This window comes from Aquibium sp. A9E412, assembly GCF_030398335.1.
GTDB lineage: Bacteria > Pseudomonadota > Alphaproteobacteria > Rhizobiales > Rhizobiaceae > A9E412.
In genome coordinates this window covers 1-55,493 of record NZ_JAOAOP010000006.1, presented here as the reverse complement: position 1 = coordinate 55,493, position 55,493 = coordinate 1, and the positions used below count along the sequence as shown (strand labels likewise).

The following is a 55,493-nucleotide window of genomic DNA, read 5'->3' as shown; positions in this document are numbered from 1 at the left end:
CTCGGAGCCCTGGTATTCCTTGAGGAAGGCCTCGCGCTTGACGCCGTAGCTCTCGGCCAGGCGCAGCAGGCGGCCCTCGTTCTGCACCAGGCGCTTGTTGATGTCGTAGAGCTGCTCGACCAGCGCCTCGATGCGCTGGTTGTTGAGCGCCAGCGACTTCACCGCCTTGATGAGCTCGTCCTTGAGCTGCTTGTAGCGGCGCTCCTGGCTCGGCGACAGCGCACCCGAATCGGCCAGCCGGTTCTCCACCTGCTGGTCCTGCAGCTTCCTGAGCTTGCGGTAGGTGTCGGCGATCAGGTCGAGCGTCTCCATGACGCCCGGCTTGAGCTCGGCCTCCATCGCGGCGAGCGACAGGTTGGCCTCGTCCTCCTCGTCGTCCTCTTCCTCCGCCTGCGCCTCGCCGCCGACGTCGGTGACGTCGTCGTCGCGGCCGCGCCGCGGCTTGGCCTCGGCCTCCGGCTTCTGCTGCGCCTCGTCGGGGCGCGTCGGCGCCGGCGCCTGCTTGGCCTCCGGGCCGGCATAGGTCGCCTCGAGATCGATGATCTCGCGCAGCAGGATCTTGCCTTCGTTGAGCTCGTCGCGCCAGATAATCAGCGCCTGGAAGGTCAGCGGGCTTTCGCACAGCCCGGCGATCATCGTCTCGCGGCCGGCCTCGATGCGCTTGGCGATGGCGATCTCGCCCTCGCGCGACAGAAGCTCGACCGAGCCCATCTCGCGCAGATACATGCGCACGGGATCGTCGGTGCGGTCGGTCGGCTCCTTCTTGGCCGGCGTCGCGGCGACCGCCGTGCCGGTCTGCGCGGCCAGCTCGGTGCCCTCTTCCTCGTCGGAGGAGCTGTCGGCCTCCTCGGCCGCCTCCTCGTCCTCGACGACGTTGATGCCCATGTCGGACAGCATCGCCATCGTGTCCTCGATCTGCTCGGAGGTCACTTCCTCGGAGGGCAGGACGGCGTTGAGCTCGTCCATCGTCACATAGCCGCGCTTCTTGGCGGCCTTGATCATCTTCTTGACAGCGTCGTCGGACAGGTCGAGCAGCGGTCCGTCGGTCGCTTCGCGCTCGGTCTCGACCTCTTCCTTTTCCTTTGTCGCCATGCTTCTTCGTCTCCAAGCCGCCTCGGGCGGACCACCGGCGCCCGCGCGCCGCAAACACATGAGGCGCCGACGGCCCCAGCCGTCCGAGCGCTCTACCGGGCCGGCCTTAAGGCCCGATTAACCGTCGCATGTAGGCGGCGCATCCGCCCCGTCCATGCCGTGCCGCCGCGCAAATCCGCCCCGTCAGAGCCGGTCGCCGGGCTGCCACGCCCGCCGCACCGCGCTCGAATCGTTTTTTGATTCCGGCAATCGCGCGCCAGGTCAACAGCCTGTGCCATGATTCGGGCGAAAATCGCGAATCACCGGCCCCTTCGCCACAGCCGCGCCCGCCGTCAGTTGCGCGCGCTCCTGCCGGACAGCACCCCGAACCCTTCCACGAGGGCCTCGGTCGCCTGCACGTCGCGCATCTGCGCCTGGATCTCGACAAGGTGGCGATAGTTTTCCTCGGTCGGGTCGCTGGCCAACGCCAGCTCGGCCGCCTTGAGCTCCTTATGTAGAGACCCGGCGCTTTGGTGCAAGTGCAACGCCTGCAGGAAGCTTTCGCGCGCGTCCTCGAGCGCGGCGTCGGCCAGCGCCGACCACAGGTTGCTGCGCCGCACCTGGCCCTCCGCCCGCTGCCAGACCGCCTCGAGACCGGCGGCCGCGAGCGCGCCGACCAGCGCCTCGCGGCCGGCGCCCGGCTGATGCGCCGTCACGTCGAGCACGGCGGCGTGCAGCCGGCGCAGGTCGCCATGCGTGAGATGCAGCCGCTCGAAGGCGTCGAAATGCTCGTCGAGCAGGCCGGGATGATTGACCAGCGTCACCAGGATCGCCGTCTCGCGCAGCGGCATCACGCCGCCCGCCGCCTTGACCAGCGCCGAGCGCGCCAGGCTGTCGGTCACCGCCAGTCGGCCGGCCGGCCCGCCGCCGCGCGCCGGCTGCCCCTGCCCGCCCGGACCCGGCCGGCGGCCCTCGCCGCGCGGCGACCGCACGGGACCGAAGAAGGCGTGCAGCCGCTCGCGCATGTCCTGGCCGTAGTGCCGGCGCAGGCTCTCGTCGCGGATGGTGCCGACCACCGCCTTGAGCCGCGCCTCGAGCGCCGCGCGCCGCTCCGGCGTGTCGTACACGCCGCCGGCGGTCTCGCGCGACCAGATCAGATCGGCCAGCGGCCGCGCCTCGGCGAGCACCGCGGAGAATGCCTCCGCGCCCTCCTCGCGCACCAGATCGTCGGGGTCGCGCCCCTCCGGCAGCAGCGCGAAGCGCACCGAGCGGCCGGGCTGCAAAAGCGGCAGCGCCAGGTCGGCCGCCCGCCATGCCGCGCGCAGCCCCGCCTGATCGCCGTCGAAGCACAGCACCGGCTCGCCGGCGGCGCGCCACATCATGTCGAGCTGCGTCTCGGTCAGCGCCGTGCCGAGCGGCGCCACGGCGGAGGCGAAGCCGGCCTGGGCGAGCGCGATCACGTCCATGTAGCCCTCAACGGCGACCAGCGTGGCGCCGCGCGCGACCGCCTGGCGGGCGCGCGCGTGGTTGTAGAGCACGCGGCCCTTGTGGAAGAGTTCGGTCTCGTTGGAATTGATGTACTTGGCCGGAATGTCGGGCGACATGGCCCGGCCGCCGAAGGCGATCACCCGCCCGCGCGGGTCCTCGATGGGAAACATCACCCGGTCGCGGAAGCGGTCGTAGGACACGGCGATGTCCGGCCCGGCGACGACCAGGCCGCAGGCCTCGATCTGCTCGCGCGGCACGCCCTTGTCGGCCAGATGCGCCTTCAGCGCGTTGCGGCTGTCGGGCGCGAAGCCGAGCCGGAAGGTCTGCTGGGTGGCCGACGACAGGCCGCGGCCGCGCAGATAGGCGCGCGCCTGGGCGCCGGCCTGGCCCTGCAGGCTCGCCTCGAAGAAGCGCGTCGCCATCTCCATGACGTCGGTCAGCGTGGCGCGCTCCCGGGCCCGCTTCTCCGCCTCGGGATCGCGCGCCGGCAGCGCCACCCCGGCCATGTCGGCGACGCGCTCCACCGCCTCGGGAAAGCTCAGCCCGTCGAGCTCCATCAGGAACTTGAAGTGATCGCCCGACACGCCGCAGCCGAAGCAGTGGTAGCGGCCCTTGCGGTTCTCGCAGTGGAAGCTCGGCGTGTTCTCGCCGTGGAAGGGACAGCACGCCCAGTAGTCGCCGCGCGAGGTGCTCGTCTTGCGCCGGTCCCAGGTCACGCGCGTGCCGACCACGTCGGCGATCGGCACGCGGTCTCGGATGTCGTCGAGGAACTGGGGCGAAAAGCGCATAGGCTGCTGTCTCCACCACCGCTATACGCCGGCCGGCCGCGCCGCGCCACCGTCGGCCGCGGCTTTGCCCGCATTGCACAGGCTGCCGATATGGGCGCGGCCGCGCCGCCCGCCAAGCCCCTCGGGCCCGGCGGGCGACCGCCCCGGCTCAGGCGTAGCGCGTCAGGGCGAGACCGCTGACGTCGATCTCCGGCGCGCGGCCGCCGATGATGTCGCTCAAAACGCGCGCCGAGCCGCACGCCATGGTCCAGCCGAGCGTGCCGTGGCCGGTGTTGAGATAGAGCCCGCGCACCGGCGTTTCGCCGATGATCGGCGGGCCGTCCGGCGTCATCGGCCGGAAGCCGGTCCAGAACGACGCCTCGTCGAGCCGGCCGCCATGCGGGAACAGCGCGGCGAAGGAGTGCTCGAGCGCGGCGCGGCGGTCGGCGCGCAGCCGCGGGTCGAAGCCGGCGAGCTCGGCGGTGCCGCCGACGCGGATGCGCCGGCCGAGCCGCGTGATGGCGGTCTTGTAGGTCTCGTCCATGATCGTGGAGACGGGCGCCCGCTCCGGATCGGCGACCGGCATGGTCAGCGAATAGCCCTTCACCGGGCAGATCGGCAGGCGCAGGCCGAAGCCGGCGACCATGGCCGGCGAGTGGCTGCCGAGCGCCACCACGCAGGCGTCGGCCTCGCGCGGCCCGCGCGAGGTGACCGCGCCGCTCACCGCGCCGCCCGAGGCGGTGATGGCACGCACCTCGGTGTCGTAGGTGAAGCGCACGCCGATCAGCGCGGCGACCGCCGCCAGCCGCTGCGTGAACATCCGGCAGTCGCCGGTCTCGTCGCCCGGCAGCCGCAGGCCGCCGACGAAGTCCGCCGCCGCATGGGCGAGCGCCGGTTCGGCGGCGATGCAGCCGGCCCGGTCGAGCACCGCATGCGGCACGCCGATCTGGCGCAGCACGGCGACGTCGCCGCCCACCGAATCGAGCTGCTTCTGCGTGCGGAAGAGCTGCAGCGTGCCGCCGCTGCCCTCGTCATAGGCGATGCCGGCATCGGCGCGCAGCTCGCGCAGCCGGTCGCGGCTGTACTCGGCGAGCGGCACCATGCGCGCCTTGTTGAGCGCGTAGCGCGCGCTCGTGCAGTTGCCGAGCATGCGCAGCAGCCAGCCCCACATCGCCGGGTCGAGGCGCGGCCGGATGACCAGCGGGCCGTGCCGCATGGTCAGCCAGCGCAGCGCCTTGAGCGGCACGCCCGGCGCCGCCCACGGCGCCGAATAGCCGGGCGAGACCTGGCCCGCATTGGCGAAGCTCGTCTCCTCGGCCGGCCCCTCGCGGCGTTCGATCACCTCGACCTCGTGGCCCTGCCGGGCCAGGTAATACGCGGTGGTCACCCCCACGACGCCGCCGCCGCACACCAGTATTCTCATCGTTTCCTCTCTCGTGGATGCGGCCGGCCGGGCAGGCGCCGGCCGGTCCTTCGCATGACGTCGGGCTGGGTCGCGGGGACGGCTTCGGCCGCGCCGGGCAGCGCCTCAGGCGGCCGAAGGGCCGGGCTCGTCGGGGCCGCCGAACGGCGCGGCGGCGTGGTGCGCCGGCGCGGTGTCGTGCACCAGGCGCAGCGCCGGCCGGCCGGTGCGCGCGGCGGCGAGCCGGGCTTCGGCGGCACGGATGCGCCGTGCGGCCTCCGGCTGGTAGAGCACCTGCTCCAGATGGACGCGCTCGCCGTGCCCGTCATGGCCGGGGATGTCGCAGAACTGGCCTTCGCCGAGCCCGAGCAGGGCGAGCCCGCGGGCGGTGGTGATCGGCAGCAGCAGGCCGACCGGCCCCTCCACGCGGTCATGCGCCAAGACCCGCGTGTCGGGCTCGCGGCCGTCGACGCTGAACACGACGCGGCTGCTCAGCGTGGCGACCGTCGGCGGCACGTCGTCGTGCAGCACCACGCGGGCGCCGTCGAGCTTGTGCCGCAGCAGCGGCGTCATCGGATCGTCGCGCCCGAGCCGGCGCTCGAGCATGACTTCCAGAATGGTGAAATCCTTGGCGGTGAGGATGCAGGTGGTGTCCGACATCGCAGGTCTCCATCGCCCCGAGACAGAGCGGTTGCAGGTGGTACGACAATGGAGAGATCCCCTGGCCGCGGGCGCGGCGCAGGGGCTAGGATCCTGCGATGAGGCAGCCTCCGAACAGCGTCAGACGGCAGAAGGCGGCACGGTGGATCATGACGCGCCGCCGGACGCCTCGGCCGGCGCGTTGGCGGCCGGCGTCACGTCCTCGACGGTGAGCCGGTGGCCGCGGCCGTCGCGCGCCGTCCAGTCGATCGACTGACCGGCCTTGAGGCCGATCAGCGCGGCGCCGATCGGCGTCAGGATCGAGATGCGGCCGGCCGCGATGTCGGCCTCGCCGGGGAAGACCAGGCGCACGGTGCGGTCCTCGCCCGTGTCGCTGGAGAAGCGCACGGTCGAGCCCATCCGCACGACGTCGGCGCCGATCCGCGCGTCGTCGACGACGCGCGCCCGGTCGAGCTCGGCGAACAGCGTGTCGGCGACCGCCGCGTTGCGCTCGGCCGCGGCTTCGGCGAGCCGCGTCAGGCGGTCGTGATCCGTCCGGGTGATGGTGATGGCGGGCTTGCGCCCTCTGTTCGCCGCGGGGCCCATCGCTGGACCTCCTCATGCTCGCCGGCACCGCCGCGTGCGGTGCCCGTGCCGTTTTCTCTGGTTTGGTGGGAATGTCGCCCGTTGTGCCGTCCGGCCCGCTCGCGGGCTGCGGCTATCGCCCCTCGACCGGGGCGCGACGCGACCGGCCGGGGGTCAGTGTCCCGCGATGGGACACACCCGATTGAGCATTCGCAGAAGGTCGGTCGCTGCACACATACCAACTGAGGTGGACAACGCGGCCGCGAAAGTCAAGGGCCGGCCGCCGGCACGGCGCGCGCGAGGGTCCGTCGCGCGCGTCGCCCGCCGGCCCGTCGTGTCGCCGCGATCGGCCGCCGGCGGCTCAGAAGTAGCCCTGCAGCGGGCGCACCTCGAGCGAGCCGGCCTTGAGCGCGGCGATCGCCTCGGCCACCGCCTCGGCGCCGGCCATCGTTGTGTAGTACGGCACCTTCTGCACCAGCGCGGAGCGACGCAGCGACTTGGAGTCCGACATCGCCTTCTGCCCGTCGGTGGTGTTGAAGACGATCTGCACCTGGCGGTTGCGGATCGCGTCCTCGATGTGCGGCCGGCCTTCCAGCACCTTGTTGATCTTGTCGGCCTCCACGCCGTTGTCGCGCAGGAAGCGGGCCGTGCCGCCGGTCGCCAGCACCTTGAAGCCGAGGCCGGCGAGCCGGCGCACCGCCGGCAGCACGCGCGGCTTGTCGGCGTCGCGCACCGAGACGAACAGCGTGCCGGCGCGCGGCAGGTCGACGCCGGCGCCGAGCTGCGCCTTGGCGAAGGCGAGATGGTAGTCGCGGTCGAGCCCCATCACCTCGCCCGTCGACTTCATCTCCGGTCCGAGCAGCGTGTCGACGCCGGGGAAGCGGGCGAACGGGAACACCGCCTCCTTGACCGCGATGTGGCCGAGCGCGTTGGCGTCGACCGTGCCGCCATAGGCGTCGGCCGCCGTCGCCAGGCTCTCGCCGGCCATCACGCGGGCGGCGATCTTGGCGATCGGCCGGCCGATGGTCTTGGCGACGAAGGGCACGGTGCGGCTCGCCCGCGGGTTGACCTCGAGCACGTAGACCTCGCCGTCCTTGACCGCGTACTGCACGTTCATCAGCCCGCCGACGTGAAGCGCGCGGGCGAGCGCGGCGGTCTGCCGCTCGAGCTCCTCGACGATGTCGGCCGCCAGCGCATGGACCGGCAGCGAGCAGGCCGAATCGCCGGAATGGATGCCCGCCTCCTCGATGTGCTCCATGATGCCGGCCACGAAGGTCTCCGCCCCGTCCGACAGGCAGTCGACGTCGACCTCGACGGCCTCGGTCAGGTAGGTGTCGAACAGCAGCGGGTTCTTCGACAAGAGCGTGTTGATCTGGCCGGTCTTGTCGGCCGGATACTTCTGGCGGATCTCCTCCGGCACCAGGCCCGGCACGGTGTCGAGCAGATAGGTCTGGAGCTGGCCCTCGTCGTGGATGATCTGCATGGCGCGGCCGCCCAGGACGTAGGACGGGCGCACGACCAGCGGAAAGCCGAGCTCGCCGGCGATCAGCCGCGCCTGCTCGACCGAGAAGGCGATGCCGTTCTTCGGCTGCTTGAGGCCGAGCTTGGTGAGCAGCTTCTGGAAGCGGTCGCGATCCTCGGCCAGGTCGATCATGTCGGGTGCGGTGCCGAGGATCGGGATGCCGGCGCGCTCGAGCGCGTCGGCGAGCTTGAGCGGCGTCTGGCCGCCGAACTGGACGATGACGCCGACGAGCTCGCCCGCCGCCTTCTCCGCCATCAGGATCTCGAGCACGTCCTCCGGCGTCAGCGGCTCGAAGTAGAGCCGGTCGGAGGTGTCGTAGTCGGTCGACACGGTCTCCGGATTGCAGTTGACCATGATCGATTCGAAGCCGGCGTCGGCCAGCGCGAAGGCGGCATGGCAGCAGCAGTAGTCGAACTCGATGCCCTGGCCGATGCGGTTCGGTCCGCCGCCCAGGATCACCACCTTCCTGCGGTCGGAGACGGCCGCCTCGTCGGCCGGCCGTCCGGCGAACGGCGTCTCGTAGGTCGAGTACATGTAGGCGGTGGGCGCGGCAAACTCGGCCGCGCAGGTGTCGATGCGCTTGAACACGGGCCGCACGCCGAGCGCCTGGCGGTGCGCGGCGACGGCCTCCGTCTCCTGCCGCGTCAGCGAGGCGAGCCGGGCGTCGGAGAAGCCCATCGCCTTGAGCATGCGCAGGTTCTGCGGGTCGGCCGGCAGCCCGTGCTCGCGCACGCGCGCCTCCATGGCGATGATGGCGGCGATCTGCTCGAGGAACCACGGGTCGATGCGGCACATGCGGTGCACCTCCTCGAGCGGGGTGCCGAGCCGCAGCGCCTGGGCGACCATGCGCAGCCGGTCGGGCGTCGGCGTGCCGAGCGCGGCGCGCACGGCGTTGCGGTCCTCCGACGGGTCGTCGCCGCCGAGGCCGGGGATCTCGATCTCGTCGAGACCGGTCAGCCCGGTCTCCAGGCCGCGCAGCGCCTTCTGCAGCGATTCGGGGAAGGTGCGGCCGATCGCCATCACCTCGCCGACCGACTTCATCGCCGTCGTCAGCAGCGGCTCGGCGCCCGGAAACTTCTCGAAGGCGAAGCGCGGGATCTTGGTGACGACGTAGTCGATCGACGGCTCGAAGGAGGCCGGCGTCGCGCCGCCGGTGATGTCGTTCTCCAGCTCGTCGAGCGTGTAGCCGACGGCCAGCTTGGCCGCCACCTTGGCGATCGGAAAGCCGGTCGCCTTGGAGGCGAGCGCGGAGGAGCGCGACACGCGCGGGTTCATCTCGATGACGACCAGACGGCCGGTCTCCGGATTGACGGCGAACTGCACGTTCGAGCCGCCGGTCTCCACCCCGATCTCACGCAGCACCGCGATCGAGGCGTTGCGCATGATCTGGTATTCCTTGTCGGTCAGCGTCAGCGCCGGCGCGACGGTGATCGAATCGCCCGTGTGCACGCCCATCGGGTCGACGTTCTCGATCGAGCAGATGATGATGCAGTTGTCGGCGCGGTCGCGCACGACCTCCATCTCGAACTCCTTCCAGCCGAGCACCGATTCCTCGATCAGCACCTCGGTGGTCGGCGAGGCGTCGAGGCCGCGCTCGACGATGTCGAAGAACTCCGAGCGGTTGTAGGCGATGCCGCCGCCGGTGCCGCCGAGCGTGAAGGAGGGACGGATGATGGCCGGCAGGCCGACATCCTCGATCGCCGTGGCGGCGACCGCCATGGCGTGCGCCATGTAGCGCTGCTTGCGGTCGCCCTCGCCGCGATTCCACTCCGCCTCCAGCGCGTCGAGCGCAGCGTCGAGGTCGTCGCCCCGGTGCGCCTGCTTGAGGCGCTCGCGCTCGGCCTCGTGCCGCTTGCGGTCGGCTTCCTTGACCTCGGTGGCGTTGGCCAGCACCGAGCGCGGCGTCTCCAGCCCGATCCGGGCCATCGCCTCGCGGAACAGCGCGCGGTCCTCCGCCTTGTCGATCGCCTCGGCATTGGCGCCGATCATTTCGACGCCGTAGCGCTCGAGCACGCCCATGCGGCGCAGCGACAGCGCCGTGTTGAGCGCCGTCTGCCCGCCCATCGTCGGCAGCAGCGCGTCCGGCCGCTCCTTGGCGATGATCTTGGCCACCACCTCCGGCGTGATCGGCTCGACATAGGTCGCGTCGGCCAGCTCCGGATCGGTCATGATCGTCGCCGGGTTGGAGTTGACCAGGATGATCCGGTAGCCCTCCTCCTTCAGCGCCTTGACCGCCTGGGTTCCCGAATAGTCGAACTCGCAGGCCTGACCGATGACGATCGGCCCCGCGCCGATGATGAGGATCGACTTCAGGTCGGTTCGCTTGGGCATGGGAGGTCCGCTTCGGATGCGCCTTGCGCGTGCCGCCGGAGCGGGCTTGCCCGGCCGGTGCGCAAGAGGGGTCTGACGTCAGGCTAGGCGGGGCTTATAGGCGAGAGACCGCGCCGACGGAACCCCGGAAATTGCCGCATGCACATGCCGGACCGGTGGACGGCGGCCGCGCGGCCGCCGGCCGGTGCCGGGCGGCCGGTTTTTGCCCATGCGCGCGCTGCCGCCGCGCGCTAGAGTGAGCGCGCCCGAGGGAGAGAGGAACGCGCCCATGCGCTGGCGGGGACGGCGGCAGAGCAGCAATGTCGAGGACCGGCGCGGCCGGCGCATCCGCCTTGGCCGCGGCGGCCGGCTGCCGCTGCCGGGTGGCGGCCGGGCCGGCGGGCTGAGCCTGTCGGGCCTCGTCATCCTCGTCGTCGCCTTCTTCGCGCTGCGCGCCGTCGGCATCGACCCCGCCGCCATCCTTGGCCGAAGGGCCGGAGATCACGGCGCCGGGCGGCACGCCGGCCGCCTCGCCGGCCGAGGAGGAGATGCACCGCTTCGTCGCCGTGGTGCTGGCCGAGACCGAGGATGTCTGGAACGGCCTGTTCGCGCGGCAGGGCGCCGACTACGAGGAGCCGCGGCTGGTGCTGTTCGCCGGCAGCGTCTCGTCGGCCTGCGGCTTCGCTTCGGCGGCGGCCGGGCCGTTCTACTGCCCGGGCGACCGGCGGGTCTATCTCGACCTCGCCTTCTTCGACGAGCTCGCCAGCCGCTTCCGCGCCGCCGGCGATTTCGCGCAGGCCTACGTGGTGGCGCACGAGGTCGGTCACCACGTGCAGAACCTGACCGGCATCCTGCCGCGCTTCAACGCGATGCGGCGCGAGCTGGCGCCGGCCGAGGCGAATGCGCTGTCGGTGCGCGTCGAACTGCAGGCCGACTGCTTCGCCGGGGTGTGGGCGCACCACACCGCGCGCAACGGCCTCCTGGAGGCCGGCGATATCGACGAGGCGCTCAACGCGGCGACCCAGATCGGCGACGACACGCTGCAGCGCCGCAGCCAGGGCTACGTCGTGCCCGACAGCTTCAACCACGGCACCTCGGCACAACGCCGCCGCTGGTTCGCGCGCGGCCTCAAAGCCGGCGATCCGGCGGCCTGCGACACCTTCGGCGGCGACGTCTGACGGCGGGCGGGCGGCGCGCCGCATCGCAAAGCGCGCGTTAACGCCGCCGCTCAATTCGCGCGCACCGCCTTAGACGGATCTTAAACCGGGTCGGCTAGGCTCTCCGGCACCTCGTAAACCGGAGAGTGCGATGAAGTGCGCATCGAAATGGGGCATGCGCCGGTTCGCCACCGACAGTCGCGGCAATTTCGGCCTCCTCGCTTCCGTGGTGGCCGTGCCGCTGGTGATGAGCGCCGGCGTCATGGTGGACCTGTCAACCATCAGCCGCACCAAGCAGGAGCTGCAGGCGGCCATGGACGCCGCGGTTCTGGCCGTGGCGCGGGAAGGCGAAGATCTGTCCGACAAGGACGCGCGGGCGATCGCCAACACCTTCATCGGCGGCAATCTGGTGCCTGCCTACACCAATCTGAAGGTGCTGCGCGACGGCACGGCGGTGACGCTGGAGGCCGACACGCGCGCGGCGATGGCCTTCGGCGGGCTGTTCGGCTACGACTTCTGGCCGGTCAAGGCGGCCGCCTCGGCCGACATCGCCTATGCCGCCTACGAGATCTCGCTGGTCCTCGACACCACCGGCTCGATGGCCGGCGGCAAGCTGACGGCCATGAAGGACGCGGTCTACGGTCTGATCGACGACATGTCGGACCAGATCAAGGACAGGGACCGGCTGAAATTCTCGCTCGTGCCGTTCGCCACCTTCGTCAATGTCGGGCCGCAGTTCGGACCCGCGTTCGACGAGAAGGGCAAGGTCGTCAAGGACACCGGCGCCGACTGGCTCGACGTCCATGGCAGGAGCGACATGCCGCAGACGGAGCTGGTGCCCGGCCTCAGCCGGTTCGAGGTCTACCACCATCTCGGCCAGGAATGGAAAGGCTGCGTCGAAACGCGCGAGCCGTCCAAGAAGGGCGCCCACGACGTCGCCGACACGCCGGCCCAGAAGAACGACAAGGCGAGCCTGTTCGTGCCCGCCTTCGCGATCGACGAGCCGGACGACGAGGACCGCTACCGCAACAGCTACATCGACTCCGACGCCGACCCGCTCGACAAGACGGCGAAGGGCACGCTGAAGAAGCTGCTGAAGTACGGCCTCGTCGATCTGGTCGGCGGCGGAAGCTGGAACCGCCCGGACACCGACTACGATCACGGCAAGGGGCCGGGCCACGGCTGCGACACCCAGCCGATCACCCCGCTGACCAGCGACTACGGGCTGCTGAAGAAGCGGGTCAAGGCGCTTGAGGCGCGCGGCACCACCAACATCATGGAAGGCGTCGCCTGGGGCATGCGGGTCCTGTCGCCGCACGAGCCCTTCTCCGAGGGCATCGCCGAAGACAGCGGCGTCGAGAAGATCATGATCGTGCTGACCGACGGCTCGAACGTGTTCGGCAACCGCGGCAACAAGCTCGGCTCGTCCTATTCGAGCTTCGGCTATCTGGTCGACGGGCGGCTCGGCATCGGCGCCGGCGGTTCCTCGACGACCACCAAGCTGATGAACGACAAGACGCTGGCCGCCTGCCGCAACGCCAAGGCCGACGGGGTGGAGATCTACACGATCCGCCTCGAGGAGCCCGACGTGGAGACCGGCAGCATGCTCAAGGAGTGCGCCTCGAGCCCGCTGCACTATTTCGACACGCCCTCGCGCAGCCAGCTCGACGAGGTGTTCGAGCGCATCAGGGACGGCATCGTGCGCCTGCGCATCGCCTCCTGAGGCGCGCGGCCGGGCAGGAACGGACGAAGGGCGGCCCGCGGGCCGCCCGTCGCGCCGATCTGCCTTTCACGGAACCGCAGCCCGGCTCCAGGGTGTTGTCTTGACGCGTTTGCGAACGGCGAACCGGTTTCCACTTCCCCTGCAAACGCTTTCGTGCGTCAGGGCCCCGGCGGGGCGGCGCCTCAGCGCTCGGCCAGCGCCGGCTCGCCCTTGCGGGCGCGGATCAGGTTGGCGAAGCGGCGGAACAGGTAGTGCGAATCCTGCGGTCCCGGCGAGGCCTCCGGGTGATGCTGCACGGAAAAGACCGGCCGGCCGGCGAGCGCGATGCCGCAGTTCGAGCCGTCGAACAGCGACACGTGCGTCTGCTCGACCCCGGCCGGCAGGCTGTCGGCATCGACGGCGAAGCCGTGGTTCATCGACACGATCTCCACCTTGCCGGTGGTGAAGTCCTTCACCGGATGGTTGGCGCCGTGGTGGCCCTGATGCATCTTCACTGTCCTGCCGCCGAGCGCCAGCGCCAGGAGCTGGTGGCCGAGGCAGATGCCGAAGAGCGGCACGTCGGCCTCGAGCAGCGCGCGGATCACCGGCACGGCATAGGCGGCCGTGGCCGCGGGATCGCCCGGCCCGTTCGACAGGAAGACGCCGTCCGGCGACAGCGCCAGGATGTCGTCGGCGCTCGCCGTTGCCGGCACCACGGTGACGCGCGCGCCGAGCCCGGCGAGCAGGCGCAGGATGTTGCGCTTGGTGCCGTAGTCGACGGCGACGATGTGCATGGCCGGCTCGCCGGCCGCGCCCGCGCCGTAGCCTTCGTTCCACACCCAGGGCGTCTCGCTCCACGGCGTCGACTGGCCGCACGACACGCCCGCCGCCAGGTCCATGCCGACCAGGCCCGGCCAGTCGCGCGCCTCCGCCTTGAGCGCCTCGACGTCGAAGCGGCCCTCGGGATCGTGCGCGATGACCGCGTTCTGCGCCCCCTTCTCGCGCACCAGCGCGGTGAGCGCGCGCGTGTCGATGCCGCTCATGGCGACGACGCCGCGGCGTTTCAGCCAGGCGTCGAGATGATCGGCCGAGCGGTAGTTGGACGGTTCGGTGACCGAGGCGCGGAAGACGGCGCCGACCGCGCCGGTGCGCGCCGCGGGCACGAGGTCCTCGACGTCCTCCTCGTTGGCGCCGACATTGCCGATATGCGGAAAGGTGAAGGTGACGATCTGCCCGGTGTAGGAGGGGTCGGTCAGGATCTCCTGGTAGCCGGTCAGCGCGGTGTTGAAGCACACCTCGCCGACCGCCCTGCCCGCGGCGCCGAGGCCGGCGCCCTCGATCACGGTGCCGTCGGCCAGCACCAGGAGGGCGGTCGGCTTGATGGCGCCCCAGGGCGCGGTGGTGGTGGCCATGACGATCGCTCCGCTGTCTTGCACGCTTCCTGCACGCTTCCGCGTCGGCCCTTGAAATGCGGCCATTTCGGGGCCATATGGCGCGGCGAATAGCGCGCTGCCCCGATCGGCGACAGCGGCTTGCCGTGTTCAACAGGCCCATGCAGGCGGCGGACAATAGGCGATGGCAGGATGGCGGTCAATGACCGCCTTTGTACGCTGTGCGAAATGATATGCACAGCAAAACCAATGACTTAACGCGGCAGAAACGGTTTGCGTCGGCTTTGGGCCGGCGCTATTGTTCGCGACTGCGACAGGAGACGAGACGCCATGCGCGACACCATCGCACAGGCCCTTAGGGAAGCTTTGAAATCGCAGGACAAACGGCGCATCTCGACCCTGCGCCTGGTGCAGACCGCCATCCGCGACCGCGACATCGCCAACCGCGGCGCCGGCAAGGATCCCGTCAGCGACGAGGAGATCATGGCGATCCTGTCGAAGATGGTGAAGCAGCGCCAGGAATCCGCCAAGGCGTTCGAGGAGAGCAACCGCCTCGAGCTCGCCGAGCAGGAGCGCGAGGAGATCGCCATCATCCGCGACTTCCTGCCGCGGCCGCTGGCCGAGGAGGACGTCAAGCGCGCCTGCGCCCAGGTGGTGCACGAGGTCGGCGCCGACGGGCTGCGCGACATGGGCCGCTGCATGAACGCGCTGAAGGAGAAGTTCCCCGGCCGCATGGATTTCGGCAAGGCGAGCGGCATCGTCAAGAACCTGCTGCAGTAGCCGCCCCGCCCGCGCCGCAGGCACCCACGCCCTTTCGACGCACGCCGGGCCGATCCGCTTGGCTGCGCCCGTTTCCGGACGGCGAAGCGGTGTGCGCTTCGCCTGGAGGCGATTTATAGCGTTTCCAGGCGAAGTGGAAACCGGTTCGCCGTTCGGAAACGCGCGAAAACAATGAGTTAGAGCCGGTCTGCGATTCCGTGAAACGCAGAACGGCTCTAGCGCCGGTCGTTCCGCGGCGGCGGGCCGGCGCTGCGGGCCCGCAGCCGTGGCGCCAGCGCATAGGCGATCGGCGGCGTGGCGAAGAAGGCGACGAGCATCGCGTTGGGCAGCAGCCGGGCGGAATGGTCGGCGAGCCTCGGCAGGCAGAGCACGACGAGCGTCCCGGCCCCGTAGAGCACGGCGAAGACACTCGGCGCGAGCGCGAAGGCGATGTGGGTGCGGATCGAGGTCATGGCGGCATCCGATCGGGTTGTCGGCCGAAACGGGAACAATCCGCGCCGCCGCGCTTGGTTCCCGCCGCCGCGCGCCGAAGCGCCCGCATCCTCCGCCCTTCGGCGCCTCAGCGCCGCATGTAGAGCCACAGCGTGGTCGGCGCGAGCGCGGCCGTCAGCACCGCCGGCGCCAGCAGCGCCAGGCCGATCTCGCCCCATGTCGCGCCGCCGCCCATCAGCCCGCGCAGCGCCGTCGTCATCAGCGACACGGGGTTGACCTCGACGAAGGCGCGCAGCCAGTCGGGCATGGTCTGCGGCTCGACCATGATGTTGGAGGCGAACACGACCGGGAAGATGAAGGTGAAGCCGACCGTCATCACCGTCGTCGGCGTGCGGATCAGCAGGCCGAGCACGATGAAGATCCAGCCGACGCCGAAGCCGATCGCCACCAGCACCGCGAAGGCGGCGGCGACGCCGAGAAACCCCGCCTCCGGCCGGTAGCCGAGCGCCAGGCCGACGGCCAGGATGATGGCGCCGGCGATCAGGTGGCGCAGCACGTCGCCGACCATCAGCCCGGCGAACGGCGCCAGCGGCCAGATGGGCAGCGAGCGGAAGCGGTCGAACAGCCCCTTGCCGAGATCGGTCGACAGCCCCATGCCGGAGTAGACGGCGTTGAAGACGACCGTCTGCACCAGGATGCCGGGCAGGAAGTACTGCAGGTAGTTGTCGGTCGAGCCGGCCAGCGCGCCGCCGAACACGAAGGTGAACAGCAGCGTGAACATGAGCGGCGTCATCACCAGGTCGAAGAGCTGCTCGGGCACGTGCTTGAACTTCAGCACCGCCCGCCAGCCGAAGACCAGCGCATTGGAGAACGCCGAGGGCGGCCGCGGCCGCTCGACCCGCTCGAGGGCGGCCATGCCGCCGGGTGCGTTCGCGCTCATGTCGCCTGCCCTCCGTTCTCCCCCGCACCGCCGCCCGGCTCCGCCGGATGGCCGGTGAGCGCGAAGAACACGCTGTCGAGGCTCGGCTGGCCGAGCGAGAAGTCGGACAGCGCGATGCCCTCGGCAATCAGCGCGGCGATCGCCGCGCTGGCGGCCTCCGCCGAGCCGGCCATCACCGACAGCTCGGCTCCCTCGACGCTCGGCGTCGCCTCGGCGCCGAGCCTGGCGGCAAGCAGCCGCGCGGCGGCCTCGCGCTGCGCGGGATCGGCCAGCGCCACGTGCAGGAAGCCCGAGCCGGTCGCCGCCTTGAGCTCGCGGCTCGTGCCCTCGGCGATCTTGCGGCCGTGGTCGATGACGGCGATGCGCGCGGCGAGCTGGTCGGCCTCCTCGAGATACTGCGTGGTGAGCAGGATGGTGACGCCGGAACCGGCCAGGCCGCGGATCATGCGCCACACGCCCTGGCGCGCCTTGGGATCGAGCCCGGTGGTCGGCTCGTCGAGGAACAGCACGCCCGGCGTGACGATCAGCGAGGCGGCGATGTCGAGCCGCCGGCGCATGCCGCCGGAATAGTCCTTGACCTGCTTGCCGGCCGCCGGCGCCAACTCGAAGGCGGCGAGCAGCGCGTCGGCGCGCGCCCGCGCCCGGCGGCCGCGGAAGCCCCACAGCCGCGCCAGGAGCACCAGGTTCTCGCGTCCGGTCAGGTCCTCGTCGAGCGAGGCGAACTGGCCGGTCATGGCGATCGCCGCGCGCACGGCGTCCGGATTCGCGACGAGATCGTGGCCCATGATGCGGGCCGAGCCGGCGTCGGGCCGCGACAGCGTCGCCAGCATGCGCATCAGCGTCGTCTTGCCGGCGCCGTTCGGCCCCAGAATGGCGAAGATCATGCCGCGCGGCACGTCGAGGTCGATGCCGTCGACGGCGGTCAGGTCGCCGAAGCGCTTGACCAGGCCGCGCGCGACGATCGCCGGCGGGGCATCGCCGGCCGCTTGCGTCATCTGCGGTGCGCGCGGCGCCTCGTTCATGGTCGTCGTCCGTCGTGTCGGCGAAAGGCGCGGCACGCATGGCGGCGCGGCGCGCGGTCGCGCCGCTTATAGCAGCTTTGCCGCGGCTCGCCACCCGCTGCGCCGGCCGGCCGCGTCATGCGCGACGCGAACGGCAGGCGGCGCACGGTCACGGCAGCACGGGCCTGCCGGCGGGACCGCCGGGCGTCGGCCCGGCGAAGGCGGCGACCGGCGCGGCGGCGCCGTCCGGCGGCGGGCGCAGGCCTGTCTCGACAAGCAGCCCCTTGCGCTTGGCGTCGTAGTAGTAGCCGCGCTGGTAGAGCCGGATCGCCCGGTCGGCGTCGCCGCCGGCGACCAGCCAGGCACCGCGCAGATACTTCACCGCATAGGTGAGATTGGTCTCGGGATCGAGCAGGCCCTCCGCCGGGCCGCGGTAGCCCATGGTGCGCGCCGTGCCGTGGCGGATCTGCATCAGCCCCCAGTTGCCGGCGTTGTAGGCGGCGGGGTCGTAATTGCTCTCGCGCCGCACGACCCGGTGCACGAGATCGGCCGGCAGGCCGTAGGCGGCGGCGTGACGGTCGATCATCGCCTCGAGTGGCGAGGCCGCGGGCGCCGCGGCGACCGCCGGCGCGGCCTGGCCGGCCGTCTCCTGCGTCGCGCTGCAGCCTGCGGCAAACGCGGCGAGCAGCGCCGCGACGGCGGGTCTTGTCGGCATGTCCCTCTCCTCGCGCCCCGCCCCCAGCCATGCCGGCGCGAAAGTGTCAGCAGTGAGGCGGCGCCGCGACGGTGCCGGCTCGCAGCGGTCCGGCAATGCCGGCCGCGACGCTTGCGCCACCGGCGTCGGGCTTCATAATGAAGGCGGGTGATTCGCGTCCCGACCGCCGCTCGTGCGGTCTTCCCGTTTTCCCGCGTCGTGCCGCCGCGTTTTCCGGCCCGTTCCGGTCCGCGTTGCAAGCGCGTCGACAAAAAACGGCAACAGGGAGACCATCATGCGCCAGCCGAGCACGAACTGCATCAAGCGGCGCCTCACCGAGCGCCGCCACATCGCCACCGCCATCGACCACCTGACGGCGCGCGGCGTGCCGCGCGACGGCATCGACGTCGTCCTGTCGCGGCTCTTCTTCGTCGATGTCGACCTGCTCAACGAGGTGCTGGAAAGCGGCGACGCATGGGCCGCGCCCGGCGCCTCCGGAGCGACGATGCGCATCGCCGCCGAGTGACGCCGGCGCCGTGCCACGAGGCCGTCCGCTGGCACGCCACGACGACGAGCCGAGCCGCCGTTTCGTGAACTGGAGGGCGGCGCCAACATTCGTCCTGGCGCGTCTCCGCACGGCGAACCGGCATCCACGTCGCCTTGGAACGCGCTAGCGCCCGGCGGGCTCGATGCGCCGGCCGGTCCCGGCGTCGAACAGATGCGTCGCGCCGGGCGCGATCGCCAGCGGCAGCGTCTCGCCCGGCCCGATCCGCGTGCCGCCCGGCAGGCGCGCGACCAGCGTCGCCCCGGCGCCGTTGCGGCCGCACAGCACGCCATGCGCCAGCGTGTCGGCGCCGAGCGCCTCGACCGCCGTCACCTTGAGCTCGAGATCGGCGTTCGGCGCGGAGACGGCGCTCAGATGCTCCGGCCGCACGCCCACGAGCACCCGCCGCCCCGGCTCGGGCAGCGCCGTGTCGCGCGGCTTGACGAGCCCGCCGCCGTCGAGCGCCAGGCCCTTGCCGGACTCGGCCACGCTTGCCGCGAGCAGCGTCATCGACGGTGAGCCGATGAAGCCGGCGACGAAGGTGGTGGCCGGCGCCCGATAGACCTCCATCGGCGTGCCCACCTGCTCGGCGACGCCGTTGTGCATGACCACCAGCCGGTCGGCCAGCGTCATCGCCTCCACCTGGTCGTGCGTGACGTAGAGCGCCGTGGTGCCGACCGCGCGCTGGAGCTGCCTGATCTCGAGACGCATCTGCACGCGCAGCTTGGCGTCGAGATTGGACAGCGGCTCGTCGAACAGGAAGACGTCCGGGTCGCGCACCAGCGCCCGGCCCATCGCCACGCGCTGGCGCTGGCCGCCCGACAGCTCGCGCGGCTTGCGCGCCAGATAGGGCTGAAGCTGCAGCATCGCGGCGGCGCGCTCCACCCGCGCGCGGATGTCGGCCTTCGCCAGGCCGGCGATCTTCAGCCCGTAGGCCATGTTGTCGAACACGCTCATGTGCGGATAGAGCGCGTAGTTCTGGAACACCATGGCGACGTTGCGCTCGCGCGGCTCGAGGCCGTTGACGACCCGCCCACCGATGGCGATCTCGCCGGCGGTGATCGGCTCGAGACCGGCCACCATGCGCAGCAGGCTAGACTTGCCGCAGCCCGACGGACCGACGATGACGATGAAGGCGCCATCGTCCACGTCCAGGCTCACGCCGTGGATCACCCTCAGCTTGCCGTAGGTCTTCGTCACGTCGCGGATCGCGATCGCCGCCATCGTTCTGCCTTCGCTATTTCTCGGTCTCGACCAGTCCTTTGACGAACAGCCGCTGCATGGCGACGATGACCGCCACCGGCGGCAGCATCGCCAGGATGGCGGTCGCCATGATGAGGTGCCACTGCGGAAGCTGGTCGCCGCTGTTGGCCATGCGCTGGATGCCCATGACGACGGTGTAGTAGCCCTCGTCGGTGGTCACGAGCAGCGGCCACAGATACTGGTTCCAGCCATAGATGAAGAGGATGACGAACAGCGCCGCCAGGTTGGTGCGCGACAGCGGCAGCAGGATGTCGCGGAAGAAGCGCATCGGCCCGGCGCCGTCGATGCGCGCCGCCTCGGCCAGCTCGTCCGGCACGGTCATGAAGAACTGGCGGAACAGGAAGGTCGCGGTCGCCGAGGCGATCAGCGGGATCGACAGGCCGGCATAGCTGTTGAGCAGGCCGAGATCGGCCACCACCTCGAAGGTCGGCAGGATGCGCACCTCGACCGGCAGCATCAGCGTGATGAAGATCGTCCAGAAGGCGAGCACGCGGAAGGGGAAGCGGAAGTAGACGATGGCGAAGGTCGACAACAGCGAGATGGCGATCTTGCCGAGCGCGATCGCCAGCGCCATGACGGTCGAGTTGAACAGCATCAGCCCGATCGGCGGCGCGCCGGCCGTCGACAGGCCGTCGCCGAGCACCGTCGCGTAGTTCTCCCACATCCGGTCGCCGGGCAAAAGCGACAGGCCGCGGTTGACCTCGCGCCCGGTGTGGGTGGACGCCACGAAGGCGAGCCAGATGGGAAAGGCGAAGATCGCCGCGCCGAGCACCAGCGTGCCGTGCGTGATCAGGCTGAGAAGCGGCCGGCGCTCGATCATCAGTATTCCACCCGCCGCTCGATGAAGCGGAACTGGATCGCCGTCAGGGCGATGACGATGACCATCAGCACCACCGACTGCGCCGCCGAGGCGCCGAGGTTGAGCCCCTCGAAGGCGTCGCGCCAGACCTTGTAGACCAGGATGACGGTGTCGTTGCCCGGCCCGCCGCGCGTCGTGGCGTGCACGATGCCGAAGGTCTCGAAGAAGGCGTAGACGACGTTGACGACCATCAGGAAGAACACGGTGGGCGACAAGAGCGGAAGCTGGATGGTGAGGAAGCGCCGCAGCGGACCCGCGCCGTCGATCGCCGCCGCCTCGATGAGCGAGCGCGGGATCGCCTGCAGCCCGGCGAGGAAGAACAGGAAGTTGTAGCTGACCTGCCGCCAGGCGGCCGCAATGACGATCAGCGCCATGGCGTCGGTGCCGTCGACGAAGTGGTTCCACTCGTAGCCGAGCACGTCGAGCGCGTAGGCGACCAGTCCGATGGTCGGGTTGAACAGGAACCACCACAACACGCCGGCCACCGCCGGCGCCACGGCATAGGGCCAGATCAGCAGCGTGCGGTAGGCGAGCGCGCCGCGCAGCACGCGGTCGGCCATGATCGCCAGAACGAGCGCCGCCAGCATCGAGATGCCGGTGACCAGCGCGCTGAAGACGACCGTCGTGACGAAGGCGTCGAAATAGAGCGGATCGGCGAACAGCCGGCGGAAGTTGGCGAGGCCGACGAACTCGGTGCGCAGGCCGAAGGCGTCCTGGCGCAGCACCGACTGGTAGATCGCCTGGCTCGCCGGCCACAGGAAGAAGACGGCGGTGATGAGGAGCTGCGGCGCCACCAGCAGATAGGGCAGCCACGGGCTCTTGAAGGTGACGTTCTTGGTGCGCACGGGGGCTCCGGGCTCCGGGCTGCGGCGTTGGGGGCCAGGGGCCGGCACGGCGGACCGGCCGCCGCCGGCCCGCCATGCGGCCGCCGGCCGCCCCGCGGGGAGCGGCCGACGGCGCATCATGCCGCTACTGGTTGGCGCTCTGGAACTCGCGCAGCAGCGCGTTGCCGCGCTCGGCGGCCGCCGACAGCGCCTCCTCGGCCGTCTTGTTGCCCGACCACAGCTCCTCCAGCTCCTCGTTGATCACGTCGCGGATCTGGACGAAGTTGCCGAAGCGCAGGCCGCGCGAGTTCTCCGTCGGCTCGTTGAGCGAGAGCTGCCGGATCGCCGTGTCGGTGCCCGGGTTCTCCTCGTAGAAGCCCTGCTCCCTGGCCAGCTCGTAGGCGGCGGTGGTGATCGGCACATAGCCGGTCGACTGGTGCCAGTCGGCCTGCACCTCGGGCGAGCTCATGTGGTTGAAGAACTCCGCGACGCCCTGGTAGTCCTCGCCCTCGTGGCCCGACAGGACCCACAGCGTGGCACCGCCGATGATCGAGTTCTGCGGCGCCTCGGCCGTCTCGGTGTCGAGCGGCAGCATCGTCTGGCCGAAGGCGAACTCGGCCTGCTGCTGCATGTCGGCATAGTAGGCGGAGGAGTTGATCCACATCGCGCATTCGCCGCTGGTGAACAGCGGCAGGCTGTCGCCGCGCCGGCCGCCATACTTGAAGGTGCCCTGCTCCTGGCTGTCGGCGATGCGCTGCAGCAGCGCCGTCAGCCCCTCCGCCTCGTCGAACACCAGCTCGGTGTCGAAGCCGGCGAAGCCGTTCTCGCGCGTGCCGATCGGCTGGTCGTGCCAGGCGAGATAGTTCTCGATCATCGTCCACGACTGCCAGCCGAACGAGATGGCGCATTCGTGGCCGTCGGCCTGCAGCTTGTCGGCGACGGCGAAGACGTCGTCCCAGGTCCGCGGCACGTCGGCGCCGACCCGGTCGAGCAGGTCCTTGTTGTACCACATGACCGGCGAGGACGAGTTGAACGGCAGCGACAGCAGCTCGCCCGCGGGCGTCGAATAGTAGCTGCGCACGGCCGGCAGATAAGCCTCCGCGTTCCACGCGACGTCGGCCTCGGCCATCATCTCGTGCACCGGCTTGACCGCGCCTTCGGCGGCCATCATCGTCGCGGTGCCGACCTCGAACACCTGCACGACGTGCGGCTGCTCGCCGGCGCGGAAGGCGGCGATCGCGGCGGTCATCGTCTCGGTGTAGTTGCCCTTGTAGACGGGCACCACCTGGAAGGCGTCCTGGCTCTCGTTGAAGCCGGCCGCGATCGCCTCGACCTTCTCGCCGAGCGCGCCGCCCATGGCGTGCCACCACTGGATCTCGGTCCTGTCCTGGGCGTTCGCGGGAAGCGCCACGCCGGCCAGCGCCGCGGCCATCATCAGTTTGCTGAGTGTCATCGGAATCTCCCGTTGCCATCCTCGGTGAATGGAGGCCGTTTCATGCCGGGGCTGTGTAACGGTCGAATGACAGCGCGGCCGGCCACATCGCCGCGGCGACGCGGGCAGCCTTCGGGAGGAGCAGGCGAAGGGCCGCCGAAGCGGCCGCGCAAGGCGTCAGGACCGCCGGCGGACGGCCGCCGACGACGGATCGACGAGCGCCTGCGGATCGCGCGGCGCGGGATCGAACAGCGCGCCGGCCGGCCGCGCCGGGCCGAACAGCGGACCGCAGACGAGGTCGGCGCCGCAGTCGAGCGCGGTGGCAAGCTGGCGCGGCGTGGCGATCGCGTCGACCAGCACCTCGGCGCCGTCGTCCTGCAGCATGGCGACCAGCGTGCCCAGCATGCGCAGCGCCGGCGCCACGCCGTCGAGCCGCGCCAGCCAGCCACCGTCGAGCCGCACCAGGTCCGGCCGCAGCCGCGCGATCAGCGCCGGCATGCGCTCGGCCGGGCCGTCGGCGCCGAGCGCCAGCGCCAGGCCGTGGGCGCGCACGGCCTCGACCAGCATCGCCTCGTCGTCGGGCGCGAGGCCGGCCATGCCGGTCAGTTCGCACACCGTGCGTGCCGGCTCGACGCCGGCCTCGGCCATGTGCCCGGCGAGCAGGCGCAGGTCGCGCAGCGCCGGGTCCGGTCCCGCCCCGGCGTCGAGCGCGTAGCGCAGGAACAGCCCCAGCCCCTCGACGCCGAGATGGCCGTGGTTGCGCACGTGCAGCGTCTGCCACAGCGTGGCCAGGAACCGGCGCTCCGGCGCGTCGAGCGCGGCAAGAAGGGCCGTCGCCGCGACCGTGCGCCCGTCGGCGACGATGTGCGCCTGCCCCTCCACCGCGACCGGCACCAGGCCTTCGGGCCGCACCGCCAGCACCGGGGCGAACGCGGTCTTGACCACCGCCGCGCCGAGCCGGGCATAGGCGAGGCCGATCTCGTCGACGAAGATCGCCTGCTCCACGCGCGCCACGTCGGCCATGCTCAGCCGCCGCGCCGGCCGAAGACGCGGCCGCGCGGCGCGGTGCGCGCGGCCGCATCGCCGAATCCGGCGGCAGCCCCGACCCGTTCCGGCACGGGCGGCTGCGGGCGCTCGGCGGGCCGTCTTTCGGGCGGCGTTTCACGCGCCGCGCGGAACACGGCGAAACCGGTCGGCGCCAGTTCGGGGCGCGCCAGCACGTAGCCCTGCACCATCGCCGCGCCGGCGCGGGCGGCCAGGTCGAGCTGCCAGCCCTCCTCGATGCCCTCGAAGACGGTGGCGATCCCGCGCCCCTTGAACTCGGCGACCATCGCCGACAACAGCCCGAAGCCCGGCCCCGATTCCATCAGCCGGGTGATCCACTGGGCGTCGAACTTGACGATGTCGGGCCGCAGCTCCTTGATGCGATGGATGTCGGAGTGCTCCGCGCCGTAGTCGTCGACGGCGATGCGGAAGCCGTGCGCCCTGAGCGCCTGCACGAAGGCGCCGAGCGCGGCCTCCGACTGCGAGGTCTGCTCGGTCACCTCGCACACCACGCGCTCGGGCGCGATGCCGGCCTCGTGCAGCACCAGGCGCATGTCGCGCAGCGCCTTGTCGCTGACCGCCCGGTCGCAGAACAGCGACGGGTCGAAATTGACGAACAGATCAGTCGCCGGATCGAGGCAGGCGCCGGCGTTGAGCAGGTGCAGCGTGCGCGTCAGCGTCTCGACATGCAGCCGGTCGGGCGCCGGCACGTTGCAGAAGAAGGTGCCCGGCGACACCCGCTCGCCGTCGCGGAACGGTCGGATCAGCCCCTCGAAGGCGGCGATCGCAAGCCGCCCCTCGGCGTCGAAGGCGAAGATCGGCTGGAAGGCGCTCTTCAGCGTATAGACGCCCCACACGCCGACCGAGGTGCCGTCGTCCTGGCGGATGATGTGTGCCAATCCCACGCTGCGCGACACGGCGGGCGGTTCCGGTTCGTCTCAGGGCGTACGCCCGTCATCCTGCCACTGGAAGGCTTGCCCGGCCGTTAACGCCGCGCCGGCCTTGCGATTCGCCCGGCGATCGGACATTACAGGCCCGCCCGCGCCCGTCGGGCGCACATCCTCGAGGAGTTGACACCCCATGGCCTTTCTTGCCGACGCCCTGACACGCGTGAAGCCCTCCGCGACCATCGCCGTCACGCAGAAGGCGCGTGAGCTGAAGGCGCAGGGCCGCGACGTGATCGGCCTCGGCGCCGGCGAGCCGGACTTCGACACCCCCGACAACGTCAAGGAGGCGGCGATCGAGGCGATCCGCCGCGGCGAGACCAAGTATCCGCCGGTCTCCGGCATCGCGCCGCTGCGCGAGGCGGTGGCGGCCAAGTTCAAGCGCGAGAACAACCTCGACTACCGGCCCGAGCAGACGATCGTGGCGACCGGCGGCAAGCAGGTGCTGTTCAACGCCTTCATGGCGACGCTCAACGCCGGCGACGAGGTCATCGTGCCGACCCCCTACTGGGTGAGCTATCCCGACATGGTGCTGCTGTGCGGCGGCACGCCGGTGTTCGCCGAGACCTCGATCGACAACGGCTTCAAGCTGACGGCCGAGGCGCTCGAGGCGGCGATCACCGAGCGCACCAAGTGGCTGATCATGAACTCGCCGTCGAACCCGTCGGGCGCCGCCTACACGGCCGACGAGCTGAAGGCGATCGCCGCCGTGCTGGAGCGCCACAGCCACGTCTGGGTGCTGACCGACGACATGTACGAGCACCTGACCTACGGCGACTTCGTCTTCCGCACCATCGCCGAGGTGGCGCCGGCGCTCTACGAGCGCACGCTGACCATGAACGGCGTGTCCAAGGCCTATGCGATGACCGGCTGGCGGATCGGCTATGCGGCCGGCCCGCAGGCGCTGATCAAGGCGATGGACATGGTGCAGGGCCAGCAGACGTCGGGCGCCTGCTCGATCTCGCAGTGGGCCGCGCTCGAGGCGCTCACCGGGCCGCAGGATTTCGTCGCCCGCAACAAGGCGATCTTCCAGGGCCGTCGCGACCTGGTGGTGTCGATGCTCAACCAGGCCAAGGGCATCTCCTGCCCGGTGCCGGAGGGCGCCTTCTACGTCTACCCCTCCTGCGCCGGGGTGATCGGCCGCAAGGCGCCGTCCGGCAAGGTGATCGAGACCGACGAGGACTTCGTCTCGGAGCTGCTCGAGGCGGAGGGCGTGGCGGTCGTGCACGGCTCGGCCTTCGGCCTCGGCCCCAACTTCCGCATCTCCTACGCGACGTCCGACACGCTGCTCGAGGAGGCGTGCGCGCGCATCCAGCGCTTCACGGCCTCGCTCGGCTAGCGCCCGGCAAAGGCCACCGGTCCGACCTTGAAGGGGCGAGAGTCGCGGGCGCGAATCTCGCCCCTTGCCCGTTCGTGAAAGCCGTGTGACGATGGTCTCGGCAGCGCGTCCGGCAAGAGGCGCGCGCCCGCGCGACGGCCGCAGGCCGGCCGCCGCTCATGGGAGCACGTGAGAGGAGGTCGGGATCATGGGCACACGCGCCGGAGGCAGGCGCTCGGGACCGAAATGCGTCGCCATTGTCGGTCCCTTCGCCAGCGGCAAGACGACGCTTCTCGAGGCCATCCTGGCGCGCACCGGCGCCATCGCGCGGCAGAACGCCGTCGGCTCCGGCGGCACGGTCGGCGATCATGCGCCGGAGGCGCGCGCGCACGCCATGAGCACCGAGGCGACGGTCGCCACGACCGACTTCATGGACGACAGCATCACCTTCGTCGACTGCCCCGGCTCGGTCGAGTTCGCCTTCGAGGCCGAGCCCGTGCTGGCCGCCAGCGACGTCGCCGTGGTCGTGGTCGAGGCCGACGAGAAGAAGATGCCGGCCCTGCAGCTCATCATGCGCCGGCTCGACGCGCTCGGCGTGCCGCGCATCCTGTTTCTCAACAAGATCGACAAGTCCGACGCCGCGGTGCGCGACACGCTGAAGATGCTGCAGGCGACGAGCGCCACGCCGCTGCTGCTGCGCCAGATCCCGCTGCGCAAGGACGGCATCGTCGTCGGCTCGATCGACCTGGCGCTGGAGCGCGCCTACGTCTATCGCGAGCACGCGCCGAGCGAGATCACCGAGACGCCGGACGACGACAAGGCGCGCCAGGTCGAGGCCCGCTTCTCGATGCTGGAGACGCTGGCCGACCACGACGACGCGCTGATGGAGCAGCTTCTGGAGGAGATCGAGCCGGCGCGCGACGCGGTGTTCGACGATCTCGCCGCCGACCTGCGCGACGGCTCCGTCACGCCGGTGCTGATCGGCGCGGCGGAGAAGGGCCACGGCGTGCTGCGCCTGCTCAAGGCGATCCGCCACGACGCGCCCGACGTCGAGGCGACGCGCGCCCGCCTCGGCCTCGAGGCCGGCGACGACGCGGTGCTGCAGGTCGTCAAGACGATCCACACGCCGCATGGCGGCAAGCTGTCGGTGGCGCGCGTGCTGGCCGGCAGCGTCGCCGACGCGACCGAGCTTCACGCCGCCGGCGCGAGCGGCAAGGTTTCCGGCCTGTACACCCTGCTCGGCAAGGAGCAGACCAAGCGCACGCATGCCGAGACCGGCGAGACGGTCGCGCTCGGCAAGCTCGACGCCATCGCCACCGGCGACACGCTGACCACCGCCAGGGGCGGCATCGCCGCGCTGGCGCCGCTCGCCCCGCCGCAGCCGGTCTACGCCGTCGCGCTGCGGCCGAAGGAGCGCAAGGACGAGGTCAAGCTGTCGGCCGCCCTGCACAAGCTGCTCGAGGAGGACGCCTCGCTGTCGCTCGAGCAGAACCAGGACAGCGGCGAGACGGTGCTGTCGGGCCACGGCGAGATGCATCTGCGCGTCGTGCAGGAGCGGCTCGAGGGCAAGTACCAGATCCCGGTGGAATCGCAGCCGCCCGGCGTCCCCTACCGCGAGACGATCCGCAAGGGCACCACCCAGCGCGGCCGCCACAAGAAGCAGTCGGGCGGCCACGGCCAGTTCGGCGACGTGGTGCTCGACATCAAGCCTTTGCCGCGCGGCGCCGGCATCGAGTTCACCGACACCATCACCGGCGGCGTCGTGCCGAAGCAGTACATCCCCTCCGTCGAGGCCGGCGTGCGCGACTATCTCAAGGCGGGGCCGCTCGGCTTTCCGGTCGTCGACATCGCCGTCAACCTGGCGGACGGGTCGTACCACACGGTCGATTCCTCCGACATGGCCTTCCAGATGGCGGCGCGGCTGGCGATGAAGGAAGGAATGGCGGCATGCTCGCCGGTGCTGCTGGAGCCGGTGCTCAAGGTCGAGATCTACACGCCCTCCGACGCCACCGCCAAGGTGACGGCGATCGTGCCGCAGCGCCGCGGCCAGATCCTCGGCTTCGACGCGCGACCCGGCTGGCCCGGCTGGGACGTGGTGGAGGCGATGCTGCCGCAGGCCGAGATCGGCGACCTGATCGTCGAGCTCCGCTCGGCGACGGCCGGCGTGGCGAGCTACAGCGCCCGCTTCGACCACATGGCCGAGCTCGTCGGCCGTCATGCCGACCTGGCGATGAGCGCGGCCGGCAAGGCGGCGTAGCACGCCGCGCTCAGGCCGGGCGCACCCGACGCCCGCAACCAGGCGGCGAGATCGCCGAGACGAGACGCGATGCCGCCGGAAGGCCGCGGCCGGCCTTCCGCCGTCGCGGGCGAGAGCGTTTTCTGGCGCGGTGGACACCGCTTCGCGGTCCGCAAAGCGCGCGAACGGCAACGAGCCGGAGCCGGTCGGCAAATCCGTGACGGGCGGGGCGGCGCCAGCCCGGCCGGACAAGCGAACCGGCCGGCGTCGCGTGGGCGCAGGCAAAAAAAAGAGCCGGATCGCGAAGATCCGGCTCAAGATTGGAAGTGCCTGTAAGGCGAAACCTCCAGAGGGGAACACTCGCGAGCGTTAATGGGAGGAGAACACGCTCACGAGATGGCTCTGATATGAGCGTTCTTTGCTCAAATAACAAGCAGCGTGGCGTGCATTGCACCTATGCGCAAAGTGCATGGCTGCCTGTTGGGCGGCCATTGCCTTCAAAACGTCCAGGTGCGCGACTTGGAAAGCAGGAAATCGCGGAAAACGTGCAGCTTCACCTGGTGCTTCATCGCGTCGGGATAGCAGAAGTAGGTGTCGAAGGACGGCACCTCGGTCTCCGGCAGGAGTTGCACCAGGCCGTCGTCCTTGCCGACCATGTAGTCCGGCAGCATGGCGATGCCGGCGCCGCGCTGCACGGCGATCTTGATCGACAGGATGTTGTTGATCTGCAGGGTGGCGATCCGCTTGCTGCCTTCCGGCCGGCCGGCCGTCTCCAGCCAGTTCATGTCGCTCAGATGCACCGGCACCGATTCGCCGAAGGTGACGATGCGGTGGCGGTCGAGATCGGCGACCGAGGTCGGCTTGCCGTGCCGGTTGACGTAGCCCGGCGAGGCATAGAGGTGGAAGTGCACGGTGAACAGCTTGCGCTGGATCAGGTCGGGCTGCTGCGGCTGGCGCATGCGGATGGCGCAGTCGGCCTGGCGCATGGTCAGGTCGAGCTCCTCGTTGGCGAGGATGAGCTCGAGCTGGATGTCGGGGTAGAGGTCGACGAACTCGGGGATGCGCTCGGTCAGCCAGCCGGTGCCCAGCCCGACGGTGGTGCTGACCTTGAGCATGCCCGATGGCCGGTCCTTGGCCTCGAGCAGCCGCATCTTGACGCTCTCGAGCTTCATCAGCACGTCATGCGCCGTGCGGTAGAGCATTTCGCCCTGCTCGGTCAGCACCAGGCCGCGCGCGTGGCGGTGGAACAACGGCACGCCGACGTCCTTCTCGAGCGCGCTCACCTGGCGCGAGATCGCCGACTGCGACAGATGCAGCGACTCGGCCGCATGGGTGAACGAGCCGGCCTCCGCCGCGGCGTGAAACACGCGAAGCTTGTCCCAGTCGAATGCCATGGTTTTTCAGCCGCCTCGTGCTACTCGGCAGCCACGCGAACCGTCTCCAGTCCCGCGAGATATTTTTCCGCCTCGAGCGCGGCCATGCAGCCGAGTCCCGCCGCGGTGACCGCCTGGCGATAGGTCTCGTCGGTCACGTCCCCGGCGGCGAACACGCCCGGCACGTCGGTCGCCGTGGAATCGGGCGCCGTCCACAGATAGCCGCTCGGCTTCTGCTTCAGCTTGCCGACGAACAGCTCGACCGACGGCGCGTGGCCGATGGCGACGAAGACGCCGTCGGTGGCGATGTCGGTGACCGCGCCGGTCTTGGCGTTCTTGACCCGCACGCCGTTGGCCGAGGCCGGCATCGGCGGCTTGCCCGGCGCGCCGAGGATCTCCTCGACCACCGTGTCCCACACGACCTTGATGTTGTCCTTCTTGAGCAGCCGCTCCTGCAGGATGCGCTCGGCGCGCAGGGTGTCGCGGCGGTGGATCAGCGTGACGCTGCGCGCCAGGTTCGACAGGTAGAGCGCCTCCTCGACCGCCGTGTTGCCGCCGCCGACGACCACCACGTCCTTGCCGCGGTAGAAGAAGCCGTCGCAGGTGGCGCAGGCCGACACGCCGAAGCCCATATAGGTCTGCTCCGATGGCAGGCCGAGCCACTTCGCCTTGGCGCCTGTGGCGATGATCAGCGCGTCGCAGGTGTATTCGGCGCCCGAATCGGCGGTCAGCCGGAACGGCCGCCGCTCGAGATCGACCGCCGTCACCGTGTCGTGCACGATCTCGGTGCCGACATGCTCGGCCTGCTTGGCCATCTGCTCCATCAGCCACGGACCCTGGATGACGTCGGCGAAACCAGGATAGTTCTCCACGTCGGTGGTGATGGTGAGCTGGCCGCCCTGTTCCAGGCCGGTGATCAGCAGCGGCTCGAGCATCGCGCGGGCGGCGTAGATCGCGGCGGTGTAGCCGGCGGGGCCCGATCCGATGATGATCACGGGCGCGTGGCGGCTGGTCATGGGTCTCGTCCTTTATCAAGCGGAAGCGGCCGGCGGCGCAAAGCGGCCGCCCTCGATCTAAGTATTCCGTCCCCTCCTGTGCAAGGCAACTGCGCCTTTTCGCACAGCCGGTTTCCGCTGCGGCAGACGCGGCCCAGCATGCCGCGCACGCGCCGCCGATGCAACGCGCTTTGCTTGGCCGCGCGCTTGCCATAGCCTTGCCTCGCCGGCAGGAAGCGAGTCGCCCGCCGCACCGACCCACGAGGAGCCCATGCCGCTCAAAGCCGACCTCGACGCGATCGACTGGAAGATTCTCAAGGAGCTGCAGGACGACGGGCGCATCACCAATGTCGAGCTGTCGCGCCGCGTCGGCATCTCCGCCCCGCCCTGCCTGCGCCGGGTCAAGCGGCTCGAGGAGGCGGGCATCATCCGCGGCTACCGGGCGCTGCTCAACAGCCCGGCGCTCGGCTACGACGTCGTCGCCTTTTGCCTGATCGGCCTGCACCTGCAGTCGGAGGCCGAGCTGAAGATCTTCGCCGAGCGCACCCGTCAGTGGCCGATCGTGCGCCGCGCCTGGATGGTGTCGGGCGATTCCGACTTCCTGCTGCACTGCGTGGCCACCGACCTGTCGACCTTCCAGGGCTTCGTCATCGAGGAGCTGACCTCGACGCCGAACGTCGACACGGTGCGCACGGCGCTGACCATCCGCCAGGTCAAGGACGTCGGGCTGGTCGCCATTCCCGATCAGCCGGCCTGACGGCAGCGGGCGCATGGGAGCGAACAAGCTCACCGAACCCTACTGGCTTGCCTGGCTGAAATGGCATCTCTACCGCCGCCGCAAGGGCGCGCGCCACGCCGCGATCTGGCAGGCGCGCCGCTTCATCCGCGGCCTGCCCGACGGCGGGCTGATGGTCGACTGCGGCGCCAATGTCGGCGACGTGTCGCGGCTGTTTCTCGACAAGGGCTACACCGTGCACGCCTTCGAGCCGGACCCCGACGCGCGCGCCGCGCTCGAGCGCAGGCTGGGCGATCGGCCGGGGCTCACCATCCACGCCGCCGCCGTGTCGGACGCGGCGGGCGAGATGGTGCTGCACCGCATGTCGGGCGGCCTCGACGGCACCATCTCCTCGTCGCTCTACCGCCGCGACGTGCATGCCGGCGGCGACACGGCGACGGTGCCGGTCGTCGATCTGTTCGCCTTCATCGCATCGCTCGGGCGCCCTGTCGACGTGCTGAAGCTCGACATCGAGGGTGCGGAGGTGCCGGTGCTCGAAGCCATGCTCGCGGCACGCCACGACCGGCGCATCGGCCATGTGCTGGTGGAGACGCACGAAAAGTTCTCGCCCGACTTCGCCGCCCGGATCGAAGCGATCCGCCGGCGCCTCGACGCGCTCGGCGTCGCCAACGTCAACCTCGACTGGCAGTGACGGCGAAGCGGAAGGCGGCCAGCGCCTTGTCGTACATCACCGCGCGCGAATAGCGCGCGACGACGCGCGCGCGCAGCGCGTGCAGCGCCTCGGCCGGTGCCGGCCCGGCGATCATCGCCCGCATCGCCGCGGCCAGCGCCGCGGCGTCCTGCGGCGGCACCAGGGTGGCCGCCGTCAGCCCCTGCGTCAGCTCGGGGATGCCGCCCGTCGGGCAGCCGAGCAGCGGCGTCTCGCAGGCCATCGCCTGCAGCATCGCCTGCGGCACCCCCTCGTTGGCATAGCTCGGCAGCGCGAAGACGTCGGCGGCCTGCAGATAGGGCACCACGTCGGCCTGCCGCCCGGTCATCACCACGCGCTGCGCCAGGCCGTGCCGCGCGATGAGCTCGCGCAGCGCCGCCTCCTGCGGCCCGTCGCCGACGATCACCAGCATCGCGCCGGGATGGTCGAGCCGGGCCAGCGCCTCGATCAGATAGGCATGCCCCTTCCACGAGCGCAGCGTGGCGACGATGGCGAAGACGAAGGCGTCCGCCGGCAGGCCGACGGCGCGGCGCGCGGCGGCCCGGTCGCCGGGGCGGAAGGTGTCGGTGTCGATGCCGGTCGGCACCGCCGCGATGCGGCCGGCCGGCAGGAAGCCGTCGCCGGTCAGGCTGTCGACGATCGACTGGCTCGTCGTCATCACGAACTCGGCGCCGCGATTGTAGAGCCAGCGCGTCGCCCGGCCGCGCGAGACCGGTGTCGAGATGTGCCGCGTGCGCACGATCGCCGGGCGATGCGCCAGCGTCAGGCGGGCGAGCGCGGCCAGCCAGTGGTCGGTGCTGGAATGCGGGTTGACCACGTCGGGCCGCCAGGCGGCCAGGAAGCGGCGCATGGCGGCGAGCCCGGCCGGCCGCTTGCGGCCGATCGGCAGCGCCGTGCACGCGATGCCGTAGTCGGGCGCGGCGGCGAAGATGTCGCTGTCGGCCGGGCAGACCAGATGCACGGCGTGCCCGGCGTCCTGGAAGGTGGCCGCCTCGGTGAGGATGCGGATCTCCTGCCCGCCCCAGCCGCGCGAGGCCTCGGTGTGCAGGATGCGGTAGCGGTGGTCGGCGGTCATGCCAGCTCCCGGTAGAGGTCGAGCCAGAGCCGCGTCGTGCGGCCGAGATCGAAGCGCCCGCGCAGCGCCGCCGCGCCCACCCGCCGGTCCGCGAGCGAGGCGAGCACGGCAGCCAGCGCCGCGGCCAGGTCGTCGGCCGCGCGGCTGGCGACCGCGCCGGCGCCGTAGCGCACGACGAGCTCGCCGACGCCGGCGTCGGCCGTGGTGACGACGGGCAGGCCGCAGGCGATCGCCTCGATGGCGGCGTTCGGCATCGGATCATAGAGCGTCGGCAGGGCGAGCATGTCGGCGGCGTGCAGCACCGGGCGCACGTCGGCCATGGCGCCGAGCAGGCGCACGCGCCCGCCGAGGCCGCGCCGGCGCACCAGCCGGGCGAGCCGGCGCGCCCGCTTGTCGCGACCGGCGATCGCCAGGTGCACCCCGGCGAGCGCCGGCAGCGCCAGCGCCTCGACCAGCGCGAAGGCGCCCTTGCGCTCGAAGCCGGAGCCGACGAAGGCGACGAGCGGCGCCTCGGGGTCGAGGCCGAGGGCGGCGCGCGCCGCCGCCTTGCCGCCCGCCTCGGGCGGCCGGAAATGCGCCAGGTCGACGCCGTTCTCGATGACGCGCAGCCGGTGCGCCGGCACCGCCAGCCAGTCGGCGATCTCGCGCGCCACCATGCGGCTGTTGGCGACGAACACCATGTCGGTGTCGCGCGCCATGCGCCTTTCCGTCTTCGTCAGCAGCTCGTGGAAGGCGTCGAGCGCCAGCAACGGCCGCCGCCAGGCCGCTCGCTCGCGCGCCAGCCGCTCGAGCCAGGCCGCGTGCACGCCGTCGCCGGCGCGGAAGATGTCGGCCTCCAGGATGCGCTCGTGGCTCTGCACCAGGTCGAAGCCGCCGCCGCGCAGGGCGCGGCCGGCCGCCTTCTGGAACTTGCGGTAGCGCCGCGCCCGCCCGCCATGCGCCCGCTTCAGCCGGAGCCAGGCCTGGTCGGGCGCAGCCGTCGTGCCGACGTCCTCGGAGACCAGCGTGACGTCGATGCCGGCCGCCGCCAGGCCCTGGCTGGTGTTGGCGATGAAGCGCTCGGCGCCGCCGGCCGAGGCGAAGCGGCGCCGCACGATGGCGAGCCTCATGTCTCCCCGCCCCTCTCCCAGCCGACGGCGAGATAGCGCCAGAAGGTCTCCTCGGCGCGGAAGATCGCCGCCACCAGCCCGTGCCGGCCGTCGCGAAAGCCGGCCTGCAGCAGATAGGCCTTGAGGAAGGCGACATGGGCGCGCAGCAGCGCCGAGGCCAGCCCGCCGCGCCTGCCGCGCCGGCGCCGCACCGCGGCCGAGGCGAGCGCATAGGCGCGCAGCTTGGTCAGCACGTCGTCGATGTCGCGGTAGCTGTAGTGGATCAGCGGTTCGGCGAGATCGCCGACGCTGCCGTCGACCAGCAGCGCCTCGTGCACGATGGCGTCGGTGAAGCGGCAGCGCTCGCGCCGCGCCAGCCGCAGGATGCGGTCGGGATGCCAGCCGCCGTGCCGCATGAAGCGGCCGAGGAACATCGACAGCCGGTCGAGCCGGTAGCCGTCGTGCCGGCCGGACGCGATCGCCGCGCGGATCTCGCCGGCAAGCCCCGCGCCGACGCGCTCGTCGGCATCGACCGACAGCACCCAGTCGGTGGTGGCGAGGTCGAGCGCGCGCTGCTTCTGGATGCCGAAGCCGGCCCAGTCGGCGCGCACGGTCACCCGGGCGCCGGCGGCCTCGGCGAGCGCCACGGTGCGGTCGCGGCTGCCGCCGTCGACGACGACGATCTCGTCGCAGAAGGCGAGCGCGGCGAGACAGTCGGCGATGTCGTCCTCCTCGTCGCGCGCGATGACGATCGCGCCGAGGCTGGGGCGCGCCGCGCTCATCGCCCGGGCGCCGCGAGCGTGGCGGCCAGTTCGGCCGCCGTCAGCGGCGCGCCCGCCCCGCCCGGCACGAAGCGGCCGTCCTCGGCGATGCGCAGGGCGCGGCCGACGCCGGCGCGCCGGCCGGCCTCAACGTCGTCGTGTTTGTCGCCGATCATCAGCGAGCCGGCGAGCACCAGCCCGCCCGCCTCGGCCGCACGCAGGAGCATGCCCGGATTGGGCTTGCGCATCGGGTGGTCGACCGCGTGCAGCGGCCCCGTGCCGCTCTCGTGATAGGCGCAGGCGAGCACCATGGCGACGGCGATGCCGTGCCCGGCGAGCAGCGCGTGCATGCGTGCGTCGACGGCCGCGAACTCGGCCCAGCCGAGCAGACCGCGGGCGATGCCCGACTGGTTGGTGACGACGACGACCGGCATGCCGGCCGCCGCGGCCGCCTTCAGCACCGGCAGCATCGCCGGGCGCAGCGCCACCTCCTCGGGCCGACGCGGATAGCCGGTGTCGACGATCAGCGTGCCGTCGCGGTCGACGAACAGCGCCCGACGGCCGCGCAGGGCTTCGCCGGAAACGCGCCGGTCGACCCACAGCCCCGGCTCGACCAGCGCGGCCGGCCGCGCGAGCCCGCCCGCCGCCTCAGCCATCGCAGAGCCGCGTCTCCACCATCCCGCACAGATGGTGGTAGAGGCACAGATGCCCCTGCTGGACGAGCGGCGTCTCGCGCGCGGGCACGGCGAGCAGGATGTCGCACAGCGGCGCCAGCGCGCCGCCGCCGGCGCCCGTCAGCCCGACGACCGTCATGCCGACGGCGCGCGCCTTCTCGGCCGCCGCGACGATGTTGGCCGAGTTGCCGCTGGTCGAGATGGCGAGCAGCACGCCGCCGGGCGCGCCATGCGCCTCGACCTGCCGGGCATAGACGCTGTCGAAGCCGTAATCGTTGCCGAGCGCCGTCAGCACGGCCGGGTTGGCGGACAGCGCCACCACGTTGTAGGCCCTGCGCTCCTTGAGGAAGCGGCCGACCAGCTCGCCGGCGATGTGCTCGGCATCGCTCGCCGAGCCGCCATTGCCGCACACCAGAAGCGCCCGCCCGGCGGCGAGCGCCGTCGCCACGGCCTCCGTCGCCGCCGTCATGCCGGCGGCGAGCGCATCGTCGCCAGCCATCGCCGACAGGAGATCGGCCGAGCGGGCGAGATAGGCCGAAAGCGCGGTCCCGCTCATGCCACCGGTGCGTCCCGCAACGCCGTCAGCCGGTCGATGGTGGCGGTCGTGCTGCGGCCGCCGACGAGGTCGACCAGCATCACCCGGCCGCCGCGCGCCGTCACGTGGTCGGCCCCCACCACCGTCTCCGGCGTGTAGTCGGCGCCCTTGACCAGAAGGTCCGGGTCGAGCCGGCGGATCAGCGCGAGCGGCGTGTCCTCGCCGAACACCACCACCAGATCGACCGCGGCCAGGCCGGCCAGCACGAAGGCGCGGTCGCGCTCGCCGTTGACCGGCCGCCCCGCGCCCTTCAGCCGGCGCACCGAGGCGTCGCTGTTGAGGCCGACCACCAGCCGGTCGCAGGCGCGCCGGGCGCTCTGCAGCAGCGACACGTGGCCGGCATGCAGGATGTCGAAGCAGCCATTGGTGAAGCCGACCGTCAGCCCCTCGCGCCGCCAGGCGGCGACCAGGCGCGCCGCCGCGTCGGCATTGACCACCTGCTCGGCCGCGCCGGCCGGATCGTGCGTGCGCGACAGCGCCGCCGTCAGCTCGTCGACGGTGAGCTGCGCGGTGCCGCGCTTGCCGACGACGACGCCGGCCGCCGCGTTGGCGAGCGCGGCGGCCGCGCCGCGCTCGTAGCCCGCCGCCAGCGCCAGCGCGAAGGACGCCACCACCGTGTCGCCGGCGCCCGACACGTCGAACACCTCGCGCGCCTCGGTGGCGATGTGGCGCGCGCCGTCCGCCTCGATCACGCTCATGCCCTTCTCGCTGCGCGTGGCGAGCACGAAGGAGAAGCCGTGCGCGGCGATCAGCGCCTGGCCGGCGGCGGCGATCTCCGCATCGCCGTGCACGGGACGGCCGACCGCCTCGCCGAGCTCCTTGCGGTTGGGCGTCACCGCGGTGGCGCCGGCGTAGCGCGCATAGTCGCCGCCCTTGGGGTCGACGAGCACCGGCCGGCCGGCCGCGCGCGCCCGCGCGATCAGCGCCGCCGCCATGCCGTCGGCCAGCATGCCCTTGCCGTAGTCGGACAGGATGACGATGTCGGCGCCGGCCAGCGCCGCGTCGAAGCGCGCCAGCACCGTCTCGCGCTCGTCCGGCGCCAGCGCGCGCACCTCCTCCTCGTCGAAGCGCAGCACCTGCTGGTTGAGCGCGCTGAAACGGCTCTTGCAGGGCGTCATGCGGCCGCGGCTGGAGAAAAGCCCGTCGGCCGCGACGCCGCGCTCGCCGAGCAGCGCCAGGATGCGCCGGGCGGCCGCGTCGTCGCCGATGGCGGCGACCGGCAGCGCCTGCGCGCCGAGCGCCGTCACGTTGGCCACCACATTGCCGGCGCCGCCCAGCGCGGCGCTCTCGCCGCGCCCGTGCAGCACCGGGATCGGCGCCTCCGGCGAGATGCGCTCGATGGTGCCGTTGACGAAGCGGTCGAGGATGAAGTCGCCGGCCACCAGCACCTTCAGCCCGGCGAAACGCCGGGCGAGGTCGGCGGTCGGCCCGCCGTCCTGCGGCAGCGATGGACCTGGCGTGTCGCTCATGGACCTGCCGATATACCGCAACGCGGCAGCGCGCAACCGCGGCCACCGTTCGGTCGACAGCCCCCGACGGCTTCATTATAAGGGCGCGCGGCTTCACATGGGGAACGGACAATGATCGTCGTCACCGGCGGCGCGGGCATGATCGGCAGCAACATCGTGGCCGCGCTCAACGCGGCCGGCCGCGACGACATTCTCGTCGTCGACGACCTGACCGACGGCACCAAGTTCCGCAACCTGGCCGACCTGTCAATCGCCGACTACGAGGACAAGGACGCCTTTCTCGCGCGCGTCGGCCGCTCCGCCGTCGGCCCGGTCGAGGCGGTGTTCCACCAGGGCGCCTGCTCGGCGACCACCGAGTGGAACGGCCGCTACATGATGGAGGTCAACTACGCCTACTCGAAGGCGCTGCTGCACTTCTGCCTGAAGGCGCGGGTGCCCTTCCTCTACGCCTCCTCGGCCGCCGTCTACGGCGCCAGCGAGGCGTTCGCCGAAGAGCCGGCGCTGGAGCGCCCGCTCAACGTCTACGGCTATTCCAAGAAGCTGTTCGACGACTATGTGCGCCGCGTCGCGCTGATCGAGGGCCAGTCGCAGGTCGTCGGCCTGCGCTATTTCAACGTCTACGGCCCGCGCGAGGACCACAAGGGCGCGATGGCCTCGGTCGCCTTCCACCTGTTCAACCAGGTGACGGCCGGCGAGAACCCGAAGCTGTTCGGCGCCCATGACGGCTACGGCCCCGGCGAGCAGAGCCGCGACTTCGTCCACGTCGCCGACGTCGCCGACGTCAACCTGTGGTTCCTCAACGGCGGGGCGAGCGGCATCTTCAACTGCGGCACCGGCCGCGCCGAGCCGTTTCGCAGCGTCGCCGAGAGCGTCATCGCGGCGACCGGGCGCGGCGCCGTCGAGTACATCGACTTTCCCGACCACCTGAAGGACCGCTACCAGAGCTTCACGCAGGCCGACATCGGCCGCCTGCGCCGGGCCGGCTACAACGGCGCCTTCCGCGACGTGCGCGCGGGCGTGACGGACTATGTGGAATGGCTGAAGCACCGTCGATCCTGGTGATCGGGCCCGCCTGGGTCGGCGACATGGTGATGGCGCAGTGCCTGTTCGCCGCGCTCAAGGAGCGCTGGCCGGACGCCGCGATCGACGTGCTGGCGCCGGCCTGGGCCAAGCCGCTGGTCGCGCGCATGCCGCAGGTGCGCGAGGGCCTCGAGGCGCCCTTCGCGCGCGGCCGGCTCGCGCTCGCCGCCCGCCGCCGGCTCGGCCGCGCGCTGGCCGGCCGCTACGACCGCGCCTATGTGCTGCCGGGCAGCTGGAAGTCGGCGCTGGTGCCCTTCTTCGCCGGCATCCCCGTGCGCACCGGCCACCGCCGCGAGATGCGCTACGGGCTCCTCAACGACATCGTGCCGCTGCCCGAGGCGATGAAGCGCAAGACCGCGCAGGCCTTCGCCACGCTCGCCGGCGACGCCGCGCTGCGCCATCCGCGGCTCGCGGTCGACGGCGACAACCAAGCGGCGCTGCTGGCCGCGCACGGGCTGACGGCGGGCGGCTACGCCGCCTTCATGCCGGGGGCCGAGTTCGGCCCGTCGAAGCGCTGGCCGGCGGCCAGCTACGCCGCGCTCGCCGAGCGGCTCGCCGCGCGCGGCCTGCCGGTCGTCCTGCTCGGCTCGCCGCGCGACCGCCCGGTGACGGCCGAGATCGCCGCCGCGGCGCCGCGGGCGATCGATCTGGCCGGCCGAACGCGGCTGGAGGACGCCGTCGACCTGATCGCCGGTGCCCGCGTGGCGGTGACCAACGACAGCGGCCTGATGCATATCGCCGCCGCCGTCGGCGTGCCGGTGGTGGCGATCTACGGCTCGACCTCGCCGGCCAACACGCCGCCGCTGACGGCGCGCCGCGAGCTGGTCACGCTGGCGCTCGACTGCTCGCCCTGCCACCGCCGCGAGTGCCCGCTCGGCCACACCGACTGCATGAACCGGCTCGCGGTCGAGCGCGTGCTGGCCGCCGTCGACCGGCTCGTCCCGGCCGCGGCGCCGTGAGGCTGCTTCTCGTCAAGACGTCGTCGATGGGCGACGTCATCCACACCTTCCCGGCCGTCACCGATGCGCTGGCGGCGGTCGAGGGGCTGGCGATCGACTGGCTGGTCGAGGCGCCGTTCGCGCCGCTTGTCGCGCTGCATCCCGGCATCGGCACCGCCATCCCGGTCGCGATGCGGCGCTGGCGCCGCCGGCCGCTCGACGCGGCGACGCGCAGCGCCGTCGGCGATCTGCGCCGCCGGCTGAAGGCGGCGGGCTACGACCGCGTGCTCGACGCCCAGGGGCTGATGAAGAGCGCGCTGCTGGCGCGCCTGGCCGGCGCGCCGGTCGCCGGATTCGACCGCGCCAGCGCCCGCGAGGGCTGGATCGCGCCGCTCTATGCCGAGCGCCACGCCGTGCCGCGCCGGCTGCACGCCATCGCCCGCACGCGGCTGCTGTTCGGCCAGGCGCTCGGCTACCGGCCGGATCTCGACACGGTGCGCTACGGCCTCGCTGCGCCGCGCATGCCGGCGCGCGGCAATGGCGACCGCGCCTTCCTGCTGCACGGCACCACCTGGCAGAGCAAGAAATGGCCCGACGCCGCCTGGGCGCGGACGGCGCGCGGCCTGGTCGAGCGTGGCCTGACGCCGGTCACCACCTATGCCGACGACGCCGAGCGCGCCACCGCCGCGGCGATCGCCGCCGCGGTGCCGGAAACCGTGGTGCTGCCGAAGACCGATCTCGCCGCGCTGGCCGGCCACATCGCCGGCGCGCGGCTGGCGATCGGCGTCGACACCGGGCTGACGCATCTGGCGACCGCGCTCGACGTGCCGACGGTGGCGCTGTTCCTGGCGACACGGCCCGGCCTGACCGGGCCGGTCGGCCGGCGCTGCGCGACGCTGAGCGCCCTGCCCGACGATCCCGGCCTGGCGCCCGTCTCGCGCCGCGCGGCCGTGCCGGCCGGCCGGACGATCACGCCCGAGCAGGTGCTGGAGACGGCGGAGGCCCTGCTTGCGGGGGACTGACGGTCGGCGCTGCCGCGGCGGGCCTCAGCCCCACTGCACCTTGACGATCTCGTAGCCGCGCGCGCCGCCCGGCGCGTTGACCTCGACGGAATCGCCGACCTCCTTGCCGATCAGCGCCCGTGCGATGGGCGAGGAGATGGAGATGCGGCCCGACTTCACGTCGGCCTCCTGGTCGCCGACGATCTGGTAGGTCTTTTCTTCCTCGGTGTCCTCGTCGACGAGCACCACCGTGGCGCCGAACTTGACGCTGGAGCCCGACAGCTTCGACACGTCGATCACCTCGGCGCGTGCGATCAGGTCCTCGAGCTCGCCGATGCGGCCCTCGTTGTGGCTCTGCGCTTCCTTGGCCGAGTGGTATTCGGCGTTCTCCGACAGATCCCCATGCGCCCGCGCCTCGGCGATCGCCTCGATGATACGCGGCCGCTCTTCCTGCTGGCGCCAGCGCAGCTCCTCCTTCAGCGATTCGAAGCCCCCCTGGGTCATCGGGACCTTGTTCATGTCACTCAACCTTTCCTGGCTTTGCGCCGGCCCGAAGTGCCGCCGGCGGTGAAGACAAGACACAAAAAAGAAAACGGTCCGACAGCGTCCGCCAACGGAACCGTTTTCGAGCAAACCGCCCTGAATATACCAGTTCCATACGCAATTTCACGACAAATTTCGCGGCCTGCGGCATCCGGTCCGGCCGCCCGTGCGCCGCCGGTCTTGTGGCGCGGCGGCGCCGTCCTATCTCGCCGAAGGTGAGGAGGAGAACCGCCATGCCCATGCCGTTTGCCGCCGTTCTGGCGCTCGCCGCCGGCCTCGGCCTCGCCGCGCCGCACGCCGCGGCGCAGACCTTCCGCAGCGAGGCCGTGACGCTCGAAGCCGAGATCCTGGCCGACGGGCTCGCCCATCCCTGGGGTCTCGCCTTCCTGCCGGACGGTGCCGCGCTGGTGACCGAGCGGCCGGGCCGGCTGCGGCTGTTCCGCGACGGCCTCCTGTCGGAGCCCGTCGCCGGCGTGCCGCCGGTCGCCGCCACCGGCCAGGGCGGCCTGCTCGACGTCGCCGTGGCCGGTGACTTCGCCCGCTCCGGCACCGTCTTCCTCGCCTATGCCGAGCCGGGCGACGGCGGCGCCGGCACCGCGGTGGCGCGCGCCCGCCTGGTACAGGAGGACGGCCGGCCGCGGCTCGATGACGTCAGGGTGATCTATTCCATGCCGCGCAAGACCGGGTCGGGCCGGCATTTCGGGTCGCGCCTCGTCGTCGCGCCCGACGGCACGCTCTTCGTCACCATCGGCGACCGCGGCGAGCAGGATCGCGCGCAGGACGCGCGGGACGCCGCCGGCTCGGTGCTGCGCATCGCCACGGACGGCAGCGTGCCGGCGGACAATCCCTTCCGCGACCGCGCCGACGCGCTGCCCGAGCTGTGGTCGATCGGCCACCGCAACCCGCAGGGCGCGCTGTGGGACCCGGTGACCGACGCGCTGTGGACGGTCGAGCACGGCGCGCGCGGCGGCGACGAGGTCAACCGGCCGGCACCGGGCGGCAATTACGGCTGGCCGGTGGTCAGCTACGGCCGGCACTACTCCGGCGCCCGCATCGGGGTCGGCAGCCAGGCGCCCGGCTACCGCCCGCCGCTCTACCACTGGGACCCCTCGATCGCACCGTCCGACGCGGTCGTCTACGACGGCGCGATGTTTCCCGAGTGGCGCGGCGACCTGCTGGTCGGCGCGCTGAAATACCAGCTCGTCAGCCGGCTGAAGCGCGACGCGTCCGGCGCGATCATCGGCGAGGAACGGCTGCTCGAGGGCGCCTTCGGCCGCATCCGCGACATCGACGTGGCGCCCGACGGCTCCGTGTGGCTGCTCAGCGACAAGCCCGACGGCGAGATCGTCCGGCTGACGCGCGCCGGCTGAGCGCGCGCCGCGGCCGCGTCAGCCGCCCGCCACATGCGCGGCGATCTGCCGCTCGAGCTCGGCATGTTCGGCGCAGCCGGTGCCGCAGCGCGCGGCGATCTCGCCGAGCTGCCGTTCGGCGGCGGCCACGTCGCCCATCTGCAGATAGGCCTCGCCCAGATATTCCCGCGCCAGCGTGAAGTCCGGGTCGATCGCCAGCGCCTCCTGATAGTAGCCGAGACCGACGCGGACGCGGCCCTGCTTGCGGTGCGCGTAGCCGAGATAGTTGAGGATGCGCGGATCGCCGCGGTCGGCGGCGAGGCTGAGCACGCGGATCGCCTCGCCGTAGCGCTCCGCCCGTGCCAGATCGCGGCCGGCGGCGTAGAGCGTCTCGGTGTCGAGGCGGCTGTCCTGCGGATCGACGCACTTCTGCTGGCGTGAATCCCACACCTTGCCGTTGGTGCACTGGGTGGCGGCGTTGCCGCCGCCGCCACCGCCGCCGCCGGCCGCCCAGGCGGGGCCGGCTGCGAGCGGCGCGGCGAGCGCCAGCGCGCCGAGGATGCCGATTGCACTGCGTGGCATGGCTGACCTCCCTGTTGCCGGCCGCCCCGCCGCAGCGGGCGCGGCCGGTGCCATGATAGCGCCGGGCGGACCGCTGCCCGCATCAACTTGCCGTGACGGAAGCGTGCTGGACCAAGCCGCGCCGGTTGCCTGGAGGCGGCGGGCTGCCTAAACCGGACGGCGGCGGCCGCCGGCCGCCTTCGCAACCCGTGCGCACGCAGGCTCCGCATGACGCGAAACCGGGCCAATCTGCTGCTTCTGACGGCCGGCGCCATCTGGGGCATGGGCTTCGTCGCGCAGTCGACGGCGATGGCCGCGATCGGCCCGCTGCTGTTCATCGGCCTGCGCTTCAGCCTCGCCACGCTCGTCATCCTGCCCTTCGCGCTGGCCGAGGCCAGGCGCGCGGAGGCGCCGCTGACGCGCGCCGACTGGCGCGCCTTCGCCGTCATCGGCGTGCTGCTGTTCGCCGGCATGGCGGCGCAGCAATACGGCCTGCTGACCACGACGGTGACCAATTCGGGCTTCCTCACCGGGCTCTACGTGGTGATGGTGCCGTTTTTCGCCGTGCTGATCTTCCGCCAGTGGCCGCATGCCGTGGTGTGGCCGGCCGCCCTGTCGGCGCTGGCCGGCATCTGGCTGCTGTCGGGCGGCGGCGCGGTGGCGCTGCGGCCGGGCGACTGGCTGACCATCCTGTGCGCCGCCTTCTGGGCGATCCAGGTCATCCTGATCGGCCGCCACGCCAGCCACACCGGCCGGCCGGTCACGCTGGCCGTCACCCAGTTCGCGATCACCGGCGCCATCGCCCTTGCCGCCGCCGCGGCGCTGGAGCCGGTCGCAGCGGCCGCGATCGCCGCCGCGCTGCCGGAGATCCTGTTCGCCGGCATCTTCTCCGGCGGCATCGCCTTCACCCTGCAGGTCGTCGGCCAGCGCTACACCACGGCGCCGCAGGCGGCGATCTTCCTGTCGACGGAAGCCGTCTTCGCCGCGCTGTTCGCCGCGCTGATCCTCGGCGAGCGGCTGCCGCCGAGCGGCCTGCTCGGCTGCGTGCTGATCTTCGCCGCGATCCTGGCCGTCGAGGTCGTGCCGCCGCTGACGCGCCGCCGCCGCGCCGCCTGAGCGCGACGGGCTTGCGCGGCGCCGGCGACGGCGCCAATCATGAGCCCGACCATGCAGCGAATGCCGTGCCGACGCGTTGGCCCGGCGTACCAGCGAGGGAGAATACACCGTGGCCGAGCCCGCCGACAGAGACTGGGACCTGACCATCGATCCCGACACCGTGCGCATGCTGATCCTCAAGGCGCGCGCCATCAGCGCCGACATGCCCGACGACTACGAGGACGGCAAGGAGCACGAGGTCGAGCTCGACGACCAGTCGCAGGATTCGCACCACCATGACGGCCTCGCCGAGGAGGAGGCGGAGGACCTGACGGAGGAGGAGTTCCGCGAGCTGGTCGACGACCTCAACGTCGACGAGGCGGCCGAGCTGGTCGCCATCGCCTGGGTCGGACGCGGCGACTACGACGCCGCCGACTGGCAGGAGGCGGTGAACGAGGCGCGCCAGCGCGGCAACCGCCGCACCGCGCAGTACCTGCTCGGCATGCCGATGCTGAGCGACTATCTCGAGGAGGGGCTGGAGGCGCTCGGCATCTGAGCGCCGCGCCCGGCACCGCCACGCGTGCCGCAATATGGCCGCAAAGGTGAACGCCGCCGCTGAGCATTCCTTTACCGTTTGCCGCCTAGTCTGGCCCTTCCTTTTCCGGGGACGGGTCGATGGTGCGTGGCGTGCGGACGGGTTTGCGGCGAGCTCTCAAGGGGCGCGGACGGCGCGCGGCGATGGCTGCCGTGCTCGTCGGCGGCGGGCTGGTGCTGTCGGCCTGTACGGCGAGCGACGTGCTGTCGCCGACGCCGGACGTCGACGTCGGCGCGCGCACGGCGGCCGTTCCGGCGCGCGGCCTGCAGCGGCTGGTGCCGTCCAACCCCTTCCTGTCGGGCTATCCGCGGCTGTTCAGCCCGCGCGCCTCGCAGGCCCGCATGCCCGGCGAGGAGGTCGCCTGCCGCCGCAAGCTCAAGCGCCTCGGCGTCCGCTACCGCGACCTGGCGCCGATCAACGACGGCGGCGCCTGCCGGGTCGACTATCCCGTTGAGGTGAGCGGCCTGTCGGGCGGCATCGCGATGAAGCCGGCCGCCACGCTGACCTGCCAGATGGCGCTCAGCTTCGCGAGCTGGACCAAGAACGAGCTCGCGCCGGCCGCCCGGCTGCGCTACCTGTCGGGCATCGGCACCATCCACCAGGGCTCGAGCTACTCCTGCCGCAACATCCGCGGCACGGGCACGCCGTCCGAGCACTCGCGCGGCAACGCGCTCGACGTCATGCGCATCGAATTGAAGAACGGCCGCGACATCGACGTGCGTCGGCCCGGCTTCTTCGCCTTCCGCCAGAAGAGCCTGCTCAACACGGTGCGCGCCGACGGCTGCGACTACTTCACCACCGTGCTCGGCCCCGGCTACGACGCCGACCATGCCGACCATTTCCACTTCGACCTGAAGCAGCGCCGCAACGGCTATCGCGCCTGCCGCTGAGCGGCGCCGGGCGCGGGACGCCGCCCCCGCTTGCCGTTCCGGGCCGCCGCGCGCGCCCGCGCCGCAGCCGGCGGAACCGCGCCGCACAGCATAGATGCGGCAAAATCAATGAGATAGACCGTGATGTCGTGCGAAAACCGCTTCACACCCTTCCGCATCATGGTAATGACGAACCATGCTCTTCGTTGAGATCCTCATCCTGCTCGTGCTCATCGTCTTCAACGGCCTGCTCGCCATGTCGGAGCTTGCCGTGGTTTCGGCCCGCCCGGCGCGGCTCAGGGCACGCCAGGACGAGGGCGCGCGCGGCGCCGCCCGCGCGCTGGCGCTGTCGGCCGATCCCGGCCGCTTCCTGTCGACGGTGCAGATCGGCATCACGCTGGTCGGCATCCTGTCGGGTGCGGTGTCCGGTGCCACGCTCGGCGAGCGGCTGGCCGACTGGCTGACCGCCCAGGGCCTCGCGCCGTCGACCGCCGGCGCGCTCGGCGTCGGCGGCGTGGTCGCCGTCATCACCTATGTCGCGCTGATCATCGGCGAGCTGGTGCCCAAGCAGATCGCCCTCAAGGACCCGGAGGCGATCGCCATGCGCGTCGCCCCGGCGATGGCGCTGTTGTCGCGCATCGCGCTGCCGCTCGTCTGGCTGCTCGACGTCTCCGGCCGCGCGGTGCTGGCGCTGCTCGGCCAGGAGCGCACCTCGAGCCAGCGCGTCACCGACGAGGAGATCAAGACGCTGATCGCCGAGGCCGAGCGCTCCGGCACGATCGAGACCGACGAGCGGCGCATGATCGCCGGCGTGATGCGGCTGAGCGACCGCAAGGCGCGCGCCATCATGACGCCGCGCGGCGAGGTCGACTGGGTCGACCTGTCGGCCGATCCCGACACGGTGCGCGCGACGCTGCGCAACACCCGCCACTCGCTGCTGCCGGCCGGCGACGGCTCGATCGACACCATGCTGGGCGTCATCCGGCTGCGCGAGCTGCTGCCGGCGCTGCTCGCCGGCGAGCATCCCGACCCGCACGACTTTCTGACCGAGGCGCCGATCGTGCACGACTTCGCCGACGCCCTCGACGTGCTGGCGATCCTGCGCGAGGCCAAGGTGCCGATGGCGCTGGTGCACGACGAGTACGGCCACTTCGAGGGCATCGTCACGCCGGCCGACATCCTGGAGGCGATCGCCGGCGTCTTCCGCGCCGACGCCGAGGAGGGCGAGCGCGACATCGTCGAGCGCGCCGACGGCTCCTGGCTGCTGCCCGGCTCGATGCCGGTCGACGAGATGGCCGACCATCTCGGCATCCGCCTGCCGGCGCGGCGCAGCTACACGACCGTCGCCGGCTTCCTGCTCGCCGAGTTCCAGCGCCTGCCGCGCGCCGGCGAGACGATCGAGGCGCTGGGCTGGCATTTCGAGGTGGTCGATCTCGACGGCCGGCGCATCGACAAGGTGATCGCCGCGCCGGGCCGCAGCGCACCGGAGAGCGCGGTGCCCGGCGACGACACCCCGCCGGCCGCCTGAGGCCTCACGCCTCCGGCGGCACCGGCTTCGGCTTGCCGGTGGCGTCGAGCGCCACCATGACGAACTCCGCGTCGGTGACCTTTTCCATCACGTCGGACAGGTAGCGCTGCGCCCAGGCCTCGACCCTGAGCACCATCGAGGTGCGGCCGACCCGCTCGACATGGGTGTAGATGCACAGCGTGTCGCCGATCTGCATCGGCTTGGCGAACGACATCTCCTTGACCGCCGCCGTGACGACGCGACCGCGCGCGCGCTCGGCAGCTCGGATGCCGCAGGCCAGATCCATCTGCGCCATCACCCAGCCGCCGAAGATGTCGCCGGCCGCATTGGCGTCGCCCGGCATGGCGAGCGTGCGCAGCGTGAGCTCGCCGGACGGTTTGGACTGGGCTGGCGGCATGGGGAACCTCGGACGTGGCGGTGACGGTCCGTTCCGGTAGCGCCCGGCCGGCCCGCGGTCAACGCCGCCGCGGCGGCCTGGCGCGCGCGGCACGGGGCGCATGCGGCAAATCCGACACGCCGGGCCGCGCCGACGTCGGAATGCCGATGCACGGCCGCTGGCCGGTGGTCTACTGTCGTTCCGGCAACGCGGGAAACGCCCCATGACCGTCATCAAGGCCGCCGTCTGTCGCGCCTTCGGCGCGCCGCTCGTCGTCGAGGATCTGGTGCTGGCGCCGCCCGGGCCTGGCGAGGTGCTGGTCGACATCCGCGCCTGCGCCATCTGCCACTCCGACATCGCCTTCGCCGAGGGCGCGTGGGGCGGCGCGCTGCCGGCGGTCTACGGCCACGAGGCGGCCGGCGTGGTCGCGGCGACCGGCGCCGGCGTCAGCCGCGTGCGGCCCGGCGACCACGCGGTGGTGACGCTGATCCGCTCGTGCGGCGCCTGCCACTATTGCGGCCGCGACAGCCCGGTGATGTGCGAGGCGGAGTTCGCGCTCGACCGGACGAGCCCGCTCGGCGACGGCAACGGCGCCACCTACGTGCAGGCGATGCGCACCGGCGCCTTCGCCGAGAAGGTGGTGGTGCACGAAAGCCAGCTCGTCGCGATCCCGCCCGACATCGGCTTCGCGCCCGCTTCGCTGCTCGCCTGCGGCGTCATCACCGGCTACGGCGCGGTGATGAACACGGCGCGCGTCAGGCCCGGCGACACGGTCGCCGTTGTCGGCTGCGGCGGCGTCGGCCTCAACAGCGTGCAGGGCGCCGTGCTCGCCGGTGCCGGCCTCGTCGTCGCCGTCGACCTGTCCGACGACAAGCTCGCCGCCGCCCGCCGCTTCGGCGCCAACCACGCGGTCAATCCCGCACGCGACAGCGCCGCCGATGCGGTGCGCGCGCTGACCGGCGGCCGCGGCGTCGACCACGTCTTCGTCGCCGTCGGCGCCAAGGCCGCGCTCGACAGCGCCCTCGGCCTGATCGCGCGCAACGGCGCGGTCGTCGTCGTCGGCATGCCGCCGAGCGGCGTGATGGCCGAATACGATCCGGCCACGCTGGCCGCCTGCAACCAGCGCATCCTCGGCTCCAAGATGGGCGAGGCGCGCATCGACCTCGACATCCCCCGGCTTGTGGAGCACTACCGCAGCGGCCGCCTCGAACTCGACGCGCTGATCACCGGCCGCTACCCTCTCGCCCGGATCAACGAGGCGATCGCCGCGGTCAAGGACGGCCGCGCGCTGCGCAACGTCATCGTGTTCGACTGAGGCCGCCTGGCCGGCGGCGGGGGGAGCTGCGGCATGAGGATCACCGACGTGAAGACCTGGGTGGTCGGCAACCCGCCGCCGCAGGCGGGCGGCCGCTACTTCATCTTCGTGCGGCTGACGACGGACGGCGGCGTGCACGGCTACGGCGAGGCCTACAACGCCAGCTTCGGGCCGCACGTCACCGCGCGCATGATCGAGGACGTGGCGGCGCGCCACCTGGTCGGCCGCGACCCGCACGACATCGAGGCGTTCTGGCGCCGTGCCTATTCCTCCGGCTTCACCCAGCGGCCCGACGTCGCCATGATGGGTTGCGTGTCGGCGCTCGAGATGGCCTGCTGGGACATCGTCGGCAAGGAGGCCGGCCGGCCGGTCTACAAGCTGCTCGGCGGCCGCGTGCACGAGACGCTGCGCTCCTACACCTATCTCTACCCGGAAACCGGCAGCGTCTATCCCGACGAGGCGGAGGCGCCGCAGCGCAACGTCTACAACGATCCCGAGCTGGCCGCCGCGGCCGCGCTCGCCTGCGTGCGGCAGGGCTTCGACGCCGTCAAGTTCGACCCCGCCGGCCCCTACACCGCCTTCGACGGCCACCAGCCGCGGCTCGTCGACATCGACCTCTCCGCCCGCATGGTGATGGCGGTGCGCGAGGCGGTCGGCACGGCGGCCGACATCCTGTTCGGCACGCACGGCCAGTTCACGCCGGCCGGCGCGCTGCGCATGGCGCGCGCCATCGAGCCGGCCGACCCGCTGTGGTTCGAGGAGCCGGTGCCGCCCGACAGCCCGGAGGCGATGGCGACCGTGGCGCGGCAGACGACGATCCCGATCGCCGCCGGCGAGCGGCTGACGACCAAGCACGAGTTCGCCCGGCTGCTGGCGCTCGGCGCCGCGGCGATCCTGCAGCCGGATCTCGGCCGCTCGGGCGGCATCCTGGAGACCAAGAAGATCGCCGCCATGGCCGAGGCGCATCACGTGCAGATCGCGCCGCACTGCTATTGCGGCCCGCTGGTGGCGGCCGCCAACATCCAGCTCGCCGTGACGCTGCCCAACTTCCTGATCCTGGAATCGATCCGCACCTGGGACGGCTTCCACGCCGCGCTGCTCAAGTCGCCGATCGTCTGGCAGGACGGCCATGTCGTGCCCTCCGGCGAGCCCGGCCTTGGCGTCGAGCTCGACGAGGCGGTGGCCGAGGCGCATCCCTATGACGGCGACCGCCTGCATCTGGAGATGGCCCCCGACCCGCTGGTGCCGTGACGCGCAGCGCCGCACCGGCGCTTTTTTTTCTGGCCGGACTGTCCGTCGCCGCACGGAACACAGCTCCCGCGAAACAGTTTCGGCCCGCAGGAGGGGCGCGTGCCCGGCACGCGAGCGAAACGGACAAGGGAGTGACAGGATGGCTCATCTTCTTCGCACCACCGCCGTTGCCCTCGCCATGGGCGGCACGGCGTTCGCCGCCCACGCCCAGGACACCGGCAGCGCCAACCGCATGGCCGATGCCGGTTCGTACTGCGACGCGGCCTGGACCAAGGTCGACGCCGATGGCGACGGCATGGTGAACAGGCAGGAGGCGCAGGACGCCATCGAGGCCCGCTTCGGCGCGATCGACAAGGACGGCGACGGCAACATCACCCGCGTCGAGTATTTCGACTGCACCGGCACGCCGGGTGCCCTGCCGTCGGCCGCCGCCGACCGCAGCGCCGAGAACTTCGCCGAGGCCGACGCCAACCAGGACGAGGCGATCAGCCGTGACGAGTTCCGCGAGCTGGCCGAGATCTCCTACGACAACGTGCGCGAGGCGATGGTGACCGAGGCCGGCCGGGAAGAGCCGTTCTCTGCGCTGCGCCGCTACGTCTGGATGTCGCCGGACGAGGCGGAGAACCCGCAGACCATGGAATCGATGTCGAAGGACGAGGCCGCGCAGCGCTCGGCTATGACCTTCGACACGCTCGACACCAACGACGACGGCATGGTCGACACCGAGGAGTGGACGGCCCGGCCTTCGGCCGAGCGTGACGAGACATGGGCGGACGCCCGCTTCGATGCGCTCGACGCGGACGCCTCCGATTCCGTCAGCGAGCAGGAGTATGGCGAGGCGATGTCGCGCCCGCTCGACCAGACCACCACGGCTTCGGTCGACGAGGGCGGCACCGCGCAGGACGACGCCCAGGCGGGTCAGGATGCGCAGGGCGCCGAAGCCGGTGACGCCGGCGTCGTGGCGGTGCCCGTCTACACCTTCCACTTCCTGACCTACTAAAGCGTTTGCCGGCGAAGTGGATACCGGTTCGCCGTCCGCAAACGCGTCGAAGCAATAAGGTGGGGCCGATCTGCGATCCCCTGAAAGCGGGTCGGCCCCAGCGCATCGGCAAGGCGCACCGGCCGGCACGGGCCGGCCCGCGGGAGAGCCCGGCTTTTCGTCGGGCTCTTTTTCGTGCGGGCGGACCACCATGCAAAGACGGGATGGCGGCCTGCCGACGGCGAAGCGGTGCCCCGCCTCGGCTTGCCGGGGACACGACCGCGCTGCCGGGCGCATTCGCTCCGCCGCGTGCGCCCGAGCCGGTCTGCCTGTCACAGGCTCGCGGATCGGCCCCAGCTTGCGGCCTCGACGCGGGTCCAAGCGGCGAACGGATTGCCGCTTCGCCTGTAAACTACGGCGCCATCTCCGCCGCCATGGCGCGCACCGTGCGCTCGAGCAGCGGCCGGCCGCCGGGGCGCCAGCCCGCCGCGCGCAGCCTGGCGCAGTCCATCACGTTGAGCGCCGAGCAGTCGGCCGCCGGCGGCAGCGCGTGGCGGCAGCCGGTCGCATCGCGCACGATGGCGAGCAGCGTGCGCCGGTCGACCACCAGGTCGGACACGTTGAACACGCCGCCCGGCCCGGCCGCCGGCCCGGCGAGCAGCGCCACCGCCGCGGCGAGGTCGCGGCCGTGCACCTCGGTGCCGGCGCGCGGCGCCACCGCCCCGCCGGCCAGATAGTCGTCGAACAGCCCCTGCCACTTGTGCGTGCGGCCGGGACCGGCCGGGCCGTAGACCCCGGTCGCGCGCAGCACGACCGGCACCACGCCGTCGGCGCCCATCGCCAGAAGCCGCGTCTCGGCGGCGTGCTTGACCTCGCCGTAGAGCGTGTCGGGCACCGGCGGCGTCGTCTCGGCGAGCGGCGCGCCGGGCGGCTGGCGGCCGTAGACCGCGCGGCTCGACAGGAAGACGATCCGACGGACCCCGGCGCGGCGCGCCGCCTCGAACAGTGCCACCGATCCGTCGAGGTTGCGGCGGCGGAAGCCGGCCGGGTCGTCGCCCTCGCCGCCGCGATAGCGCCCCGGCACGTGGTCGAAGGCGGCGTGCACGAAGACGTCGACGCCGGCAAACAGCGCCGCGTCGGGCGCCGCCGCGAGCGACAGCGGGCGGAAGGGCAGCGGCGGCGAGAAAAAGCCTGCCGCGGGCGGCGTGCAGCCGGCGGCCACGACCCGGTGGCCGGCCGCAACCAGGCCCTCGGCGAGGAACCGGCCGACCTGGCCGGTCGCGCCGGAGACCAGCGTGGAGGGCCGCGCGGTCATGCCGCCGCGGGGTTGGCCAGCGCGTCGATGTCGGGGATCGCCGTGCCGTCGTGATAGGCGCGCCACAGCGCGATCAGCGGCGCCAGCCGGTCGGCCTTGTCGTGGCCCGCCTGCCACGGCTTCTCGTACTGGTAGTGCACCACCGACACCGAGCGCCAGTCCCACAGCGCCGGCAGGTTGAACCAGACATATTGCAGCATGTTGTAGAACACCGGCAGGCCGTGCCAGTCGGGAAAGAAGCTCTGCAGGAAGGTCTGGTCGGTGCGCCGCCAGAACGCGTCCGGCGCGTCGAGCCGCTCCAGCATGGCCGCGAAGGTGCGCTGCGCGGGCCTGGCGACGAAGACGCCGGAGTTCATGCGGTGGAAGTCGGCAAGCGATTCGTAGACGTTGGGCGCGGCGCAGAACTCGGGATAGCCGAACAGCCGGTCGATGTTGCGCAGCACGATCGCGTCGGCGTCGATGAAGACGACGCGCTCATAGGCCGCGAGCTGCCACAGCCGGAGCTTGGCGAAATTGTCGAGCGGCGTGTGGAAGGCCGGCTTGCCGCCCTTGGTGAAGGGCGCGGCAGCATGCAGCCGCTCGCGCGCGTGGCGCCGGTTGAAGGCGTCCGAGGTCGGCAGCAGCTCGGCCGCGACGAGCCGCGCGCCGAGCGCCTCGAGCGGTGCCAGCGCCGCCGCCTCGACGCCGCCGGTGTGCATGACGACGATGTCGGCGGCCGTCGCCGTCAGCTTGAGCGAGTTGACCAGGGCGCGCGCGCCCGTCGCGTAGTCGGCGTTGGTGACGAGCGTCACATAGGCGTGGCGGGACGCGGACACGGGGCCTTGCTCCGGCGGGCGCGGGCGATGCCCGCCGTCAGCCGACGCTCTTCAGCCGCTTGCCCTCCGGGTCGCGCTCGACCGTGGGCGCGATGTCGCGCGTCCAGGCCGAGACGGCCGGGATGCGGCTGCGGTCGACGCGGTAGGCGTATTTGCGCGCCACGTCGACGACCTCCGACAGCAGCCCCTCCTCTAGCGTGATCGGGTCGAGGCCGAGCGCCAGGAACTGGTCGTTGCGCACGACGAGATCGTTTTCGGCCGCCTCCTTGCGCGGGTTCGGCAGGTAGGCGACCTTGCCGCCGGTCAGCCGCGCGACGAGCTCGGCCAGGTCGCGCACGCGGTGCGTCTCGGTCATCTGGTTGAAGATCTTGACACGGTCGCCGCGCGCCGGCGGCTCCCTGAGGGCGAGCTCGATGCAGCGCACCGAATCCTGGATGTGGATGAAGGCGCGCGTCTGGCCGCCGGTGCCGTGCACGGTGAGCGGGTAGCCGATCGCCGCCTGGATCAGGAAGCGGTTGAGCACCGTGCCGTAGTCGCCGTCATAGTCGAACCGGTTGATGAGCTGCACGTGCCGCCGGGTCTGGTCGGTGTGCGTGCCCCACACGATGCCCTGGTGCAGGTCGGTGATGCGCAGGCCGTCGTTCTTGGCGTAGAACTGGAACAGGAGCTGATCCAGGCACTTGGTCATGTGGTAGATGGAGCCGGGATTGGCCGGGTAGAGGATCTCCTGGCGCGCCGTCTCGCCGGCCAGCGTGTCGATGCCGACCGGCAGGTAGCCTTCCGGGATCGCCGCGCCGACGCTCGAATAGCCGTACACGCCCATCGTGCCGAGATGCACCAGATGCGCGTCGAGATCGACCTCGACCAGCGCGTTGAGCAGGTTGTGCGTGGCGTTGACGTTGTTGTTGACCGTGTAGTTCTTGTGCCGGTCGCTCTTCATCGAATAGGGCGCGGCGCGCTGCTCGGCGAAGTGGATCACCGCCTCGGGCCGCGTCTCGGCGAGCCACGCCTTGAAGACCTCGTAGTCGCGCGCCAGGTCGATCAGGTGGAAATGGATGCGCCGGCCGGTCTCCTGGTGCCAGATGCGCGTGCGCTCCTGGATGGAATCCATCGGCGTCAGCGACTGCACGCCGAGCTCGGTGTCGATCCAGCGGCGCGACAGGTTGTCGACGATGTGCACCTCGTGGCCGGCCGCCGACAGGTGGAGCGCGGTGGGCCAGCCGACGAAACCGTCGCCGCCGAGAACTGCAATCTTCATCGAATCGGTCCCTTGCTGATCGAATCCGGCGCCGGCCGCATGCTGCCGCCGAGCGGCGTCACCTGGCCTCACCCCGGGCGGCAGAACGATCCCGGCCGACCATGCGGCCCGCAAACCGCCCCGCGCCTTGCGGCTTCATGGTCTAGCGACGCATTGTGACAGAAATTGCATGCCGCGAAACGCGCCCGGACGCAAGGAGGCGGACGGCCGCAGCACGGCCGCCCGCGCTGGCCGATTACATGCCGGTGTCGACCGCCGTCACCGTGCCGGAGGCGTCGTCGACGGTCAGCGTGACCGAGGAGCCGACCGTCAGCGACTCCAGGTCGACCGCGCCGTCGGCGGTGTAGGCGGTGCCGTCCTCCATCACGATCATGCGCGCGGCCGGATCGACCGACTGCACCGTGCCCTCGACCTCGGCGGCCTGCGCCGACAGCGCGAGAAAGCCGGTGGCGGCGAGCGTTGCGAGAAGCTTCTTCATGACGGGTACTCCCTTCACTGGTTGCTGTGGCCGACGGCCGGACGCAGGAACCTGCCGCGCCGTCGACAGAGCGGAAACTGGCGCGCCGGACCGCGGCGAGCAAATCAATCGGCGTGAAGAACTGCAATCATTCCAATGACTTATTTTCGCCGCAATGGTACGCCGGCGAACCGCGGGCGAGAGTCCGGCCGCCATGCGCGGCGCCGTCGCCGCCCCGGATCGGCCGCAATCGCGGGGCGAATCGTTCACGCCGCCGCACGCGGGCGGATCGCCCGCACAGCATCTTCATCACATTCGGCAACGGCCGCGCGGCCGGCGTGAGCGACG

50 protein-coding genes and 2 pseudogenes (1 of these 52 running past the window's edge) are annotated in these 55,493 nt (G+C 71.7%); 19 read left to right on the top strand and 33 right to left on the bottom strand.

Annotated elements, in window-relative coordinates; genetic code table 11:
- The 6 genes from rpoD to carB form a co-directional block, all read right to left on the bottom strand.
- Positions 1–1,092, bottom strand: partial view of an RNA polymerase sigma factor RpoD gene (rpoD, locus tag N1F89_RS04580; protein ID WP_290081919.1) — the 5' portion only. Its footprint begins 915 nt before the window's first position; the window shows 1,092 of its 2,007 coding nt (coding positions 1–1,092); its start codon is at positions 1,090–1,092; its stop codon lies off the left edge, out of view.
- Positions 1,093–1,424: 332 nt separating this feature from the next.
- The gene (dnaG, locus tag N1F89_RS04575; RefSeq protein WP_290081917.1) at positions 1,425–3,347 is read right to left on the bottom strand and encodes a DNA primase; all 1,923 of its coding nucleotides are present in this window, start codon (positions 3,345–3,347) and stop codon (positions 1,425–1,427) included.
- Between the two features lie 148 nt (positions 3,348–3,495).
- Entirely contained in the window at positions 3,496–4,749 is a 1,254-nt protein-coding gene (locus N1F89_RS04570; RefSeq protein ID WP_290081915.1) for a D-amino acid dehydrogenase, read from the bottom strand.
- Between the two features lie 105 nt (positions 4,750–4,854).
- Positions 4,855–5,388 carry a nucleoside-diphosphate kinase gene (locus tag N1F89_RS04565; protein ID WP_290081911.1) on the bottom strand — a complete coding sequence of 178 codons (534 nt, stop codon included), beginning with the start codon at positions 5,386–5,388 and terminating at the stop codon, positions 4,855–4,857.
- A gap of 147 nt (positions 5,389–5,535) precedes the next feature.
- Positions 5,536–5,973, bottom strand: a complete 438-nt coding sequence (rnk, locus tag N1F89_RS04560) for a nucleoside diphosphate kinase regulator (RefSeq protein ID WP_290081910.1) — start codon at positions 5,971–5,973, stop codon at positions 5,536–5,538.
- A 340-nt stretch (positions 5,974–6,313) separates the two neighbouring features.
- On the bottom strand, positions 6,314–9,805 hold the full coding sequence (gene carB, locus N1F89_RS04555; RefSeq protein WP_290081907.1) for a carbamoyl-phosphate synthase large subunit: 3,492 nt from the start codon (positions 9,803–9,805) through the stop codon (positions 6,314–6,316).
- A 268-nt stretch (positions 9,806–10,073) separates the two neighbouring features.
- On the opposite strand from carB, the pseudogene N1F89_RS04550 reads away from it, so the two are divergent.
- Together N1F89_RS04550 and N1F89_RS04545 are read left to right on the top strand one after the other, a co-directional pair.
- Positions 10,074–10,962 (top strand): annotated as a pseudogene (locus N1F89_RS04550) (neutral zinc metallopeptidase).
- A gap of 130 nt (positions 10,963–11,092) precedes the next feature.
- A complete protein-coding gene (locus tag N1F89_RS04545; protein WP_290081904.1) occupies positions 11,093–12,664 on the top strand; it encodes a pilus assembly protein in 1,572 nt (523 codons plus the stop codon).
- A gap of 182 nt (positions 12,665–12,846) precedes the next feature.
- Here the strand turns inward: N1F89_RS04545 and carA are convergent, their stop codons facing one another.
- The gene (gene carA, locus N1F89_RS04540) at positions 12,847–14,055 is read right to left on the bottom strand and encodes a glutamine-hydrolyzing carbamoyl-phosphate synthase small subunit (RefSeq protein ID WP_290081902.1); all 1,209 of its coding nucleotides are present in this window, start codon (positions 14,053–14,055) and stop codon (positions 12,847–12,849) included.
- A gap of 309 nt (positions 14,056–14,364) precedes the next feature.
- On the opposite strand from carA, the gene N1F89_RS04535 reads away from it, so the two are divergent.
- Positions 14,365–14,814 carry a GatB/YqeY domain-containing protein gene (locus N1F89_RS04535; RefSeq protein ID WP_290081901.1) on the top strand — a complete coding sequence of 150 codons (450 nt, stop codon included), beginning with the start codon at positions 14,365–14,367 and terminating at the stop codon, positions 14,812–14,814.
- Between the two features lie 215 nt (positions 14,815–15,029).
- On the opposite strand, the gene N1F89_RS04530 is transcribed toward N1F89_RS04535, so the two are convergent.
- The 4 genes and pseudogenes from N1F89_RS04530 to N1F89_RS04515 form a co-directional block, all read right to left on the bottom strand.
- A complete protein-coding gene (locus tag N1F89_RS04530) occupies positions 15,030–15,266 on the bottom strand; it encodes a hypothetical protein (protein ID WP_290081899.1) in 237 nt (78 codons plus the stop codon).
- 107 nt (positions 15,267–15,373) lie between these two features.
- The gene (locus tag N1F89_RS04525) at positions 15,374–16,186 is read right to left on the bottom strand and encodes an ABC transporter permease (protein WP_290081898.1); all 813 of its coding nucleotides are present in this window, start codon (positions 16,184–16,186) and stop codon (positions 15,374–15,376) included.
- On the bottom strand, positions 16,183–17,208 hold the full coding sequence (locus tag N1F89_RS04520) for an ATP-binding cassette domain-containing protein (RefSeq protein ID WP_290081895.1): 1,026 nt from the start codon (positions 17,206–17,208) through the stop codon (positions 16,183–16,185). The genes N1F89_RS04525 and N1F89_RS04520 overlap by 4 nt, the downstream gene beginning before the upstream one ends.
- Positions 17,209–17,356: 148 nt before the next feature.
- Positions 17,357–17,773, bottom strand: a pseudogene (locus tag N1F89_RS04515) (lytic transglycosylase domain-containing protein); the annotation flags it as partial.
- Positions 17,774–18,176: 403 nt separating this feature from the next.
- On the opposite strand from N1F89_RS04515, the gene N1F89_RS04510 reads away from it, so the two are divergent.
- Positions 18,177–18,407 (top strand): hypothetical protein, encoded by a 231-nt coding sequence (locus N1F89_RS04510; RefSeq protein ID WP_290081892.1) that lies wholly within the window; start codon positions 18,177–18,179, stop codon positions 18,405–18,407.
- Between the two features lie 144 nt (positions 18,408–18,551).
- Here N1F89_RS04510 and N1F89_RS04505 read toward each other — a convergent pair whose 3' ends face one another.
- From N1F89_RS04505 to N1F89_RS04480, 6 genes are all read right to left on the bottom strand, one after another.
- Positions 18,552–19,649, bottom strand: a complete 1,098-nt coding sequence (locus N1F89_RS04505; protein WP_290081889.1) for a sn-glycerol-3-phosphate import ATP-binding protein UgpC — start codon at positions 19,647–19,649, stop codon at positions 18,552–18,554.
- A gap of 13 nt (positions 19,650–19,662) precedes the next feature.
- Positions 19,663–20,508, bottom strand: a complete 846-nt coding sequence (ugpE, locus tag N1F89_RS04500) for a sn-glycerol-3-phosphate ABC transporter permease UgpE (RefSeq protein WP_290081887.1) — start codon at positions 20,506–20,508, stop codon at positions 19,663–19,665.
- Positions 20,508–21,392: a sn-glycerol-3-phosphate ABC transporter permease UgpA gene (gene ugpA, locus N1F89_RS04495; RefSeq protein ID WP_290081884.1), complete on the bottom strand. Its 885-nt coding sequence runs from the start codon at positions 21,390–21,392 to the stop codon at positions 20,508–20,510. Before ugpA ends, ugpE begins: the two co-directional genes overlap by 1 nt.
- A gap of 124 nt (positions 21,393–21,516) precedes the next feature.
- Positions 21,517–22,824: a sn-glycerol-3-phosphate ABC transporter substrate-binding protein UgpB gene (gene ugpB, locus N1F89_RS04490; protein WP_290081881.1), complete on the bottom strand. Its 1,308-nt coding sequence runs from the start codon at positions 22,822–22,824 to the stop codon at positions 21,517–21,519.
- A 156-nt stretch (positions 22,825–22,980) separates the two neighbouring features.
- On the bottom strand, positions 22,981–23,826 hold the full coding sequence (locus tag N1F89_RS04485) for an EAL domain-containing protein (protein WP_290081879.1): 846 nt from the start codon (positions 23,824–23,826) through the stop codon (positions 22,981–22,983).
- 2 nt (positions 23,827–23,828) lie between these two features.
- Complete coding sequence (locus tag N1F89_RS04480) at positions 23,829–24,764, bottom strand: EAL domain-containing protein (protein WP_290081877.1); 936 nt, start codon at positions 24,762–24,764, stop codon at positions 23,829–23,831.
- 163 nt (positions 24,765–24,927) lie between these two features.
- On the opposite strand from N1F89_RS04480, the gene N1F89_RS04475 reads away from it, so the two are divergent.
- Positions 24,928–26,130 (top strand): pyridoxal phosphate-dependent aminotransferase, encoded by a 1,203-nt coding sequence (locus N1F89_RS04475; RefSeq protein WP_290081876.1) that lies wholly within the window; start codon positions 24,928–24,930, stop codon positions 26,128–26,130.
- A gap of 187 nt (positions 26,131–26,317) precedes the next feature.
- On the top strand, positions 26,318–28,366 hold the full coding sequence (locus N1F89_RS04470; protein ID WP_290081874.1) for an elongation factor G: 2,049 nt from the start codon (positions 26,318–26,320) through the stop codon (positions 28,364–28,366).
- A 476-nt stretch (positions 28,367–28,842) separates the two neighbouring features.
- Here the strand turns inward: N1F89_RS04470 and N1F89_RS04465 are convergent, their stop codons facing one another.
- Together N1F89_RS04465 and trxB are read right to left on the bottom strand one after the other, a co-directional pair.
- A complete protein-coding gene (locus tag N1F89_RS04465) occupies positions 28,843–29,739 on the bottom strand; it encodes a LysR family transcriptional regulator (protein ID WP_290081871.1) in 897 nt (298 codons plus the stop codon).
- A 20-nt stretch (positions 29,740–29,759) separates the two neighbouring features.
- Positions 29,760–30,734 (bottom strand): thioredoxin-disulfide reductase, encoded by a 975-nt coding sequence (gene trxB, locus N1F89_RS04460; RefSeq protein WP_290081868.1) that lies wholly within the window; start codon positions 30,732–30,734, stop codon positions 29,760–29,762.
- A gap of 250 nt (positions 30,735–30,984) precedes the next feature.
- Between trxB and N1F89_RS04455 the strand changes: the two genes are divergently transcribed.
- Complete coding sequence (locus N1F89_RS04455) at positions 30,985–31,470, top strand: Lrp/AsnC family transcriptional regulator (RefSeq protein ID WP_290081867.1); 486 nt, start codon at positions 30,985–30,987, stop codon at positions 31,468–31,470.
- Positions 31,471–31,483: 13 nt separating this feature from the next.
- On the top strand, positions 31,484–32,140 hold the full coding sequence (locus tag N1F89_RS04450) for an FkbM family methyltransferase (protein WP_290081865.1): 657 nt from the start codon (positions 31,484–31,486) through the stop codon (positions 32,138–32,140).
- Here N1F89_RS04450 and N1F89_RS04445 read toward each other — a convergent pair.
- The 6 genes from N1F89_RS04445 to rfaE1 are packed head-to-tail and all read right to left on the bottom strand — an operon-like array spanning position 32,121 to position 37,820.
- Positions 32,121–33,233, bottom strand: a complete 1,113-nt coding sequence (locus N1F89_RS04445; protein WP_290081863.1) for a glycosyltransferase family 4 protein — start codon at positions 33,231–33,233, stop codon at positions 32,121–32,123. The genes N1F89_RS04450 and N1F89_RS04445 overlap by 20 nt on opposite strands.
- Complete coding sequence (locus N1F89_RS04440; RefSeq protein WP_290081861.1) at positions 33,230–34,342, bottom strand: glycosyltransferase family 4 protein; 1,113 nt, start codon at positions 34,340–34,342, stop codon at positions 33,230–33,232. Before N1F89_RS04440 ends, N1F89_RS04445 begins: the two co-directional genes overlap by 4 nt.
- On the bottom strand, positions 34,339–35,103 hold the full coding sequence (locus N1F89_RS04435; RefSeq protein ID WP_290081860.1) for a glycosyltransferase family 2 protein: 765 nt from the start codon (positions 35,101–35,103) through the stop codon (positions 34,339–34,341). Before N1F89_RS04435 ends, N1F89_RS04440 begins: the two co-directional genes overlap by 4 nt.
- A complete protein-coding gene (locus N1F89_RS04430; protein WP_290081858.1) occupies positions 35,100–35,738 on the bottom strand; it encodes an HAD-IIIA family hydrolase in 639 nt (212 codons plus the stop codon). Before N1F89_RS04430 ends, N1F89_RS04435 begins: the two co-directional genes overlap by 4 nt.
- Positions 35,731–36,312, bottom strand: coding sequence for an SIS domain-containing protein (locus N1F89_RS04425; protein WP_290081856.1), 582 nt, complete (start codon positions 36,310–36,312; stop codon positions 35,731–35,733). The genes N1F89_RS04430 and N1F89_RS04425 overlap by 8 nt, the downstream gene beginning before the upstream one ends.
- Positions 36,309–37,820, bottom strand: coding sequence for a D-glycero-beta-D-manno-heptose-7-phosphate kinase (gene rfaE1 / locus N1F89_RS04420; RefSeq protein WP_290081853.1), 1,512 nt, complete (start codon positions 37,818–37,820; stop codon positions 36,309–36,311). Before rfaE1 ends, N1F89_RS04425 begins: the two co-directional genes overlap by 4 nt.
- A gap of 111 nt (positions 37,821–37,931) precedes the next feature.
- On the opposite strand from rfaE1, the gene rfaD reads away from it, so the two are divergent.
- Genes rfaD through waaC form a run of 3 tightly spaced genes read left to right on the top strand, consistent with a single transcriptional unit; the run spans position 37,932 to position 40,860 of the window.
- Entirely contained in the window at positions 37,932–38,882 is a 951-nt protein-coding gene (rfaD, locus tag N1F89_RS04415) for an ADP-glyceromanno-heptose 6-epimerase (protein ID WP_290081850.1), read from the top strand.
- Positions 38,855–39,859 carry a lipopolysaccharide heptosyltransferase II gene (waaF, locus tag N1F89_RS04410; protein ID WP_290081847.1) on the top strand — a complete coding sequence of 335 codons (1,005 nt, stop codon included), beginning with the start codon at positions 38,855–38,857 and terminating at the stop codon, positions 39,857–39,859. The genes rfaD and waaF overlap by 28 nt, the downstream gene beginning before the upstream one ends.
- On the top strand, positions 39,856–40,860 hold the full coding sequence (waaC, locus tag N1F89_RS04405) for a lipopolysaccharide heptosyltransferase I (RefSeq protein WP_290081844.1): 1,005 nt from the start codon (positions 39,856–39,858) through the stop codon (positions 40,858–40,860). The genes waaF and waaC overlap by 4 nt, the downstream gene beginning before the upstream one ends.
- A gap of 24 nt (positions 40,861–40,884) precedes the next feature.
- Here the strand turns inward: waaC and greA are convergent, their stop codons facing one another.
- The gene (greA, locus tag N1F89_RS04400) at positions 40,885–41,358 is read right to left on the bottom strand and encodes a transcription elongation factor GreA (RefSeq protein WP_290081841.1); all 474 of its coding nucleotides are present in this window, start codon (positions 41,356–41,358) and stop codon (positions 40,885–40,887) included.
- A gap of 263 nt (positions 41,359–41,621) precedes the next feature.
- Between greA and N1F89_RS04395 the strand changes: the two genes are divergently transcribed.
- Positions 41,622–42,752: a PQQ-dependent sugar dehydrogenase gene (locus tag N1F89_RS04395; RefSeq protein WP_290082042.1), complete on the top strand. Its 1,131-nt coding sequence runs from the start codon at positions 41,622–41,624 to the stop codon at positions 42,750–42,752.
- 18 nt (positions 42,753–42,770) lie between these two features.
- Here N1F89_RS04395 and N1F89_RS04390 read toward each other — a convergent pair whose 3' ends face one another.
- Positions 42,771–43,313: a tetratricopeptide repeat protein gene (locus tag N1F89_RS04390; RefSeq protein WP_290081838.1), complete on the bottom strand. Its 543-nt coding sequence runs from the start codon at positions 43,311–43,313 to the stop codon at positions 42,771–42,773.
- A gap of 207 nt (positions 43,314–43,520) precedes the next feature.
- On the opposite strand from N1F89_RS04390, the gene N1F89_RS04385 reads away from it, so the two are divergent.
- From N1F89_RS04385 to N1F89_RS04370, 4 genes are all read left to right on the top strand, one after another.
- The gene (locus tag N1F89_RS04385) at positions 43,521–44,408 is read left to right on the top strand and encodes a DMT family transporter (protein ID WP_290081834.1); all 888 of its coding nucleotides are present in this window, start codon (positions 43,521–43,523) and stop codon (positions 44,406–44,408) included.
- A gap of 109 nt (positions 44,409–44,517) precedes the next feature.
- Positions 44,518–44,943, top strand: coding sequence for a DUF3775 domain-containing protein (locus N1F89_RS04380; RefSeq protein WP_290081831.1), 426 nt, complete (start codon positions 44,518–44,520; stop codon positions 44,941–44,943).
- Positions 44,944–45,125: 182 nt separating this feature from the next.
- Positions 45,126–45,872 (top strand): extensin family protein, encoded by a 747-nt coding sequence (locus N1F89_RS04375; protein WP_290081829.1) that lies wholly within the window; start codon positions 45,126–45,128, stop codon positions 45,870–45,872.
- Positions 45,873–46,047: 175 nt separating this feature from the next.
- Positions 46,048–47,379 carry a hemolysin family protein gene (locus tag N1F89_RS04370; protein ID WP_290081827.1) on the top strand — a complete coding sequence of 444 codons (1,332 nt, stop codon included), beginning with the start codon at positions 46,048–46,050 and terminating at the stop codon, positions 47,377–47,379.
- Between the two features lie 4 nt (positions 47,380–47,383).
- Here N1F89_RS04370 and N1F89_RS04365 read toward each other — a convergent pair whose 3' ends face one another.
- Positions 47,384–47,776, bottom strand: coding sequence for an acyl-CoA thioesterase (locus N1F89_RS04365; RefSeq protein WP_290081825.1), 393 nt, complete (start codon positions 47,774–47,776; stop codon positions 47,384–47,386).
- Between the two features lie 202 nt (positions 47,777–47,978).
- Between N1F89_RS04365 and N1F89_RS04360 the strand changes: the two genes are divergently transcribed.
- The 3 genes from N1F89_RS04360 (at position 47,979) to N1F89_RS04350 (ending at position 51,321) form a co-directional block, all read left to right on the top strand.
- Positions 47,979–49,070 carry a zinc-binding dehydrogenase gene (locus N1F89_RS04360; RefSeq protein WP_290081823.1) on the top strand — a complete coding sequence of 364 codons (1,092 nt, stop codon included), beginning with the start codon at positions 47,979–47,981 and terminating at the stop codon, positions 49,068–49,070.
- 33 nt (positions 49,071–49,103) lie between these two features.
- Positions 49,104–50,321 carry a mandelate racemase/muconate lactonizing enzyme family protein gene (locus N1F89_RS04355; protein ID WP_290081821.1) on the top strand — a complete coding sequence of 406 codons (1,218 nt, stop codon included), beginning with the start codon at positions 49,104–49,106 and terminating at the stop codon, positions 50,319–50,321.
- A 139-nt stretch (positions 50,322–50,460) separates the two neighbouring features.
- A complete protein-coding gene (locus N1F89_RS04350) occupies positions 50,461–51,321 on the top strand; it encodes a hypothetical protein (RefSeq protein ID WP_290081820.1) in 861 nt (286 codons plus the stop codon).
- Between the two features lie 391 nt (positions 51,322–51,712).
- Here the strand turns inward: N1F89_RS04350 and N1F89_RS04345 are convergent, their stop codons facing one another.
- The 5 genes from N1F89_RS04345 to N1F89_RS04325 form a co-directional block, all read right to left on the bottom strand.
- Positions 51,713–52,615, bottom strand: a complete 903-nt coding sequence (locus N1F89_RS04345; protein WP_290081817.1) for an NAD(P)-dependent oxidoreductase — start codon at positions 52,613–52,615, stop codon at positions 51,713–51,715.
- On the bottom strand, positions 52,612–53,430 hold the full coding sequence (locus N1F89_RS04340) for a glycosyltransferase (protein ID WP_290081814.1): 819 nt from the start codon (positions 53,428–53,430) through the stop codon (positions 52,612–52,614). The genes N1F89_RS04345 and N1F89_RS04340 overlap by 4 nt, the downstream gene beginning before the upstream one ends.
- Positions 53,431–53,467: 37 nt before the next feature.
- A complete protein-coding gene (locus N1F89_RS04335) occupies positions 53,468–54,688 on the bottom strand; it encodes an NAD-dependent epimerase/dehydratase family protein (RefSeq protein ID WP_290081811.1) in 1,221 nt (406 codons plus the stop codon).
- Between the two features lie 235 nt (positions 54,689–54,923).
- A complete protein-coding gene (locus N1F89_RS04330; protein WP_290081809.1) occupies positions 54,924–55,166 on the bottom strand; it encodes a DUF1344 domain-containing protein in 243 nt (80 codons plus the stop codon).
- Between the two features lie 127 nt (positions 55,167–55,293).
- Positions 55,294–55,493, bottom strand: a 200-nt coding sequence (locus N1F89_RS04325) for a hypothetical protein (protein ID WP_290081807.1), incomplete at its 5' end; no start/stop codon positions are given.

What these genes read in the sequence shown, in the direction of transcription:
- N1F89_RS04445 (WP_290081863.1), bottom strand. Translation starts at nt 33,233, where the DNA reads ATGACCGCCGACCACCGCTACCGCATCCTGCACACCGAGGCCTCGCGC.
- N1F89_RS04435 (WP_290081860.1), bottom strand. Translation starts at nt 35,103, where the DNA reads ATGAGCGCGGCGCGCCCCAGCCTCGGCGCGATCGTCATCGCGCGCGAC.
- rfaD (WP_290081850.1), top strand. Translation starts at nt 37,932, where the DNA reads ATGATCGTCGTCACCGGCGGCGCGGGCATGATCGGCAGCAACATCGTG.
- N1F89_RS04525 (WP_290081898.1), bottom strand. Translation starts at nt 16,186, where the DNA reads ATGAGCGCGAACGCACCCGGCGGCATGGCCGCCCTCGAGCGGGTCGAG.
- N1F89_RS04530 (WP_290081899.1), bottom strand. Translation starts at nt 15,266, where the DNA reads ATGACCTCGATCCGCACCCACATCGCCTTCGCGCTCGCGCCGAGTGTC.
- N1F89_RS04565 (WP_290081911.1), bottom strand. Translation starts at nt 5,388, where the DNA reads ATGTCGGACACCACCTGCATCCTCACCGCCAAGGATTTCACCATTCTG.
- N1F89_RS04330 (WP_290081809.1), bottom strand. Translation starts at nt 55,166, where the DNA reads ATGAAGAAGCTTCTCGCAACGCTCGCCGCCACCGGCTTTCTCGCGCTG.
- N1F89_RS04485 (WP_290081879.1), bottom strand. Translation starts at nt 23,826, where the DNA reads ATGGCCGACGTGGCGCGCGTGGAGCAGGCGATCTTCGTCGACGAGATC.
- N1F89_RS04345 (WP_290081817.1), bottom strand. Translation starts at nt 52,615, where the DNA reads ATGACCGCGCGGCCCTCCACGCTGGTCTCCGGCGCGACCGGCCAGGTC.
- N1F89_RS04535 (WP_290081901.1), top strand. Translation starts at nt 14,365, where the DNA reads ATGCGCGACACCATCGCACAGGCCCTTAGGGAAGCTTTGAAATCGCAG.
- N1F89_RS04350 (WP_290081820.1), top strand. Translation starts at nt 50,461, where the DNA reads ATGGCTCATCTTCTTCGCACCACCGCCGTTGCCCTCGCCATGGGCGGC.
- waaF (WP_290081847.1), top strand. Translation starts at nt 38,855, where the DNA reads ATGGCTGAAGCACCGTCGATCCTGGTGATCGGGCCCGCCTGGGTCGGC.
- N1F89_RS04335 (WP_290081811.1), bottom strand. Translation starts at nt 54,688, where the DNA reads ATGAAGATTGCAGTTCTCGGCGGCGACGGTTTCGTCGGCTGGCCCACC.
- ugpE (WP_290081887.1), bottom strand. Translation starts at nt 20,508, where the DNA reads ATGATCGAGCGCCGGCCGCTTCTCAGCCTGATCACGCACGGCACGCTG.
- greA (WP_290081841.1), bottom strand. Translation starts at nt 41,358, where the DNA reads ATGAACAAGGTCCCGATGACCCAGGGGGGCTTCGAATCGCTGAAGGAG.
- N1F89_RS04395 (WP_290082042.1), top strand. Translation starts at nt 41,622, where the DNA reads ATGCCGTTTGCCGCCGTTCTGGCGCTCGCCGCCGGCCTCGGCCTCGCC.
- N1F89_RS04455 (WP_290081867.1), top strand. Translation starts at nt 30,985, where the DNA reads ATGCCGCTCAAAGCCGACCTCGACGCGATCGACTGGAAGATTCTCAAG.
- N1F89_RS04505 (WP_290081889.1), bottom strand. Translation starts at nt 19,649, where the DNA reads ATGGCGGCGATCGCGATCCGCGACGTGACGAAGACCTACGGCAAGCTG.
- N1F89_RS04425 (WP_290081856.1), bottom strand. Translation starts at nt 36,312, where the DNA reads ATGAGCGGGACCGCGCTTTCGGCCTATCTCGCCCGCTCGGCCGATCTC.
- N1F89_RS04360 (WP_290081823.1), top strand. Translation starts at nt 47,979, where the DNA reads ATGACCGTCATCAAGGCCGCCGTCTGTCGCGCCTTCGGCGCGCCGCTC.
- dnaG (WP_290081917.1), bottom strand. Translation starts at nt 3,347, where the DNA reads ATGCGCTTTTCGCCCCAGTTCCTCGACGACATCCGAGACCGCGTGCCG.
- N1F89_RS04520 (WP_290081895.1), bottom strand. Translation starts at nt 17,208, where the DNA reads ATGAACGAGGCGCCGCGCGCACCGCAGATGACGCAAGCGGCCGGCGAT.
- ugpB (WP_290081881.1), bottom strand. Translation starts at nt 22,824, where the DNA reads ATGACACTCAGCAAACTGATGATGGCCGCGGCGCTGGCCGGCGTGGCG.
- N1F89_RS04440 (WP_290081861.1), bottom strand. Translation starts at nt 34,342, where the DNA reads ATGAGGCTCGCCATCGTGCGGCGCCGCTTCGCCTCGGCCGGCGGCGCC.
- N1F89_RS04570 (WP_290081915.1), bottom strand. Translation starts at nt 4,749, where the DNA reads ATGAGAATACTGGTGTGCGGCGGCGGCGTCGTGGGGGTGACCACCGCG.
- carB (WP_290081907.1), bottom strand. Translation starts at nt 9,805, where the DNA reads ATGCCCAAGCGAACCGACCTGAAGTCGATCCTCATCATCGGCGCGGGG.
- N1F89_RS04390 (WP_290081838.1), bottom strand. Translation starts at nt 43,313, where the DNA reads ATGCCACGCAGTGCAATCGGCATCCTCGGCGCGCTGGCGCTCGCCGCG.
- N1F89_RS04355 (WP_290081821.1), top strand. Translation starts at nt 49,104, where the DNA reads ATGAGGATCACCGACGTGAAGACCTGGGTGGTCGGCAACCCGCCGCCG.
- N1F89_RS04510 (WP_290081892.1), top strand. Translation starts at nt 18,177, where the DNA reads ATGCGCCAGCCGAGCACGAACTGCATCAAGCGGCGCCTCACCGAGCGC.
- N1F89_RS04430 (WP_290081858.1), bottom strand. Translation starts at nt 35,738, where the DNA reads ATGGCTGAGGCGGCGGGCGGGCTCGCGCGGCCGGCCGCGCTGGTCGAG.
- N1F89_RS04470 (WP_290081874.1), top strand. Translation starts at nt 26,318, where the DNA reads ATGGGCACACGCGCCGGAGGCAGGCGCTCGGGACCGAAATGCGTCGCC.
- trxB (WP_290081868.1), bottom strand. Translation starts at nt 30,734, where the DNA reads ATGACCAGCCGCCACGCGCCCGTGATCATCATCGGATCGGGCCCCGCC.
- N1F89_RS04375 (WP_290081829.1), top strand. Translation starts at nt 45,126, where the DNA reads ATGGCTGCCGTGCTCGTCGGCGGCGGGCTGGTGCTGTCGGCCTGTACG.
- rnk (WP_290081910.1), bottom strand. Translation starts at nt 5,973, where the DNA reads ATGGGCCCCGCGGCGAACAGAGGGCGCAAGCCCGCCATCACCATCACC.
- N1F89_RS04465 (WP_290081871.1), bottom strand. Translation starts at nt 29,739, where the DNA reads ATGGCATTCGACTGGGACAAGCTTCGCGTGTTTCACGCCGCGGCGGAG.
- N1F89_RS04385 (WP_290081834.1), top strand. Translation starts at nt 43,521, where the DNA reads ATGACGCGAAACCGGGCCAATCTGCTGCTTCTGACGGCCGGCGCCATC.
- N1F89_RS04475 (WP_290081876.1), top strand. Translation starts at nt 24,928, where the DNA reads ATGGCCTTTCTTGCCGACGCCCTGACACGCGTGAAGCCCTCCGCGACC.
- N1F89_RS04365 (WP_290081825.1), bottom strand. Translation starts at nt 47,776, where the DNA reads ATGCCGCCAGCCCAGTCCAAACCGTCCGGCGAGCTCACGCTGCGCACG.
- N1F89_RS04370 (WP_290081827.1), top strand. Translation starts at nt 46,048, where the DNA reads ATGCTCTTCGTTGAGATCCTCATCCTGCTCGTGCTCATCGTCTTCAAC.
- carA (WP_290081902.1), bottom strand. Translation starts at nt 14,055, where the DNA reads ATGGCCACCACCACCGCGCCCTGGGGCGCCATCAAGCCGACCGCCCTC.
- N1F89_RS04450 (WP_290081865.1), top strand. Translation starts at nt 31,484, where the DNA reads ATGGGAGCGAACAAGCTCACCGAACCCTACTGGCTTGCCTGGCTGAAA.
- rfaE1 (WP_290081853.1), bottom strand. Translation starts at nt 37,820, where the DNA reads ATGAGCGACACGCCAGGTCCATCGCTGCCGCAGGACGGCGGGCCGACC.
- N1F89_RS04545 (WP_290081904.1), top strand. Translation starts at nt 11,093, where the DNA reads ATGAAGTGCGCATCGAAATGGGGCATGCGCCGGTTCGCCACCGACAGT.